At 62.6% G+C, this 57,110-nt stretch carries 51 protein-coding genes and 3 pseudogenes (1 of these 54 running past the window's edge); 34 read left to right on the top strand and 20 right to left on the bottom strand.

Annotated features, from left to right (window positions below; translation table 11 throughout):
• On the bottom strand, positions 1–1,633 hold the 5' portion of the coding sequence (locus tag NCT32_RS22050) for a hypothetical protein (RefSeq protein WP_250490527.1). The gene continues 269 nt to the left of window position 1, outside the view; only the first 1,633 of its 1,902 coding nucleotides appear in the window; it begins with the start codon at positions 1,631–1,633; its stop codon lies beyond the left edge, outside the window.
• A gap of 556 nt (positions 1,634–2,189) precedes the next feature.
• Here NCT32_RS22050 and NCT32_RS22045 point away from each other — a divergent pair.
• Together NCT32_RS22045 and NCT32_RS37285 are read left to right on the top strand one after the other, a co-directional pair.
• Entirely contained in the window at positions 2,190–2,573 is a 384-nt protein-coding gene (locus tag NCT32_RS22045) for a hypothetical protein (RefSeq protein ID WP_061118990.1), read from the top strand.
• Between the two features lie 598 nt (positions 2,574–3,171).
• Positions 3,172–3,336, top strand: coding sequence for a DUF1214 domain-containing protein (locus NCT32_RS37285; protein WP_250538949.1), 165 nt, complete (start codon positions 3,172–3,174; stop codon positions 3,334–3,336).
• A 420-nt stretch (positions 3,337–3,756) separates the two neighbouring features.
• Here NCT32_RS37285 and NCT32_RS22040 read toward each other — a convergent pair whose 3' ends face one another.
• Positions 3,757–5,196 carry an aldehyde dehydrogenase family protein gene (locus NCT32_RS22040; RefSeq protein WP_061118992.1) on the bottom strand — a complete coding sequence of 480 codons (1,440 nt, stop codon included), beginning with the start codon at positions 5,194–5,196 and terminating at the stop codon, positions 3,757–3,759.
• Positions 5,193–6,131 (bottom strand): LysR family transcriptional regulator, encoded by a 939-nt coding sequence (locus NCT32_RS22035; RefSeq protein WP_061118993.1) that lies wholly within the window; start codon positions 6,129–6,131, stop codon positions 5,193–5,195. Before NCT32_RS22035 ends, NCT32_RS22040 begins: the two co-directional genes overlap by 4 nt.
• 297 nt (positions 6,132–6,428) lie before the next feature.
• On the opposite strand from NCT32_RS22035, the gene NCT32_RS22030 reads away from it, so the two are divergent.
• The 10 genes from NCT32_RS22030 (at position 6,429) to NCT32_RS21985 (ending at position 19,293) form a co-directional block, all read left to right on the top strand.
• On the top strand, positions 6,429–7,931 hold the full coding sequence (locus NCT32_RS22030) for a UbiD family decarboxylase (protein WP_250490526.1): 1,503 nt from the start codon (positions 6,429–6,431) through the stop codon (positions 7,929–7,931).
• On the top strand, positions 7,924–8,544 hold the full coding sequence (locus tag NCT32_RS22025; RefSeq protein ID WP_061118994.1) for a UbiX family flavin prenyltransferase: 621 nt from the start codon (positions 7,924–7,926) through the stop codon (positions 8,542–8,544). Before NCT32_RS22030 ends, NCT32_RS22025 begins: the two co-directional genes overlap by 8 nt.
• Positions 8,541–11,564: a molybdopterin cofactor-binding domain-containing protein gene (locus NCT32_RS22020; protein WP_061118995.1), complete on the top strand. Its 3,024-nt coding sequence runs from the start codon at positions 8,541–8,543 to the stop codon at positions 11,562–11,564. The genes NCT32_RS22025 and NCT32_RS22020 overlap by 4 nt, the downstream gene beginning before the upstream one ends.
• Positions 11,561–12,382: a xanthine dehydrogenase family protein subunit M gene (locus tag NCT32_RS22015; protein ID WP_061118996.1), complete on the top strand. Its 822-nt coding sequence runs from the start codon at positions 11,561–11,563 to the stop codon at positions 12,380–12,382. The genes NCT32_RS22020 and NCT32_RS22015 overlap by 4 nt, the downstream gene beginning before the upstream one ends.
• Positions 12,379–12,924 (top strand): (2Fe-2S)-binding protein, encoded by a 546-nt coding sequence (locus NCT32_RS22010; RefSeq protein WP_061118997.1) that lies wholly within the window; start codon positions 12,379–12,381, stop codon positions 12,922–12,924. Before NCT32_RS22015 ends, NCT32_RS22010 begins: the two co-directional genes overlap by 4 nt.
• On the top strand, positions 12,917–14,488 hold the full coding sequence (locus tag NCT32_RS22005) for an AMP-binding protein (protein ID WP_061118998.1): 1,572 nt from the start codon (positions 12,917–12,919) through the stop codon (positions 14,486–14,488). Before NCT32_RS22010 ends, NCT32_RS22005 begins: the two co-directional genes overlap by 8 nt.
• A 6-nt stretch (positions 14,489–14,494) precedes the next feature.
• Positions 14,495–15,301 (top strand): enoyl-CoA hydratase/isomerase family protein, encoded by an 807-nt coding sequence (locus NCT32_RS22000; protein ID WP_061118999.1) that lies wholly within the window; start codon positions 14,495–14,497, stop codon positions 15,299–15,301.
• A 29-nt stretch (positions 15,302–15,330) separates the two neighbouring features.
• Positions 15,331–17,058: a GMC family oxidoreductase gene (locus NCT32_RS21995; RefSeq protein ID WP_061119000.1), complete on the top strand. Its 1,728-nt coding sequence runs from the start codon at positions 15,331–15,333 to the stop codon at positions 17,056–17,058.
• Between the two features lie 94 nt (positions 17,059–17,152).
• Positions 17,153–18,529, top strand: a complete 1,377-nt coding sequence (locus NCT32_RS21990; protein WP_061119086.1) for an MFS transporter — start codon at positions 17,153–17,155, stop codon at positions 18,527–18,529.
• A gap of 62 nt (positions 18,530–18,591) precedes the next feature.
• Positions 18,592–19,293 carry a sterol desaturase family protein gene (locus NCT32_RS21985; protein WP_061119001.1) on the top strand — a complete coding sequence of 234 codons (702 nt, stop codon included), beginning with the start codon at positions 18,592–18,594 and terminating at the stop codon, positions 19,291–19,293.
• Here NCT32_RS21985 and NCT32_RS21980 read toward each other — a convergent pair.
• Positions 19,290–20,210, bottom strand: a complete 921-nt coding sequence (locus tag NCT32_RS21980) for a LysR family transcriptional regulator (RefSeq protein WP_250490525.1) — start codon at positions 20,208–20,210, stop codon at positions 19,290–19,292. The two genes, NCT32_RS21985 and NCT32_RS21980, sit on opposite strands and share 4 nt — an antisense overlap.
• 831 nt (positions 20,211–21,041) lie before the next feature.
• Between NCT32_RS21980 and NCT32_RS21975 the strand changes: the two genes are divergently transcribed.
• The 4 genes from NCT32_RS21975 (at position 21,042) to NCT32_RS21960 (ending at position 23,556) form a co-directional block, all read left to right on the top strand.
• Entirely contained in the window at positions 21,042–21,176 is a 135-nt protein-coding gene (locus tag NCT32_RS21975) for a DUF1269 domain-containing protein (RefSeq protein ID WP_250477580.1), read from the top strand.
• Positions 21,177–21,357: 181 nt separating this feature from the next.
• Positions 21,358–21,633 carry a hypothetical protein gene (locus tag NCT32_RS21970; RefSeq protein ID WP_250477579.1) on the top strand — a complete coding sequence of 92 codons (276 nt, stop codon included), beginning with the start codon at positions 21,358–21,360 and terminating at the stop codon, positions 21,631–21,633.
• A 349-nt stretch (positions 21,634–21,982) separates the two neighbouring features.
• Complete coding sequence (locus NCT32_RS21965) at positions 21,983–23,218, top strand: NAD(P)/FAD-dependent oxidoreductase (protein ID WP_061119004.1); 1,236 nt, start codon at positions 21,983–21,985, stop codon at positions 23,216–23,218.
• Positions 23,219–23,283: 65 nt separating this feature from the next.
• Entirely contained in the window at positions 23,284–23,556 is a 273-nt protein-coding gene (locus NCT32_RS21960) for a UBP-type zinc finger domain-containing protein (protein ID WP_061119005.1), read from the top strand.
• Positions 23,557–23,610: 54 nt separating this feature from the next.
• Here NCT32_RS21960 and NCT32_RS21955 read toward each other — a convergent pair whose 3' ends face one another.
• The 4 genes from NCT32_RS21955 to NCT32_RS21940 all read right to left on the bottom strand — a co-directional run bounded on the left by NCT32_RS21955 (position 23,611) and on the right by NCT32_RS21940 (position 29,345).
• On the bottom strand, positions 23,611–26,442 hold the full coding sequence (locus NCT32_RS21955; RefSeq protein WP_061119006.1) for an ATP-dependent Clp protease ATP-binding subunit: 2,832 nt from the start codon (positions 26,440–26,442) through the stop codon (positions 23,611–23,613).
• A gap of 312 nt (positions 26,443–26,754) precedes the next feature.
• Positions 26,755–27,177: a PRC-barrel domain-containing protein gene (locus NCT32_RS21950; protein ID WP_086961194.1), complete on the bottom strand. Its 423-nt coding sequence runs from the start codon at positions 27,175–27,177 to the stop codon at positions 26,755–26,757.
• A 491-nt stretch (positions 27,178–27,668) separates the two neighbouring features.
• Positions 27,669–28,415: a helix-turn-helix domain-containing protein gene (locus NCT32_RS21945; RefSeq protein ID WP_250490524.1), complete on the bottom strand. Its 747-nt coding sequence runs from the start codon at positions 28,413–28,415 to the stop codon at positions 27,669–27,671.
• Positions 28,416–28,826: 411 nt separating this feature from the next.
• The gene (locus tag NCT32_RS21940; protein ID WP_061119008.1) at positions 28,827–29,345 is read right to left on the bottom strand and encodes a phosphate-starvation-inducible PsiE family protein; all 519 of its coding nucleotides are present in this window, start codon (positions 29,343–29,345) and stop codon (positions 28,827–28,829) included.
• Between the two features lie 249 nt (positions 29,346–29,594).
• On the opposite strand from NCT32_RS21940, the gene NCT32_RS37280 reads away from it, so the two are divergent.
• Positions 29,595–29,729 (top strand): hypothetical protein, encoded by a 135-nt coding sequence (locus NCT32_RS37280; RefSeq protein ID WP_284502459.1) that lies wholly within the window; start codon positions 29,595–29,597, stop codon positions 29,727–29,729.
• Between the two features lie 336 nt (positions 29,730–30,065).
• Positions 30,066–31,211 (top strand): glutathione-independent formaldehyde dehydrogenase, encoded by a 1,146-nt coding sequence (locus tag NCT32_RS21935; protein ID WP_061119088.1) that lies wholly within the window; start codon positions 30,066–30,068, stop codon positions 31,209–31,211.
• 294 nt (positions 31,212–31,505) lie between these two features.
• Here NCT32_RS21935 and groL read toward each other — a convergent pair whose 3' ends face one another.
• The gene (groL, locus tag NCT32_RS21930) at positions 31,506–33,146 is read right to left on the bottom strand and encodes a chaperonin GroEL (RefSeq protein ID WP_250477575.1); all 1,641 of its coding nucleotides are present in this window, start codon (positions 33,144–33,146) and stop codon (positions 31,506–31,508) included.
• Between the two features lie 32 nt (positions 33,147–33,178).
• A complete protein-coding gene (locus tag NCT32_RS21925; protein WP_061119011.1) occupies positions 33,179–33,469 on the bottom strand; it encodes a co-chaperone GroES in 291 nt (96 codons plus the stop codon).
• A gap of 351 nt (positions 33,470–33,820) precedes the next feature.
• Between NCT32_RS21925 and NCT32_RS21920 the strand changes: the two genes are divergently transcribed.
• The 4 genes from NCT32_RS21920 to NCT32_RS21905 all read left to right on the top strand — a co-directional run bounded on the left by NCT32_RS21920 (position 33,821) and on the right by NCT32_RS21905 (position 36,506).
• Complete coding sequence (locus NCT32_RS21920; protein WP_061119012.1) at positions 33,821–34,642, top strand: ABC transporter substrate-binding protein; 822 nt, start codon at positions 33,821–33,823, stop codon at positions 34,640–34,642.
• Positions 34,643–34,725: 83 nt separating this feature from the next.
• Positions 34,726–35,457, top strand: coding sequence for an amino acid ABC transporter permease (locus tag NCT32_RS21915; RefSeq protein ID WP_061119013.1), 732 nt, complete (start codon positions 34,726–34,728; stop codon positions 35,455–35,457).
• A complete protein-coding gene (locus tag NCT32_RS21910; RefSeq protein WP_061119014.1) occupies positions 35,454–36,140 on the top strand; it encodes an amino acid ABC transporter permease in 687 nt (228 codons plus the stop codon). Before NCT32_RS21915 ends, NCT32_RS21910 begins: the two co-directional genes overlap by 4 nt.
• 114 nt (positions 36,141–36,254) lie before the next feature.
• Positions 36,255–36,506 carry a hypothetical protein gene (locus tag NCT32_RS21905; RefSeq protein WP_061119015.1) on the top strand — a complete coding sequence of 84 codons (252 nt, stop codon included), beginning with the start codon at positions 36,255–36,257 and terminating at the stop codon, positions 36,504–36,506.
• A 218-nt stretch (positions 36,507–36,724) separates the two neighbouring features.
• Here the strand turns inward: NCT32_RS21905 and NCT32_RS21900 are convergent.
• The 3 genes and pseudogenes from NCT32_RS21900 to NCT32_RS37630 all read right to left on the bottom strand — a co-directional run.
• Positions 36,725–37,366 (bottom strand): annotated as a pseudogene (locus tag NCT32_RS21900) (ATP-binding cassette domain-containing protein); the annotation flags it as partial.
• Entirely contained in the window at positions 37,363–37,629 is a 267-nt protein-coding gene (locus NCT32_RS37635) for a hypothetical protein (protein ID WP_086961198.1), read from the bottom strand. The gene NCT32_RS37635 and the pseudogene NCT32_RS21900, both read right to left, overlap by 4 nt.
• Complete coding sequence (locus NCT32_RS37630; protein ID WP_409219316.1) at positions 37,592–38,206, bottom strand: LLM class flavin-dependent oxidoreductase; 615 nt, start codon at positions 38,204–38,206, stop codon at positions 37,592–37,594. Before NCT32_RS37630 ends, NCT32_RS37635 begins: the two co-directional genes overlap by 38 nt.
• Before the next feature lie 103 nt (positions 38,207–38,309).
• Here NCT32_RS37630 and NCT32_RS21890 point away from each other — a divergent pair, with 103 nt between their 5' ends.
• The 5 genes from NCT32_RS21890 (at position 38,310) to NCT32_RS21870 (ending at position 42,185) form a co-directional block, all read left to right on the top strand.
• On the top strand, positions 38,310–39,290 hold the full coding sequence (locus tag NCT32_RS21890; RefSeq protein ID WP_061119016.1) for a chromate resistance protein ChrB domain-containing protein: 981 nt from the start codon (positions 38,310–38,312) through the stop codon (positions 39,288–39,290).
• Entirely contained in the window at positions 39,287–40,462 is a 1,176-nt protein-coding gene (locus NCT32_RS21885) for a chromate transporter (RefSeq protein WP_061119017.1), read from the top strand. The genes NCT32_RS21890 and NCT32_RS21885 overlap by 4 nt, the downstream gene beginning before the upstream one ends.
• Before the next feature lie 91 nt (positions 40,463–40,553).
• On the top strand, positions 40,554–41,285 hold the full coding sequence (locus NCT32_RS21880) for a superoxide dismutase (protein WP_250477574.1): 732 nt from the start codon (positions 40,554–40,556) through the stop codon (positions 41,283–41,285).
• A 48-nt stretch (positions 41,286–41,333) separates the two neighbouring features.
• On the top strand, positions 41,334–41,756 hold the full coding sequence (locus NCT32_RS21875; RefSeq protein WP_250477573.1) for a YncE family protein: 423 nt from the start codon (positions 41,334–41,336) through the stop codon (positions 41,754–41,756).
• A gap of 69 nt (positions 41,757–41,825) precedes the next feature.
• Complete coding sequence (locus NCT32_RS21870; RefSeq protein WP_061119019.1) at positions 41,826–42,185, top strand: transcriptional regulator; 360 nt, start codon at positions 41,826–41,828, stop codon at positions 42,183–42,185.
• A 452-nt stretch (positions 42,186–42,637) separates the two neighbouring features.
• On the opposite strand, the gene NCT32_RS21865 is transcribed toward NCT32_RS21870, so the two are convergent.
• From NCT32_RS21865 to NCT32_RS21855, 3 genes are all read right to left on the bottom strand, one after another.
• The gene (locus NCT32_RS21865) at positions 42,638–43,606 is read right to left on the bottom strand and encodes an LLM class oxidoreductase (protein ID WP_061119020.1); all 969 of its coding nucleotides are present in this window, start codon (positions 43,604–43,606) and stop codon (positions 42,638–42,640) included.
• A gap of 73 nt (positions 43,607–43,679) precedes the next feature.
• Positions 43,680–44,354: an SDR family oxidoreductase gene (locus tag NCT32_RS21860; RefSeq protein WP_061119021.1), complete on the bottom strand. Its 675-nt coding sequence runs from the start codon at positions 44,352–44,354 to the stop codon at positions 43,680–43,682.
• Between the two features lie 724 nt (positions 44,355–45,078).
• Positions 45,079–45,381 (bottom strand): putative quinol monooxygenase, encoded by a 303-nt coding sequence (locus NCT32_RS21855; protein WP_061119089.1) that lies wholly within the window; start codon positions 45,379–45,381, stop codon positions 45,079–45,081.
• 136 nt (positions 45,382–45,517) lie between these two features.
• On the opposite strand from NCT32_RS21855, the gene NCT32_RS21850 reads away from it, so the two are divergent.
• The 4 genes and pseudogenes from NCT32_RS21850 (at position 45,518) to NCT32_RS21835 (ending at position 48,058) form a co-directional block, all read left to right on the top strand.
• Positions 45,518–45,811, top strand: coding sequence for a hypothetical protein (locus NCT32_RS21850; RefSeq protein ID WP_250477572.1), 294 nt, complete (start codon positions 45,518–45,520; stop codon positions 45,809–45,811).
• 224 nt (positions 45,812–46,035) lie between these two features.
• Positions 46,036–46,188: pseudogene (locus NCT32_RS21845) on the top strand (Lrp/AsnC family transcriptional regulator); the annotation flags it as partial.
• Between the two features lie 214 nt (positions 46,189–46,402).
• Entirely contained in the window at positions 46,403–47,617 is a 1,215-nt protein-coding gene (locus tag NCT32_RS21840; protein ID WP_086961202.1) for an alkene reductase, read from the top strand.
• 84 nt (positions 47,618–47,701) lie between these two features.
• Positions 47,702–48,058, top strand: a complete 357-nt coding sequence (locus tag NCT32_RS21835; protein ID WP_061119091.1) for a host attachment protein — start codon at positions 47,702–47,704, stop codon at positions 48,056–48,058.
• A 908-nt stretch (positions 48,059–48,966) separates the two neighbouring features.
• On the opposite strand, the gene NCT32_RS21830 is transcribed toward NCT32_RS21835, so the two are convergent.
• The 4 genes from NCT32_RS21830 to NCT32_RS21815 form a co-directional block, all read right to left on the bottom strand.
• A complete protein-coding gene (locus tag NCT32_RS21830; protein ID WP_061119024.1) occupies positions 48,967–49,566 on the bottom strand; it encodes an Hsp20/alpha crystallin family protein in 600 nt (199 codons plus the stop codon).
• A 78-nt stretch (positions 49,567–49,644) separates the two neighbouring features.
• Positions 49,645–50,067, bottom strand: a complete 423-nt coding sequence (locus NCT32_RS21825) for a PRC-barrel domain-containing protein (protein ID WP_250477570.1) — start codon at positions 50,065–50,067, stop codon at positions 49,645–49,647.
• Positions 50,068–50,119: 52 nt separating this feature from the next.
• Entirely contained in the window at positions 50,120–50,695 is a 576-nt protein-coding gene (locus tag NCT32_RS21820) for an HdeD family acid-resistance protein (RefSeq protein WP_061119025.1), read from the bottom strand.
• 142 nt (positions 50,696–50,837) lie between these two features.
• On the bottom strand, positions 50,838–51,014 hold the full coding sequence (locus tag NCT32_RS21815) for a hypothetical protein (protein WP_250477653.1): 177 nt from the start codon (positions 51,012–51,014) through the stop codon (positions 50,838–50,840).
• 1,005 nt (positions 51,015–52,019) lie between these two features.
• Here NCT32_RS21815 and NCT32_RS21810 point away from each other — a divergent pair.
• The 3 genes and pseudogenes from NCT32_RS21810 to NCT32_RS21800 form a co-directional block, all read left to right on the top strand.
• Positions 52,020–52,475, top strand: a complete 456-nt coding sequence (locus NCT32_RS21810) for a DUF2934 domain-containing protein (protein WP_061119027.1) — start codon at positions 52,020–52,022, stop codon at positions 52,473–52,475.
• Between the two features lie 651 nt (positions 52,476–53,126).
• Positions 53,127–56,198: a transglycosylase domain-containing protein gene (locus NCT32_RS21805; protein ID WP_250490523.1), complete on the top strand. Its 3,072-nt coding sequence runs from the start codon at positions 53,127–53,129 to the stop codon at positions 56,196–56,198.
• 514 nt (positions 56,199–56,712) lie between these two features.
• Positions 56,713–57,110, top strand: a pseudogene (locus tag NCT32_RS21800) (hypothetical protein); the annotation flags it as partial.

Raw genomic sequence — 57,110 nt, 5'->3', positions numbered from 1 at the left:
CGGTGATGACGCGGCCACCGTTCAACTGCTGGAAGCCGTACGCATACACACCGGCGGGCAAGTCATTTACGGGACCGAGCGTGATCGTACCGTCCAGGATGCGTGTCATTGCGGCAATCGCCATCGCAGCGGGTTTCGGCGCGATATTCGTCGCGTCCTGCGAGCCTTCTGCGTTGTCGAGGTCGAAGAACGTGCCGTAGCCGATCTCGCCCGGATAGTCCGCTCCGTAGAACACGTAAGTTTGATCCGCACCTTCACCGAGAAGGATGAGGTGAGTGCGTGCGACGACCGCGCCTTGTGCGAAAAGGATATTCGGCGTCGGATAGTCAGGGCCATAGCTCGTGCCGAGGTCGTATTCGATGCCCGTTTCCGTCACGAATAACTTCATGTTCGGCTTGTATTCCTGCTGCATTTCAGCGCGAAGGCCACGCATCTGGTTGAGCAGCGAGCTCGCGGCATTGCTGTCGTCGGTGTATAGCCGCTCTGGCGGATGCGACGGCGACGAGCCGTCGACATCGTAATATCCGTGCGTCGTAACGCCATCGAGGTATTGCGCGAAACCGAGCGACGCGAGCGATTCCAGACGCGCGGTCGTGTGCATCGGAAATGACTCGGTCGGGCCCATGACCACCGCGCGAGGATCCGTCGAATGCAGGCCGTCGTATACATGCCGATAAAGGGCGACGAGATTCTTGTCCGAATCCTTCCAAAAGACTTCCGGTTCCCACGTCACCTGGTAATAGTTGCCCGACATGGTCGGATAGTATTTCGCGCGGATCGATTCCGTTTCCTGTCCGACGCGCGTCATGAAGTTCCAGTAATAGCCGAGGTCGTTCGGGATATAGCTGTGGTCGGGGTTGAGGTCGTGCATGCTCGCGCCACCGGGCAGGCCGTCGAGGCGCACGAAGCGCAACACTTTGCCTGACTTGTAGAACGGGTCGAGATTGTCAGCCGACGGATTGAATTCGAAGCGCTCGCCGGGCTCCATCGCGCCCATCGAGCGATCATCGATCGTCCATGAGAGACCAAGCGCGGACAGCGCCGCGCCCCAGCCGTTGAAGCCCTCCATCCCAAAGCGATGCTGGTCCTGCTTCGTGTATTCGACGCCGGGAATCGCGCTCGCGAGATCCGGGATCACGCCGAAGCTCGCGAAGCCGCCCGGACGCGTGCCCGATTCCCGCACTTGACCGCCCGCGCTGTCGAGCGTCGCCGAGACCTGGAAATAGCCGGCGAGCGTCGACGTGCATGCGAGCGTGCTCGTCGTCGCGCCGGCGGGCACGGCGAAATCGCCGCTCGCGACCGTGTTGCCGAGCACATCGGCGATGGTCCATTCGAGCGTGTCATCGGCGCTCGCGCGCGTGGTGATCGCGACGTCGATCCGGGCATCGATCGGGTACATGCGCGTGCCGTCGGAGTTCGGCGTATCGACGGTGATCAGGCCGCCGCTGCTGGACGCCGGCGCGGTCGTGGGTGCTACGCAGGCAATCTGGCGTGTCGCGTCTGCGTGGGCGACGGCCCGCGCGACGGCATCTGCGCTGGCGGCCGCAGCATCAGGAGCTTTAACGTCGTTGCCGCCGCCGCAACCGGCAAGCGCGAGAACGAGCGTCGAGAAAGAGAGGAGGGACTTTTGCATTGGATCCTGCTCAACGACCAGACGGTCTTTGAAACGCTCGGCGACGCCGATTGCGTTATACGCTCCATTGGGGGACTGATGCGTGCGATCGATCGGCAGGCAAGCGCGCACGCGGGCGGTCAGCGTTTGCCGACGATGAAGAGACAAGTCACTGGGTTGGAAATCGACAGGCGCCGTGCTTGAATGAAACTCAAATATTCCGTAAGTGTCTGTAACTTGATGAAACAGGCAGTAACGTCTGATCGTTGGGGCTCGGGCCACTCGAGAACTTGGCCGTTTTGGCGACAGATTGGTCCGCGGTTGGGGCGACCGTTTTTTCGCCGCGATTGACCCGAATTTCCAAACGAAAGTTGCCGCGACAAGCTTGGCAAGAGCGTCTTGCGCTTTAACTTTCCGGTCAATCTTTCGATACACCTGGAAGGTCAGCCTGAAGGGTGACCACGTGCGCGCCTTCGACAATGTCCACGGTTGCCTCGCGGTCATATGCCGGTAATCTCACTTGAAATCTGCCTGTCGGACCATACAATCCTGCCACCTAGCTCGTAGGAGGTAAGTCGTGGAATTCGATACGGACTGGATCACCCTTGGAAGACATCGCATCAAACTGCGCTCAACGAAAGGCTTCCCTAGCGAGATCATGCACCGGTTAGCGGAGGTCACTCGCCTGGCGGTTGATCACAACATGAGCGCGCGGGCGCGCATCGTGGAGATCGTCTTCCGGCAAGAGAAGGAATACGACATCAGGATAGGCACCACGATGGCGGACGACCGCGTGTGCGCGCCGCAGCTTGAAGCGGCGATAGCCACCGTCATGGGCCTCATGCCGGATCAGATCAACATCTTTGTCGAGGCGGTCACGCAGGAGGAAGTCGACCTCCACTTTGGCGTCTATGAGCGGATGCTCGCGGAAAAGCTCGGCACAGTTCCGCCGATACAGTAACGTTGGGTGGGCGAACCTGGGCGCTTGAGGGTATGCAAGTTATCAGGCGACGGCGAAGACGACGCTGCCTTGTTTAACCCGGCATCCGATCAGTTGAACACCCGTTTTGCAATGTCGAGTCTGTATGTCATGGCATTCATCTGGGTCTCCGTTCCTCAAGTGGTTGTGTCGCCACCCCACTTTGGCACATTGATGCCGTTCTATTTGGACGCCTCAACGATGCTCAATTCCCGAAGGGAGGACTGTGTCCATTCCATCGCGACCCTCTTCGGCCTTACGCGGACCGAGCCGAGCGAAGTAACTCTGTTCGTTTCAACATCGGACCGCATGCAGCCAATTGCCGTCAGACGCGTAGACAACAAAGGGTCGATTGAGCGGTGGTTCAACCGGCGACAAGAGGCGTTGAGACGGCGAATGAGTTCCAGCGATGTCGATCGTCAGCCGACCGTTCCCGGCTAAAATGCAGTTGTCTACCTCAGCCTTTCAAGTTTTGTCGCAGTCGGCCAAACTGCACAGACCCGGTCGAAGAACACCTGTTTCGCAGTAGGGCGACGGAAACGGTTATCTGGGCGATGCCTGCTGTCAACTTCGACCTGATGTGGCAGGCTCTGATCAAGGCGGGCCGACAGGGAAAGAGTCGAACTGGATTCCAACCGTTGCCGGCAAGGAGTGGGAAATCATGATGCGCTTCTACGGACCCAAGCCGCCTTTGTTTGACAAGACCTGGGTCTTGCCAGACGTCGTGGAGGTAGCCGCACCGTGAGTATGAAGGATTTTCCGAAGACACGGTGCCAGTCACGGTTGACAAATTCGTTCGTGCGGAAACCGACCGCTACTTCGCTAATTCCGTGAAGAGCGGTTGATTCGGAGGATGGAATCATATACGCGACTTGCTGCCGATTGATAAACAACCGGTCATTCGAGGCAGCCGAGACACACTGTATTCGAGTCGTATATCGATCTGGATGCCGGATCAGTGACAGTGACGTTACCCGATTCCGGCAACCGGTTCATGTCGCTGCAAATCATCAGCGAGGATCAATACACCACGACTCAATACGGAGCCGGGCCTCACACGCTCGACAAGGCTAAGATCGGCGCTCGCTATGTGCTGGCAGGCGTTCGCACATTGATCAACCCGACTGATCCAGGAGCAGGCGGAATTGAGCGCCCGCCAGCGTACTCAACGTAGCGGTGTCACGCCATCAGCGACGCCTGCCGGCATGCAGATGTGCTTTATTTCCGTGAAGTCGGCGAGGGCGTCGTAGCCGTGCAGGCGGCCGAGACCGCTTTGCCGGTAACCGCCCGTTTCCGCTTCGGCAAAGAGCTTGTTGTGATCGTTGATCCACACCGTGCCATTGCGCAGCGCGCGTGCGATGCGAAAGGCGCGCGCGCCGTCGTTGGTCCAAACGCTCGCGGAGAGGCCAAATACGGTGTCGTTGGCTTTATCGATTGCCTGCGCTTCAGTGTCGAACGTCTCAAGCGTGACGAACGGTCCGAAGATTTCCTCCTGGCAGAAGAACGCTTTTGGGTCGCTGTGCTCGACAAGCGTCGGCGAGAGGTACGCGTGTCCTGAGCGCGTGCCGCGCAGCAATATGCGATCGGCTTCGTCGCATGCGCGCGCAATGGTTTGATCGACCGCGTCCCGCGTGGCCGCGTCGATGAGCGGACCGATGTCCATTGCCTCGTTGATGCCTTCGCCCACTTTCAGCGCTTCGAGCGCACTGGTGAGATGCTCGCGCATCTCGGCCGCTCGCCGGGCATGCACGAGTACCCGGCGCGCAGCAGTGCATTGCTGACCCGAGATGATCGTCGCGGCGCGCGCGATACGCGGCGCGATCGCGGCGACGTCGGCATCCTCGAAGACGACACAGCACGACTTGCCGCCGAGTTCCAGCGAAAGCTTCTTCATGCTTTCGGCGGCCGCCGCCATGATCTTCTTGCCCGTTGCGGTCGATCCGGTGAAACTCACCACGTCCACGTCATGCGACTCGACCAGCCGTTCGCCCGCCGCATAGCCGATCTCGTTGACGAGGTTCACTGCGCCCTTCGGCAGCGCGGTTTGCTCGAAGCAGCGCAGCATGGCTGCGATGATCAGGGGGGTCTGTGCGGCGGATTTGACGATTGCGGTGCAGCCAGCGGCGAGCGCCGGCGCGAGCGAGCGGACGAGCAACACTGCGGGCGCATTCCAGGGCACAAAGATGGCCGCGACGCCAGCGGCTTCGCGCAGCATCGTCGAGATCGTTCCCGGTTCGGATTCAAGCACGTGGCCGGCGATGTGCCGGGCGAGTCCCGCGTAGTATCGGACTTCGGAAATCGCGGCGGCGATCTCGCCGCGCGATTGCGCGATAGCCTTGCCGTTTTCGCGCGTGAGAAGGGTCGCAAGCGGCTCGCGTTGCGCATCGAGTGCGCCGGCCCATGCGAGCAGCACGTCCTGACGCAAACGCGCGTCCTGTGCCCACGTCGTGCGGTCGAACACGTTCCGTGCCGCGGCGATGGCCGCATCGGCTTCCGGCGCCCCGCCGTCGGCGAACTGGCCGATGCTTTCGCCCGTAGCGGGGTCGATGCTGTCCACCGACAGCACGCCGACCCATGCGCCGGCTATCCAGTGTGGTGCTTTCATGCAGTTTCCTTGGAGATAAGAGGGGCGTTTGTGCCGGATGCGTCCGACACGCGATGAAGTTCGTCGGCGATGATCTCGATCAGCGCCTCGGCCGCAGCGGACAACGGTCTGCGCGGATGGCTCACGCGCACGATATGCCGCACGATGCGCGGCGCGAGAATCGGATAGGCCCGCAATGTCCCGCGCTGCACGGCCCGCCCAACGGCGATGCGCGGCAGGATCGTCGCAAAGCGCGTGCTCTCTACGAGCTTCACGATCGTGCTGAGCACGTCGATTTCGAAACGCGGCGCAAGCAGCACGTCTTCGTGCTGCGCGGCGGTATCGAGCACGCCGCGCAGGCCGTGGCGCTTGGTCGGCAAGACGAGTTCGAGTTCGGGCAACTGCGCAAGCTCGATCGTGTGCGGCAGGTCTGGGCCGTGCTGCACGCTCGTCGCCAGCACCATTTCTTCATCGAGCAGCGTCTGAGAATCCAGCGACAGGCGCGCGCGGGGCTTGTTGATGAGGGCCGCATCGAGTTGCCCACCCGCGACCCAGTCAATGAAGGTCGCGCTGAAGCCGTCCGCCACCGTCACTTCCACATGCGGATAACGCGCATGAAAGCGCGAGAGCGAATCGGCAAGCACGCTCTCCGTCACCGATGCGATGAGCCCGATGTTCACATGCCCCGTCACTACTTCGTCGCGCTGCTGAAGCTGCTGCCGCGCGTGCGCAAGGTCGCGCATGATCGGTAGAAAGAGGCGATACATCAGCCGTCCGGCGGCGGTCGGCGCCATGCCATGCGCGCCGCGCTCGAACAATTGCTGGTGCAACTCTTCTTCCAGCTTCGCGATCTGCATGCTGAGTGCGGGCTGCACGATGTTCAGCCGTTTGGCCGCGCGCGTGACCGACCCGTCCTCGAAGAGTGCGATGAAGTACTGGATTTGCTTGAGGTCCATTTTTGGTTCGGATTCGTATCAGTAAGCCTAATGACGTGAGATCGCGTTATCACTCATCGGCGCGGCATTAGATTCCGGCCATTTCGCGCAATGCGCGGCCGTGCGTCGAGACATCACCGGTGTATTGATATCGGTCCGAAAGACCTGTGTCATTGGGGCTAACGCTGATATCAACATTAATGATTCAACGCATCAAAAAACAGTATTAGAAGTTATATCGCTATCTCGCTACGCTTCATTTCATCCCTTGCCGCGGCGCTCCGGCCGCAAAAACGCAGGGGACCGATGGAGACGCAGATGAATATTCGCGATGCCGCTACGCACGGCACCTCTTCCACCTTTGCTCTTCCGTGGGCTTCGAATCGTTCAGAGACGTCAGCGCTCACGCTGCGCGACTGGCTCGCGCATCTCGCGAAGACCGGCCGCCTCGCGACCATCGAGCGGCCAGTTGCGCTCGAACACGAACTCGCCGCGATCGCCAAACGGCTCGACGGTACGCAGGCCGCTTTCTTTACGCAGCCCGGCGGCAAGGGCGTGCCGGTCGTCTCCGGCTTCATGTCGAAGCGCGGCTGGATCGCGGAGGCGCTGGGCGTGCAGGAAGCGGGCCTGCTCGCGCGCTTTTCTGCGGCGGTCGCGCAGCCGATCGCATCGAGGGTGGTCGATCGCGCAAACGCGCCCTGTCAGGAGATCGTTCATACGAACGGCATCGACCTGCACGCATTGCTGCCGATTCCCACCCACAGCGAACACGACAACGGCCCGTACATCACGGCGGGTCTCGTCATTGCGCGCAATCCGCGCACCGGCGTGCAGAACGTGTCGATCAACCGCATTCAGGTGCACGGCCCGGACCGCATGGCGATCCTGCTCCTGCCGCGTCATCTGTACGCGTTCCAGAAAGCCGCGGAGGAAGCGGGCGATGCCCTCGACGTGGCCGTCGCGATCGGCGTGGATCCGCTGACGATGCTCGCTTCGCAGGCGATCACGCCGATCGATCACGACGAACTGGAGATCGCCGGAGCGCTGCATGGCGCGCCGCTGCCGGTTGTGACATGCGTGACGAGCGGCGTGCATGTGCCGGCGTTCGCCGAGATCGTCATCGAAGGACGCATTCTGCCGAACGTGCGCGAGCCGGAAGGCCCGTTCGGCGAATTCCCGAAGTATTACAGCGCGAAGGAAGCGCGCGAGGTGATCGAGGTGACGGCAGTCACGCATCGCCGCGATCCGGTCTTTCATACGATCGTGCCCGCCGAGATGGAACATCTGTTACTCGGCGGGATTCCCCGCGAAGCGACGCTCCTCGCGCATCTGCGACGCAGCCATCCGGGTGTCACGGATGTGCATCTGTCGGTTGGCGGCGTGTGTCGTTATCACCTCTGGGTGCAGTTCGAAAAGAAGCGGGAAGGCGAAGCGAAGAACGTGATCCTGTGCGCGTTCGGCGCGCATTACGACATCAAGCAGGTCGTCGTCGTCGATACCGATGTGGACGTGCACGATCCCGCCGAAATCGAATGGGCGATCGCGACGCGCTTTCAGGCCGATCGCGATCTCGTCGTGATCGAGGGGGCACAGGGTTCGCCGCTCGATCCCTCAACGACAGTGGGCCAACCGGCGGACGCGCCGCCGCATCTGCAAGGTGTGAGCGCAAAGATGGGTCTCGACGCGACGCGCCCCGTGGTCTATCCAGAACACGTGTTTACGCGCGTTCGCATTCCCGGGCAGGACACGGTCGAACTCGACGCGCTCGTCGCCGGCGACAACGCCGCTTTCGAAGCTTACCTGGGCCGCGACCATGACTGAGCGAAACAAGTCGCGCATCGTGGTCGGCATCTCGGGCGCGAGCGGCGCCGCGATCGGCGTGCGCCTGCTCGCCGCGCTGCGCCGGCTCGGCACGCACGAGACGCATCTGATCGTGTCGGCGTCGGGTGCGGTCACGGCGGCGCAGGAACTTGGCCTCGGACGCGGCGACCTCGATGCGCTCGCCGACGTCGTTCATAATGTGCGCGACATCGGCGCGGCGGTGGCGAGCGGCTCGTTCCTGACCGAGGGCATGGTGATCGCGCCGTGTTCGATGAAGACGCTCGCAGGCGTCGCCAACGGTTTCGCCGACAACCTGCTCACGCGCGCCGCCGACGTGATGCTCAAGGAGCGCCGCCGCCTCGTGTTAGTGGCGCGCGAAACGCCGCTGAACCTCGCGCATCTGCGCAACATGACGCTCGCCACCGAGATGGGCGCAATCGTTATGCCGCCGGTGCCCGCGTTCTACGCGCATCCGAAGACGATCGAAGACGTGGTCGATCACACGGTCGGCCGCATTCTGGATTTATTCGGCATCGAGCACGGCGAGATCGCGCGGCGCTGGAGCGGTCTCGCCGACGAGTTCGCAAGCTGCGAACAAGGAGCCGCGCGATGAACCAGCGCGAGACTTCTTTCGCACATATCGAGGCGCGCGCCAAGCAGGCGCCATTTGCGAAGCGCCACGTCGGCCGTTCGATGCAGCGCCTCGAAGATCCCGCGATCCTGACGGGCCGCGGCCGCTACGGCGACGACATCGCGATCAAGCCCGGCACATTGCACGCGGCCGTGCTGCGCTCGCCGCACGCGCATGCGGAGCTCGTATCGATCGATGCGCAGGCGGCGTCGAAGCTGCCGGGCGTTCGCGCGGTCCTTACGCGCGACGATCTGCGCGCATGGTCGCGGCCGTTTGTCGTCGGCGTGAAGTCCCCCATGGAGCAATGGTCGCTCGCGATGGATCGCGTGCGTTATGTCGGCGAGCCGGTGGCCGTGGTGATGGCCGAATCGCGGGCGCTTGCCGAAGATGCGCTCGATCTCATCAAGGTCGAATACGCGATGCTCGATCCGGTGACATCGATCGAAGAGTCGATCAAGGACGATGCGCCGGTGCTGCACGACCGCGTCGGCACGAACGTCATCAGCGACCGGCATTTTCGCTACGGCGATCCCGAAGCAGCGTTTGAAAAGGCGCCGCATCGCGTGAAGTCAGTCGCACACTACCCGCGCAACACGTGTGCGCCGATCGAATGCGGCGTGGTGATCGCTGAGTATCTGTCGGGCAACGAAGGCTACGACGTCACCTCGAACTTCATGGGGCCGTTTTCGCTGCACGCCGTGATGGCGATGGCGCTGAACGTGCCGGCGAATCGTCTGCGTCACAAGGCGCCGCGCGATTCGGGCGGCAGCTTCGGCGTGAAGCAGGCGGTGTTTCCCTATGTCGTGCTGATGTGCCTTGCATCGCGCAAGGCGGGCGCGCCGGTGAAGTGGGTCGAGGACCGGCTGGAGCATCTGAGCGCGGCAACTTCGGCGACCGCGCGCTTCTCCACGATCGAAGCCGCCGTCGAAAACGACGGACGCATTACTGCGCTTTCATACGATCAGCTCGAAGATGTCGGCGGCTACGTACGCGCGCCGGAACCCGCGACGTTCTACCGGATGCACGGCTGCCTGACGGGCGCGTATGCCATCGACCACCTCGTCGTGCGCAATCGCGTCGTGCTGACCAACAAGACGCCGACCGGGCTCGTGCGTGGCTTCGGCGGTCCGCAGGTCTACTTCGCGCTCGAACGGCTGATGCAGCGCATCGCGATCGAGCTGAAGCTCGACGTGCTCGACGTATACCGGCGCAACTTCGTTCCTGCCGATGCATTTCCATATCGCGCGGCGGCGGGCGCGCTGCTCGACTCGGGGAACTTTCAGGAAGTGTTGCGCCGCGCGCTCGCGGACGGCGGCTACGACGCACTCGTCGCGCGGCGCGAGGCGGCGCGCGGCGAAGGGCGGTTATACGGCATCGGCTTTGCGGCGATCGTCGAGCCTTCCATGTCCAACATGGGCTACATCACGACCGTGATGCCCGCCGAAGCGCGCAGGAAAGCCGGTCCGAAGAGCGGCGCGATCGCAAGCGCGACGGTGAGCGTCGATCTGCTCGGCGGCGTGGTCGTGACGGTGGCGTCGACGCCGGCGGGGCAGGGCCACATGACCGTGTGCGCGCAAGTCGTCGCGGATGTGCTCGGGCTCGATCCGAAAGACATCGTTGTGAACGTCGAGTTCGACACGCACAAGGACGCGTGGTCCGTCGCGTCGGGCAACTATTCGAGCCGCTTTGCGGGAGCGGTGGCGGGCACCGTGCATCTCGCCGCGGTACGGGTGCGCGACAAGCTTTCGCGCATCGTCGCGAAACAGTTCGGCTGCGCGCCCGAGGAAGTCTGCTTCGATGGCGCGCGCATCTACCCGAAGGGCGCCGAGGATCGCGCGCTGCCGTTTCCGCGCATCGCGAGCAACGCGCCGCATTGGGCGCCCGCGCTCCTGCCCGAAGGCGAGGAACCAGGCTTGCGCGAGACCGTCTTCTGGACGCCCCCGAACATGGAGGCGCCCGACGAGAACGATCGCATCAACACGTCGGCGGCCTATGGATTCGCGTTCGATATGTGCGGCGTCGAAGTGGATCGCGCGACGGGCCGCGTGCGAATCGACCGCTACGTGACCGCGCACGATGCCGGCACGCTGCTGAACCCCGCACTCGCCGACGGCCAGATTCGCGGCGCGTTCGCACAAGGTCTCGGCGCGGCGTTGATGGAAGAGTTCCGCTATGGCGCGGACGGCAGTTTCCAGTCCGGCACGCTCGCCGACTACCTGATGCCGACTACCTGCGAAGTGCCCGATCCGGTGATCGTGCATCTGGAAACGCCGTCGCCGTTCACGCCGCTCGGCGCGAAAGGTCTCGGCGAGGGCAACAACATGAGTACGCCGCCGTGCATCGCGAATGCCGTCGCCGATGCGCTCGGGGTCGACGATATTCGCCTGCCGCTCACGCCGTCGAAAGTGATGGCGCTGATCGGCATCGACGACCCCGAGCCGTCGCGGCCCGAACTGCGCGACGCGCCCGCGAAGAAGCCCGCGACGCCGGGCGGCAAGGCGCTGACGGCGCAAGGCACGGTCGATTTGCCCGCGACGCCCGAAGCGGTCTTCGCCGTCTTGCTGAACCCGCAAGCGCTCGCGAAGGTCATCCCCGGCTGCCATGCGCTCGACGAGACGGCGCCGAACCAGTATCGCGCGGATGTGACGGTCGGCGTCGGCATGATCAAGGCGCGCTTTGAAGCGCGCATCGGTTTGTCGGAGATCGACGCGCCGCATCGGCTGCGGCTTTCGGGCGCGGGCATCTCGCCGCTGGGCAGCGCGCGCGGCAACGGGCTCGTCGAGCTCACGCCCACTGACCACGGCACGCGGCTGTCCTACGACTACGAAGCGCAGGTGTCGGGCAAGGTCGCGGCGGTCGGCGGCCGCATGCTCGAAGGCGCGGCGAAAGTAGTGCTCAAGCAACTCTTCGAATCGCTCGGAAGACAGGCCGCCGGCCGGCCGGTGCAGGCGGGCGGTTCATGGATTTCACGCGTCATCGCGCGTTTCAGGAGCCGCACATGAAGCCCGCCCCGTTCGACTATCTGCGCGCCATGTCGACGCACGAAGCACTCGATGCGCTCGCTCGATTCGGCGAGGACGCGCGCGTGCTCGCGGGCGGCCAGTCGCTGATGGCGGTGCTCAACATGCGGCTCGCGCAACCGCGCGTGCTCGTCGACATCTCGCGTACGGAAGAACTGAACGAGGTTCATGCCGACGACAAGACGGGGCAATTGCGCGTGAGCGCGGCGGCGACGCAAGGGAGCGTCGAATGGCGCAAGAGCTTGGGCAACGAAGTGCCGATGCTCGCGATGGCGTTCCCGCATATCTCGCATTTTCAGATCCGCAATCGCGGGACCGTATGCGGTTCGATCGCGCATGCGGACCCGAGCGCCGAACTGCCGCTCGTGCTTGCCGTGCTCGGCGGCGACGTGACGTTGCGCTCGACGAAGAAAAAGCGCGTGCTTGCGGCGCAGGACTTCTTTCAAGGCATGTTGATGACGGCGCGCGAACCGGACGAACTCGTCGAGTCCGTGCGCTTTCCGCTGAAGAAGCCGGGCGAGCGTTACGCGTTCACCGAATTTTCCGCCCGTCACGGCGACTTCGCGATGGTCGCGTGCGCGGCGGTCGTGACGGACGACGCGATCCGCATCGCGGTGGGCGGCGTTGCGGACCGGCCGACGGTCGAACGCTGGCCGCGCCTCTCAGGCGACGACCTGCGCGGGGCATTGAACGATTTGAGCTGGAAGCTGGGCGCGCAGGACGACGCCCACATCAGCGCGAAGTATCGCCGGCATCTGGTCCGGCAACTCGGATGGCGCGTGATTGAGGAGGCGAAGTGAGCAAGACATCGACGAACATCCTGCGGCAAGGCGAAGCGCAGCGCGTGACGCTGACGCTCAACGGCCGCGAACGCAGCGGCCATTGCGAGCCGCGCGAACTGCTGTCGGACTTCATTCGGCACGAGCTCGGCGCGATCGGGACGCATGTCGGCTGCGAACACGGCGTGTGCGGCGCGTGCACGGTGCACATCGACGGCGTCGCGGCGCGTTCGTGCCTGATGCTCGCGGTGCAAGTGCAGGGAAGGCGTGTCGATACGGTCGAGGGTCTCGCACCCGATCAGACGCTCGGCGACTTGCAGCAGGCGTTCCAGCGGCATCACGCGCTGCAGTGCGGCTTCTGCACCGCGGGCATCCTGATGTCGTGTGCGGACTATCTGCAACGCGTGCCCGATCCGAGTGAAGAGCAGGTGCGCGAGATGCTCTCGGGCCATATCTGCCGATGTACCGGCTACACGCCGATTGTCCAGGCGGTGCTCGACGTTGCGGCACGTCGCAATGGTCGCATCCGCAGCGAACAAGGCGAGGAGGTCGAGCATGCTTGATCTCGGCCGCACGTTCCTGCAAAGCGTCGAGCGCAGCCCGCATGCGCTCGCGCTCGTCGATGGAGAATTGCAATTCACCTATGCGCAGTGGCACCGCGTCATCCTTGATGTCGCCGATGGCTTGCGCGAACTCGGTCTCTCACGCGGCGACCGGCTGCTCGTCGTGCTGCAAAACCGCTGGGAAATGGCGACGCTGCACTGGGCCTGCCAGTTCGCAGGCATCGTGATCGTGCCGCTCAACTGGCGCGCCAAACCCGACGAACTCGACTACTGTGTGACTGACGCGGACGTGAAGGCAATCGTCTTCGAACCGGTGTGCGCGGATGCCGTCATGCAAAGCAGCGCGGCGCAAAACGTGCCGCGCATCGGACTCGATGATGCAGAAGGCCGCACGACCTCCTTTGACGCGCTGCTCGTCGAACGCACGCATGCAGGCGAGACCACCGACGCGAATGCAGACGATTTCTCGCTGATCCTCTACACATCGGGCACGACCGGAAAGGCGAAGGGCGTGCCGCGCCGTCACCGGCACGAACGCGCGGGCGCGCTCGCGCATGTCGCGCAGAACCTGTACCGGCACGGCGAACGCACGCTCGGGGTCATGCCTCTCTATCACACGATGGGCGTGCGCTCGCTGCTCTCGATGGCGCTCGTCGATGGTCTCTTCGTCTGTGTGCGGCGCTGGAACGCGCGGCTCGCGCTCGACTCCATCGCAAAGCACAGCCTCACGTGCCTGTATCTCGTGCCGACGCTTTATCACGACCTGCTCGCCGATTCCGCCTTCGCGAACATCGATACCTCGTCGGTAAAGAAGCTCGGCTTCGCGGGAGCGCCGATGAACGATGGCCTGCTCAAGCGCCTCTCGGCCGCGTTCGCGCCGGAACTGTTCGTCAACCACTACGGCTCGTCCGAGGTCTACACGTTCAGCATCGACCAGGACGCGACGAAAAAGCCGGGCAGCGCGGGACGTGCGGGCATCAACACGCGACTTCGCGTCGTGAAGCTCGATGCGAAGTCGCCCGACGATCTCGCGCCGGTGAACGAGGAAGGCCAGATCATCGCGGACCTGCTCGGCGACGAAGCGTTCGAAGGCTACTGGAACCGCCCCGATGCCAACGCGAAGTCGCTTCGCGAAGGCTGGTACTTCACCGGCGACACCGGCTACTTCGACCAAGACGGCGACCTTTACGTTTCCGGACGAGTCGACGACATGATCATCAGCGGCGGCGAGAACATCTCGCCGGTCGATATCGAATCGGTGCTTTCGCTGCATCCGTCGGTCGATGAAGTGGCCGTCGCGGGCGTGAAGGACGAGCGCTGGGGCCAGCGCGTGGTCGCGTTCATCAAGCGCCGTGACTACGTCGATTCAGCCGCGCTCGACGCATGGTGCCGCGAGTCGGACCTGGTCAACTTCAAGCGTCCGCGCGATTACGTGTTCGTTGACGACATCCCGAAATCGCCGGTCGGCAAGATCCTGCGCCGCAAGCTATCCGCAGGCGAATATCAATGCGATGACGGTTCGTCCGCATCCGCTGCACACCACACCGAAATCACGAAGGAGTAGACCACCATGACCGATTTGATCCATCGCGGCCAGGCACTGCTAAAGGACCTCGACGGCTTCTCGATCGAGATCGACGCCGGGCGCGAGCGCGCCGACATCATCCTGCATCGCCCGCCGTTCAACGTGATCTCGATGCACGCGCGCGACCAGTTGCGCGCCGCGTTCGAAGCGCTCGACGAAGACGATCGCGTGCGCGTCATCGTCGTGCGCGCGAAGGGCGAGCACTTTTCGAGCGGCGGCGACATCAAGGGCTTTCTCGAAGCTTCGCCCGAGCATGTCTCGAAGCTCGCCTGGAATATCGCGGCGCCCGCGCGCTGCTCGAAGCCGGTGATCGCGGCCAATCGCGGTTTCTGCTTCGGCGTGGGCTTCGAGTTGTCACTTGCGTGCGACTTCCGCATAGCGACCGAGACCACATTCTATGCACTGCCCGAACAGAAGCTCGGGCAGATTCCGGGCTCGGGCGGATCGGCGCGCTTGCAGCAGATGGTCGGCATCGGCAGGACCAAGGACATCGTGATGCGCTCGCGCCGCATACCGGGCAAGCAGGCGTACGAGTGGGGCATCGCGGTCGAGTGCGTGCCGGATGCGGAACTGGAAACTGCCACCGATGCACTCGTGAACGAGTTGCGGACGTTCTCGCCGCTCGCGCAACGCACGGCGAAGAAGCTGCTCAACGATTCCGAAGATGCGCCGCTCTCGATCGCGATCGAACTCGAAGGGCATTGCTATAGCCGTCTGCGAACCTCGGACGATTTCCGTGAAGGCGTCGAAGCGTTCCACGGCAAGCGCAATCCCGCGTTCCGCGGTTCCTGAGAAGCCAGCAAGAGACGAGGAGACAGGCAATGGAACGTTTCGACTACGTGATCATCGGTGGCGGATCGGCGGGATGCGTGCTCGCGCATCGACTGTCGGCGGTGCCGTCGCTGCGCGTCGCGTTGGTCGAGGCGGGCGCGGATACGCCGCCGGGCGCGGTGCCCGCGCATATCCTCGACAGCTATCCAATGCCCGTCTTTTGCGGCGATACCTACATCTGGCCGGATCTGAAAGCGAAGGCGACAAAGACATCGGCGCCGCGCGTGTATGAGCAGGGCCGTGTGATGGGCGGCGGGTCGAGTATCAACGTGCAGTCGGCGAATCGCGGCCTGCCGCGCGACTACGACGAGTGGGCCGAAAATGGCGCGCCGGGCTGGGCATGGGACGACGTGCTGCCCTATTTTCGCAAGCTCGAGCGTGATGTGAATTTCCCCTCCGGGGCGTTGCATGGCAGCGATGGTCCAGTGCCGATCCGCCGCATCATGCCGGAAAACTGGCCCCCGTTCTGTCACGCGTTCGCCGATGGTCTGCGTGCGAACGGCTTCGCCGCCTTGCAGGACCAGAATGCCGAGTTCGGCGATGGCTTTTTCCCGGGGGCGTTCTCAAATATCGACGACAAACGCGTGTCTACCGCTGTCGCGTACCTCGACGAAGCGACACGCAAGCGGCCCAATCTCACTGTCTATTCGAACCTGCGTGTCGAGCGAATCGTGATGGAAGGGACCGCTGCTCAGGGCGTGGTCGCGGTGGCGCCGAACGGCGAGCGGGTGCGTCTCTTCGCCGATGAGGTCGTCATTTGTGCAGGCGCGCTCCAGTCGCCCGCGTTGCTGATGCGCGCGGGCATCGGTTCGGAGCACGAGCTCGGCGAGCTCGGCATTGGATGCCGCGTCGACCTGCCAGGCGTCGGGCGCAATCTGCAGGATCATCCGTCGCTCACCTTCTGCCATTTTCTCGAACCGCGCTTTCGTATGCCGCTTTCCCGGCGGCGCGCAAGCATGACGGCGGCTCGTTTCACGTCGGGCGTCGATGGCGGCGAATCGTCGGATCTGTATCTGTCGAGCGCGACGCGTGCCGCATGGCATTCGCTCGGCAACCGGCTTGGTCTCTTCTTTCTCTGGTGCAACCGGCCGTATTCGCGAGGCCGCGTGCAGCTCGTTTCATCCGATGCAGCGGTCGCACCGCGTGTCGAACTCAATTTGCTCGACGATGAACGCGACCTCGATCGGCTTGCGATCGGCGTGCGGGTGCTCGCGAAGATCGTCGCGGCATCGGGCCTCGGTCACGATCAGCGCGATTTCTTTCCTGCGGCATTTTCGCCGCGCGTGAAGGCGCTAAGCCGTGTTGGCGAGGGCAACGCGCTGCTGACTTCGGTGCTCGGCACGCTGCTCGATACACCCGCGCCGATTCGCCGCCTGCTGATCGAACGCTTTTTCACGCGGGGGCTCAGGATCTCCGAGCTGCTCGCCGATGAACGCGCGCTCGCGGATTTCATCCGCGCGAACGTCTTTGGCGTATGGCATGCAAGCGGAACGTGCCGCATGGGCGACGCGCGCGAGCGCAGCGCCGTGACCGACACCGAGGGCAGAGTGCACGGAACGCGAGGCTTGCGAGTGGTTGATGCATCGCTGATGCCGCGACTGCCTTCGGCGAATACCAATATCCCGACCATCATGATTGCCGAAAAGATCGCCGACGCAATGGTCAGGAGACGCGCAGGCAGCGCATGGACAACGACGCCGCTCGCCGCCGCGCACTGACAAGTTTCTTAACGGCAATAAGAGCACGCCATAACAACGTGCCTTCAACACCGGGTCGATCGAGAGATGGCCCGGTGAATTCAAGGAGATGGAAATGTCCGTAGCAGCGCAAAATGGCGCCGCCGCACCCGCTGTCGATCAGCGACAGGTGATGGGCGCAGTGGTAGCTTCGTGTCTCGGCTGGGCACTGGACTTGTTCGATCTGTTCGTGCTCTTATATGTCGCGCCAGTGGTGGGGCGTCTTTTCTTTCCCTCCGAAAACGCGATGCTTTCTCTCGCCGCCGTCTATGCATCGTTCGCCGTGACACTGCTGATGCGCCCGCTCGGCTCCGCGCTCTTCGGTTCTTACGCCGATCGCCGTGGCCGTAAAGGCGCGATGATCGTGGCGGTGGTCGGCGTCGGCCTGTCGACGGCCGCGTTCGGCCTGCTGCCGACCGTCGCTCAAGCCGGCGTGCTCGCGCCGATTCTCTTCCTCTTGCTGCGCCTCATCCAGGGCGTGTTCGTCGGCGGCGTGGTTGCGTCCACGCATACCATCGGAACGGAATCCGTCGCGCCGAAGTATCGCGGCGCGGTGTCGGGACTGATTGGCGGCGGCGGGGCAGGGCTCGGCGCGCTGCTCGCCTCGGTAACGTTCCTCGCGATGTCGGCGCTTTTCCCCGGCGATGCCTTTGACGTATGGGGCTGGCGCTGCATGTTCTTCACCGGCATCATCAGCTCGGTGCTCGGTCTCTTCGTGTTTAACAGCCTTGAAGAGTCGCCTCTCTGGAAGAAGCTCGCCGCCGAAAAGGCTGCGAGGGCGACCGCGCAGGTCAAGAGCGCGCCTGTAGAAGTTGTGCGCTCGCCGCTCAAGACGCTGTTCTCGCGCGACTATCGCAAGATCCTTTTCGTCAACCTGCTCCTGACGATTGGCGGCGGCAGCGGCTACTATCTGACATCGGGCTACCTGCCGACGTTCCTGAAGGTAGTCAGCCACGCACCCAACGGTGCGGCCGCGGCGATCCTGATGATCTGCAGCGTCGCGGTTGTGATCGCATCGATCGCGGCAGGGCACCTCAGCACGTTCATCGGCCGCAAGGGTGCGTTCGTGTGGATCGGGCTGATCCGGCTCGTCGCGTTGCCCGCGCTGTTTTTGCTGCTGCCTACCGCGGACAGCATCATGATGGTCGGCATCTATGCAGTCCTTCTCAGCGCGCTTGGCAGCGCGGGATATGCGCCGATCCTGATCTTCCTGAACGAACGCTTCCCGACCTCGATCCGCGCGACCGGCACGGGCCTTTCCTGGAATATCGGCTTCGCGATCGGCGGGATGATGCCGACGGCCGTGTCGCTGGTGGCGAAGGACGCGAGCCAGCTGCCGATGACGCTAGCCATCTTCATCGGCGCGATCAGCGTGATCTTCCTCGTGGGCGCATTCGTCGTGCCCGAGACGCTTGGCAAGCTCGAAGGCGGTTCCGCGCGCAGTCCCTCCTGAGTCATTGGACATAACGGCGGACGCCAACCGGCGCACGCCTTTCACAACAGCTGGAGACATCGATGAAATACGAAGAAGACGTTCGTGCGCGTTCCTACAAGTTCCGTGACGAGTATGTCAATGCCACGCCATGGTGGTATCGCGGCGAGATGCACCTCGGCTTCACATTGCTCTTCACCGGCGGCGTGATCGTGTATTGCCTGATGCAGCTTCATGCGCCGACGCTCGCCGAATGGCTGGCGGTCATTCCGCTCTTTCTGTTCGGCAACTGGGCGGAATGGGCGGCGCACCGCTACGTGCTGCATCGTCCGACGAAGTATTTCAGCATGATCTACAAGCGCCATTGCGCGGTCCATCACCGGTTCTTCACGCATGTGACGCTTGAATACAAGGGCCACCGTCACTGGCGCGCGCTGCTGTTTCCGCCTTTCGCGCCGGTTGCGTTCGTGCTGGCGGCCGTGCCGTTCGCGCTCGTGATCGGGTTCGTATTCTCTCGCAACGCAGGCTACATCGCGCTGTTCACGATGGCGGCGTACTTTCTGATGTACGAAGGCTTGCATACGCTCTCACACTTCACCGACAGCCCCTTCCTCGACCGCGTTCCGCTCGTCAACACAGTGCGGCGCCTGCACGCCACACACCACGATCCCGAAGTGATGGCGACACAGAACTTCAACCTCACGTTCCCGATCTGCGACACGCTGTTTGGCACGCGAAGCGACGTTCCGAGTCGTGCGCGCGAACCGTTGGAACGCAGCCGCTAAGGCACTTGCTTTGCCAAAACACCCGTCGTCACGCGCTTTATCTCGTCAGTGATAATCGTGATGAGCGCCTGTGCGGCGGGGCCGATCGGCCGCTTTGGATGTGTGACCTGGATGATGTGCCGCACTATCGGCGGCGATGTGATCGTGTGAGCGCGCAGCACGCCTTCATCCACCTTGCGCTGCACGACCACGCGCGGCAGGATCGTCGCGATATTTCCCTGCTCGACGAACTGCACGATCGAGCTCAGCAGATCGATTTCGAACTTCGGCTTGATGACGATATCGGCGGCCATCAGCGCGGCGTCGAGCGCGCCGCGCAGGCCGTTGCGGCGCGTTGGCAGTACGAGTTCTACCCCGGACATATTCGCGAGATCGATCTCGTGCGGTAGCTCGACGCCATGTATGGCGCTCGTCACGAACACCATTTCCTCGACCAGCAACGGCTCGACATCGAGCGCGAGGCGACCGCGCGGCTTGTTGATGATCGCGGCATCGAGCCGGCCTGCCTCGACCGCATCGATGAGCTGTGCGCTGAAGCCGTCGGCCACCGATACCTCGACTTGCGGAAAGAGCGCGTCAAACCTCGCGAGCGACTCCGGCAAGACGCTTTCCGCTTCCGACGCCACCATTCCGAGCGAAATGCGCCCCGTGATGATCATGTCGCGCCGGCTCAACTGCTCGCGCGCGTGCTCAATGTCGCGCATGATCGGCGTGTACAGGCGATACATGAGGCGCGCCGCTTCGGTCGGCGCCATGCCGTGCGGGCCGCGTTCGAAGAGCTTCTGTCGCAGTTCGGCTTCGAGCTTTGAAATCTGCATGCTGAGCGCGGGCTGCACGATATTGAGGCGCTTGGCCGCGCGCGTGGCAGAGCCATCCTCGAAGAGGGCGATGAAATACTGGATTTGCTTGAGGTCCATGATGCCCGATCGCGGTGGGGAAAGCCGGAAACTGCCAGTGTAGCCACAGGTCGAAGCATGCTATCAACGCAGCGGCGAGCCGCCGAAAACCCTCAGGAACGCGCCTGCGCGACATGGAAAGCGACGAGTGGATGCACGCATTATCGCCACTGAAGGATGGTTCAGGCGGTTTGTTCGCCACCGACGTCGAAGGTACGCTTTGGACGTCCCCTGTCAAAGCAGAACGGGGTGCTCGGTTAGTGCAACAGGACCGACTTCATTGTGCGTGTCATTGGTTGCGGCTCTGAGGGAAGCAAACAATGTTTACCGAGCGCGACGCGCTGGTGGCGCGCTTTGGCGCAAGCTTCGCGCCGCGATTGCGGCCTTCGACGAACTGGGCTTCATCCCACAGTCAGGTTGAAGCCCCTGATAGTCCTTCTCTCTCTCCCCGCACTTCTTGCACCCCAACGGGCCTCGATTACGTTCAGCGCGAATTTCGAGCAAACGCGTTTGCGCCTGAGCCGTCCCTGCGAAACGTGTGTCGCAACGCGGACACCGGTATCGAAGGGCTAGCCGAGAGTGCGCGGGGCAAGAAAGCGAAGCTGTGAATGTGCGCCGTCAACGGCGGCTCGCCGCGCTTCAACGGCAGGCGGAATCTTGAAGCATGACACGGGTGAAGTTGTCGCTGCATCGCTGATCGAAAACCGACATGTCTCGGCAGGAAGGCGGAAGAACCGCATACAGCGCAAGCCTAATCTTGATTGATGATTACATTCCGTCACTGGCCCCCGCAGCATGCGGAAGTAAGCGCCGGGCGGGTGCACCGCTGCAGCGTTGCCGAGTCGCCGACTTGTGAATTTCGACAAGGTCCTGCCGGAACTGAAACCGTTCGGTGGAAAGGTATTGAAGACGTCTCTGACGAACGTTGAGGAGGAACGTCTGAGAAAGGCACTGGAGGGCCTGAACACCGGCGGCGTGGCTACCTGAACACCGCCCGGGCGAGGATGGCATGAAAGTGAACGAAGCATCACTTTCGTCGCGCGCGGTGATCGTCGCGGCTAGTCATCGCACGTACTTTACCGCCAGCGCATACCTTTCTCCGAACAGGCACTAGACTTAAATCACCTGCGCGTGATCTCTGCGCGAGACTTTCGCGCGACGTGAGTCCGTGTCGACCTTCGCCACTCATGAGGGCAAGCCCATGTCCAAGTCGATTCAAACGGCCGAACAGATTCGCGACGAAGCACAACGGCGCGTCGAGCAGCTTGCAACTGACGTTCCCCACCATCTGCGAGTCCGCGTGCCGCTGCCGGAGCGGCATCCGCCCGATGCCTCCGGCCGGAACTGGGACATGCTCGCGCTCAATGAAAGCGGCGCCCACTATCTTCGAGAGGTCAGGCGTGTCATCGAGGACATGCGTACGGAGTTCATTCTGCCGGATTGAGACGACGTGCGCGGGCCAGTGCGTTCAACGAATCGAGGCGGCGTCCCGGCCTGACGCCGGATACCGTGTGCAGAGACAGACGTTCGCGTGGCGAGGGTACGCGTTCGCGGTGCAACCGGAGCAGAGCGATTCCGGCGCATGGCGCGCGCAGTCAGCGTATTCAAGGCTTCGGATGAGTTGACGAAGTTTCGTCCCGAGACCGCTCAGCCAGAATGACTAACCGAGGCCCAAGCCGTGTGTGACGGCCTCCAACGGGCCGCCGCGTCATCCGTCAAAAGATCGAAGCGTCGGCGAATGCCCTTTGACTGTTGACTACACATGTCGCAACACAGACATTGGCGAGGCACACATGGTCAAGATCTATGGACGCATGCGGTCGTCGGAAGGCTATGCGATCCGCGATTTCCTGCATCGTTGCGACATTCCCTTCGAGTGGGTCGAACTCAACAGCGATGAAGAGGCGGCGAAGCTGGCACACGTGCAGCATCTCGGCGACTCGCGCCTGCCGGTGTGCGAGTTTCACGACGGCACGCGACTGGAATGTCCCACCATCCGGCAGATCACCGAAAAGCTCGGCTGGTTCCGCAGCCCGTCACGCTCGGAATATGATCTCGCGATCTATGGCGCCGGGCCGGCCGGTCTGAGCGCTGCGGTCTACGGTGCGTCCGAGGGATTGCGTACGGTGCTGGTGGAGCGCTGGGCTGTCGGTGGGCAGGCCGGCACCACTTCGAAGATCGAGAACTACCTGGGGTTTCCGCACGGGGTCAGCGGTACCGAGCTCGCAGAGCGGGCTCGCGATCAGGCAGTCCGTTTCGGCGCGGAAATCCTGCTGGCCCGTGCCGGCGTGCGTGCGGAATTCTCGACGGGCAACGGTATCGTCGAGCTGGAAGACGGTACGCGGATCACGGCACGCACGTCGGTGTGCGCGACGGGCGTCGCGTACCGGCGGCTCGAATTGCCGGAGGAAGCGCGCTTCAGCGGCGCGGGTGTGTACTACGGCGCGGGTGCGAGCGAGGCGTCGCTGATTCGCGGCGAAGACGTGTACATCGTGGGCGGCGGCAATTCGGCGGGGCAGGCCGCGATGCATTTTTCCCAGTACTGCAATCACGTCACGATGGTGGTGCGCGACACGTCGCTGAAAAGCACACTGTCGCAGTACCTGATCGACCGTATTTCATCCGCGTCGAACATCGAGGTGCTGACCTGCACGACCGTTACCGCATTGCACGGCGACGACGTGCTACGCGAAATCACGCTGACCCATCGCAGCGGCGGCGAAGCGCGACGCGTGAAGACGAATTGGCTCTTCGTTTGCATTGGCGGCCTGCCGCAGACCGATTGGGCCAAAGAAGTGGGCGTGGCTCGCGATGAAGCCGGCTATCTCGTGACAGGCCCTGACCTCCACGACACGGACCGGAAGCTGCAGTGGCCGCTGGATCGCGAGCCGCTGTATCTGGAAACCAGCATGCCCGGCGTGTTCGCCGCCGGCGATGTCCGCCATGGCTCGATCAAACGCGTGGCAGCCGCCGTCGGCGAAGGAGCCACGGCGGTAGCGCTCGTGCACCGCTATCTGAGCGGCGCATGATGTGCCTCGCATGAGTGAGGCGCTATCCGCTCGCTTTGTCCCAATCTCATCACCAGGAGCTGACCATGACTCCCACCTGCACGCATCTGGACGGCATCCGCGTGTTACAAACCACGAAGCGCTATTGCGAGGACTGCGTGAAACTCGGCCACGCCTGGGTGCATCTGCGGCTGTGCATGTCGTGCGGTCATGTTGCTTGTTGCGACTCGTCGCCCGATCGCCATGCTAGCGCGCATTATCATGCGACCGGCCACCCACTGGTGCGTTCCATTGAACCGGGCGAATCGTGGATCTGGTGCTATCGCGACGAGATGATCGCAGGAGAGGTGACACTGTAAGCGGGTACAGCTGGCGGCGTTGACTCCGCCGGCCGCACCCGTCGTTTCCGCGCCTCAGGCCGAGGCTTCGGCGGTTTTCCTGGTTTCTTCAGCGGTCGTCGATTCCTCCGCCGCCAGCTTCTTCACACGTACGGCCTTTTCACCGGCATCCCAGCCGATTTCGACGGCATCGCCGCTGCGCACATCGCCTCTCAACAGCGAGTCGGCGAGTTCCGATTCGACTTCCAGACGGATCTTGCGCTTCAGCATCCGTGCGCCGAACTCGGGATCGTATCCGACCGTAGCCAGATGATCACGCAGTGCATCGTCGAACGACAGTTCGATATTCTGCGCGGCCGCCGTGCGCTGCACGCGCTGGAGCTGCAGATCGACGATCCGGCGGATCTGCTCCTTGCCCAGCGCATGGAACACCACCACTTCATCGACACGGTTGAGGAACTCCGGCTTGAAGTGATGCCGCAGGATTTCCATCAGCCGGTCGCGCAGCGCGGGATAGTCGAGCTGTTTCGAATCGGCCTTCATGTTGTCCTGAATCATCTGCGAACCGATGTTGCTGGTGGCGATGATCACGGTGTTGGTGAAATCCACGAGCCGTCCCTTGCCGTCCGTCAGACGTCCTTCGTCGAATAATTGCAGCAGGATGTTGTGCACTTCGGAATGCGCCTTTTCGATCTCGTCGAGCAGCACGACACTGTATGGGTGGCGCCGCACGCGCTCGGTCAGCTGGCCGCCTTCTTCGTAACCGACATAGCCCGGAGGCGCGCCGACGAGACGGGCCACCGTGTGGCGTTCCGAGTATTCGCTCATATCGATGCGCACGAGCGCGTTTTCATCGCCGAACACCGCGGCTGCGAGCGCCTTCGCGAGTTCGGTCTTGCCAACGCCCGTCGGTCCGAGAAAGAGGAAGCTGGCGATCGGCTTGCCCGCTTCGGTCAACCCCGCGCGCGAAAGTCGCACGGCCTTCGATACGGCTGTTACGGCTTCGTCCTGGCCGACAACGCGTTCCTTCAAACGGTCTTCCAGACGCAGCAGCTTTTCGCGATCCTCGGCCGTTAGCTCGGAGACCGGCACGCCGGTCAGCGAGGACACGATCTGCGCGATATCTTCCGCCGTGACTTCCTGCGAACTGGTGCCGCGTTCTTTCTTCCAGGCTTCGGTCGACTCGTTCAGACGAGCTTGCTCGGCCGTGATTTTCTCCTGCAGTTGCTTCGCCTTGTCGAACTGTTTGGCCGCGCTCGCCGAGTCCTGCTCCTGTCGCAGACGGCGGATAGAGCCCTCGATACCGTGCAGCGCTTGCGGTCGCGAGTTCGACGAAATCCGCACGCGTGCCGCGGCCTGGTCGAGCAGGTCGATGGCCTTGTCTGGCAGGAAGCGGGCGGCGATATAGCGATCCGACAGCTTCGCCGCGGCCGTGATCGCCTCTTCGGTAATTTTCACCTTGTGATGCGCCTCGAGCCGGTCGCGCAGGCCGCGCAGGATATCGATCGTGTCCTCGACACTCGGCTCGGGCACCATCACTGGCTGGAAACGCCGTTCGAGCGCCGAATCTTTTTCGATGTACTTCTGATATTCATTGAGCGTGGTTGCGCCGATCAGATGCAGCTCGCCGCGCGCGAGCGCCGGCTTGAACACGTTGCCGATATCGAGCCCGCCTTCGCCGCCGCCCTGGCCCGCGCCGACGATGGTATGAAGCTCGTCGATGAAAATGATGAGCCGGTCCTGATTCGCAACGATTTCGTCAAGCACCTGCTTGACGCGCTCTTCGAATTCGCCCCGATACTTCGCGCCTGCCACCACGCTGTTGATGTTCAACTCGAGCACGCGCTTGCCGCGCAGCACTTCAGGGATCTCGTCCTGCGCGATGCGTTGCGCCAGACCTTCGACGATCGCCGTCTTGCCGACGCCTGGCTCGCCGATCAGCACTGGGTTGTTCTTGCGGCGCCGTGCGAGGACTTCGATGGTCGTTTCGATTTCCTTGTCGCGGCCGATCACCGGATCGAGCTTGCCGCGCTTTGCCAGTTGGCTCAGATCGCGTGCGTATTTATCGAGCGTCGGAGTGGAGGAGCGGCCTTCGACGCTACCGTCTTCCGCGCCCTGGCCCACCACCTTCACCGCTTTCTGACGCAGCGATTGTGACGTCAGCCCGAGTTTGCGCAGCAGTTCGCCGGCGAAGCCGTCTTCTTCCTCGACGAGACCGATCAGGATGTGCTCCGGGCCGACATAGCTATGGTCGAGCTCGCGCGACGCCACGAGTGCATTTTCAAGCGCGCTCTTTGCGCGCGGCGAAACGCCGATTCGGGCCTCCTCGCCATCGGATTTGGCCGAACCGCGCGGCGCGTCCCGTTCGATTGTCCTTTTGATATCGTCGGCATCGAGCTTGAACTCTCGCAGGATTTCGTTGACCACGTTGTTATCGGCGAGCGCGAGCAGCAGATGTTCCGTGTCGACCTCGTTCTTGCCGAACTCGACGGCTTTCTGCGCGGCCGCCTGCAACCGGTCGAGTCCGCTTTCGCTCAGAAAGCTTTGCAGGTCGACGGCCTCGCGTGCACGCCTGCGTCGGCGAGGGCGGGCACCGCTGCTGTCGGGACCGCCCGCTGCTTCAGACGGACCGGATGACCCGGCCGAAGCCGACCCGCGGCCAGGCGCGGAACGTCCGGCCCGCTCCCAGTCCGTGCCGCCGTTTTCGAATGGCGACCATCCTTCCTCGAACAGGCGCTCGAACAACCCGCCGTGGAAAAGCGACTCGAGTGGCGACAGGCTGCGCTGATGGCGTGCCATGAACTCCATGTGATGTTCGTCGCACAGCATCAACTGGCGGCGCTGGCCGTTCTCGGTGATCGTGATCTGTGTAGTCGCCGGTTTGCCGCAAACACTGCATTTGGCCATGATGTTCCTCTTGAGGTTCTGCCCACGCGCTGTGCGTTGAAATGTGGGCGACTGGGGTTGTCCACATCCTGGATATCTCTGCCTCGCCGGCCGCCTGCTTTACGATCCCTCGCGGCGAGACCTCGCGGGATTCGCGGCTTACCTAATCTCGATTTGCTTTGCGGTCTGCCTTGTTTCTACCGCTTGGGCACGCGCATGACGCGTATCGGCACGATCGAGGTCGACGGCAATGGAATCGCTCGCTGAAATCGCCCGAACGCGCGTGGTGGCCCAAAACGTCAGTGACTCGTGCCGCTGCGTTCGCGGCCGATGTCAGCCCTTGGCGTATTCGAACTCCGGCAGCTTTTTCAGCGCCTCCTTGCTTGCGCCGGTCAGGATTGCCTTCGGCGCTATCTGCTTGAACTGTTGAATGGGGATGGCGACGCGGTGCGCCGCCATCCCGAGAAAGCCGCCCACGTCGATAATCGCGGCCGAGAGCGAGCCATTGGGAGCGACAATCAGGTCGTCGACGCGGCCGATCTTTTCGTTCTTTTCGTTGTAGACATCAGTGTGGATCATCTTGGATGCGCGCCAGCCTGTTGCGACCAATTGCGCTTCGGTGACGGTCACGCCGAGCGTAGCCTTGCCGGCGATGGGCGCATCCTGCGCGATCGCGCCGCTGGCCACGAAGCCACCGGCGGTTAGCGCAAGCACGATGATCGAAAGCCTTGCGGCCGATGCGAAGATAGTCGTCATGGCGTTCTCCAGATAAGCAACGGTATGTTGCGCCGGGCGCAGGACGCGCTCAAGAACGCAGCGGCGCTTTCAACTTGTCGCGAAGCTTGGCGCTGCGCCACTTCCATGCGCCGCGGACGAGGACAGCACCGACAGCACGCCGATGAAGGTCAGCAGCTACTCCGTGCGGCCGCGCATTTTGCCGACCCCCGGCGATCAGATTCAGCACGCCGGTGATGATGGCAGCGTGAGACCACGAAACAGAGCGCGAGGAGGCCGGCCAGGATGCCGGCGGCACCACGGCGCGCGAGCACCACATGCCAGTCCGAATACTTCGTCGATGATTGAGTTTTTCGGTCGAATCGCCAGCAGCCGACCCATACTGCGCGCGCAACTTTATGCGGCACGTATGGTCCAGCGTATGTCCGCGAGGCGCGCGCTTCTTCCGAGTTCCTGCCCAGAGGTGTCGGATTTCTGCGATTGTTGGTCGCTCAGGGATCGAACCGCGCGCATCATCGGAACGTCGGGCGGGAATGCGCAAGGCGGAACGCGCGGGGCGTGCAGCCTGCATATCGATGGAACACTTCGGTGAAATGCTGCTGGTTCTGGAAGCCCGCGCGTGCTGCGACATCAATGAGCGGGAGGCTGCCTTCCGAGAGCATCGACTGCGCTAGTCTCAACCTTTCGGTCGTCAGGTAAAAGTGGGGAGGATGCCCTGTCGCGTTCTTGAAAGCCCGCGCGAAATGCGACGAGCTCATGTGCACGAGCGCAGCGAGGTGCTCGATCTGGATGTGCTCCGCGATGTGCTCGTGTATGAAGCGTTCCACGACGCTCAGCTTTGCGTGGGTGAGCGTTGTGCCCGTGTCGCGCGGATCGGCGGGGCGGCCATATCGACACGCGAGATGCAGTGCAATCACGTCGCCGAACGCGGCGAGACATATGGGGTCCGGGCTTCTGCCGGAGTACAACGCAGAAAGGGTGTAGGCCGCTTCGCGTAGGAAAGGGTCCCACGCCTTGAACCAGTATGGGATATCGCACCCCATGATGCCGAGCGACGTTCGAGCGGTTTCCATTAATTTAGCCGAACTGAGCGCGACGACGAGTCCGCGCGGATCGTCCTCATTGTCGAGCACGGTGCGGGCCCACGCCGGCACGATCGCGATGAATGGCGCACTGACGCTTATGTACTCACATGAACGTGCGCTGCCGCCGGCGACGCTCGCGTGTGCGGTGGTCTGGTCCGCCGGGATGACACACAAGATCCATTGCGCCGACTCAGTGGCGCAGTCCGTGCAGGACGTACCGATCGAGTGGCAGTGAAACCATTGCAAGTGCGAAGAACCTGTATTTTGCCCCATGATGCGTATCGCCTAGGATGCGGGAATCGGAGTCACGTGCCTCAGATTGTAGTGTTCGATTTTCGTCGATGCTCAATTTACTTTTTTATATGCATGGGGACGCGCGGCATTATGGTCGGCAGGGATCGCTGCAGTCAGGTGCACGCGGGGGACGGAGGGCAGGAGAAATCGGACCGTTCCATGACGGGACCGTTTACGGATGTGTCACTGGTCGCCGGTGCTGCGGGATGGCGCGCGCCGAGACCTGCAGCTTTGCGCGAGATCGAGCAAAACCTGCAAGTTTTCGATGACCTCGGCGGGAACGTAGGTGAATCAGGTGCGCTCTTCGCGCTCTCGCTCGGCGCGCTCGGCGATCGCGGCATCGACGGGATCGTCGCGCTGCCGCATCAGCCAGTAGACGCTGCCAAGTGCAACCAGCGCGGCCGCGAGGGCGGCGATGCGAGCCGGGTCCGAGGCTGGATCGAGAATAATGAACTTGCGTGCTATCGCGAGCATCGCCACGAGGATCACAGTCTTGACCTGCACGATGTGATCGCGTCTCAACATGACGCGTGTAATCGAGTGCTTGAATTCCATCGCGATCAACAGTGTCATTATCATCCCGAAGACCGCCTGGAAGATCGCATGGTCCAGAGGATCGAGCGCCCCCGACAGTAACAGCGCGATGACCGCCCGAACCAACTGCCACAGCGATACGACGATGATCACCGAGATCACGACGCTCAGCATATGGGCGATCACCTGTTCGAAGCGCTCATAGAAGGTCAGCACGCGCCATTGCAGCCGAAACTCGTCGAGAGTCGCGCGAATTGGTCGGATGGGTTTGCTCATGGAGCGGTTCGCAGGAAGGCTCGGACACGCAGCGACGCCATATGGGCGTGGACACACCGTCACGGCGGAAACGATCGCCGCTGGCAGGCTCCTGTGATGTTGAGCCATGCGCGCAGCCATTTCTTTCGCCTTCTCGCTGATCCTTGTCCCTTATCTGCTGTGCTTGCGGCACCTTACTCGCACGGCGACCCCGCAATTGCTACTCGAGAACGCCGGATCGTGAATTCCTTCGGCAAGCGGAAGCCCGTAATGGCCGAGAAGGGTCGCATCGCACGCTCCGCGATGTACAAGACTTTCCTCGACAAAGAGAATGGCTGCATCAAGGTCGCGCTGATGCCTCAGGCGCGGCCCATGTTTCGCGGAACCACGGTGACCGATTCGTAACTCCATCGGCGCAGACATGCGCCTCGCGTCTCGCTCGCATCGCTTTCATCTGGAATATGCCTTGCTGCACAAGGGAGGTCCGTGCGAATCGGCCAGCTGATCCGATGGAGAGAACCCTCCGCGGCTGGATGGGTAGCATTGGGACGAAGGCGAAGACGCTGAGAAAGAAGGCCTGGCACTCGGTCGGACGCCTGGTAACGCACAGGTGTTCGGAACCGGTACGACGCCTGGGGCATCAGCGGAGGGTCATGTGGTAACGCTGTCCGGTCCGACTCACGACTTCCGGCAATCGAGCGGGTGGGGTGAGGCGGGCTTGCGTGCAACCGGAGAAACATGATGAAAGCTGTTGTCTATAGAGGGCCGCGCGAAGTCAGCGTGGAAAACGTGCCCGATCCCAAAATCGAGCGGCCGACCGATGTGATCGTGAAGATTAGAAGCACTAATATCTGCGGTTCGGATCTGCATATGTTTGAAGGCAGGACCGACTTTGAAAAGGGCAGGGTTTTCGGGCATGAAAATCTCGGCCAGGTCACGGAAGTGGGGCAGGCAGTTGAGCGTTTAAAAGTCGGGGACTGGGTGTGCATGCCCTTCAATATCAGTTGTGGCCATTGCCGGAATTGCGAAAAGGGATTGACCGCATTCTGCCTGACCGCCAATCCTCAGCCGGGCATGGCAGGCGCTGCCTTCGGCTTCGCCGACATGGGGCCCTATCAGGGCGGACAGGCGGAATACCTGCGCGTTCCTTGGGCCGATTTCAATTGCCTGAAGCTCCCGCCCGATGCCGAGGAAAAGCAGAACGACTATGTGATGGTGGCCGATATCTTCCCGACCGGATGGCATGCCACTGAGCTCGCCGGGATGCGGCCGGGCGATGCAATCGTCATCTACGGCTCGGGTCCAGTCGGGCTGATGGCCGCGCATGCAGCGATGATCAAGGGCGCCTGCAATGTGATGGTGGTGGATCGCCATCCCGACCGGCTCCAGCTGGCGGAATCAATAGGTGCGGTCGCCATCGACGATTCGAAGTGCAATCCGGTCGATCGCGTCATGGAACTCACCCATGGGCGGGGTGCCGATGTCGGCTGCGAGTGCGTCGGCTATCAATGCCATGATCCCGCCGGACAGGAGATACCCAACCTGACCATGAACAATCTCGTCCAGTCGGTGAAGTTCACCGGCGGCATCGGTGTGGTCGGGGTATTCACGCCACAGGATCCCGGCGCATCCGATGACCTGGCCAAGAAGGGGGAGATCGCGTTCGACTGGGGAACGTGCTGGTTCAAGGGCCAGCATATCGCCACCGGGCAGTGCAATGTCAAAGCCTACAACCGCCAGCTGCGCGATCTGATTTATGCCGGTAGGGCGAAACCCTCTTTTATCGTGTCACACGAGATCGAACTGAGCAAGGCGCGGGAGGCTTACGAGCACTTCGACTCGCGCGACCACGGCTGGACGAAAGTAGTTCTGAAGTCAGGCGGATGAGGCGTTTCTGATCAGTGACCTTACGGCGGAGGCCGCCTGCAAGCCGGGTTTGAAGAAGGTCCAACCGGCCCGGTTTGCCAAGTTACATTTTTCGGTGGTCCTGAGTAGGATGGCGGCAATGCGCGCATCCTGGCACGCCGTAATCTGTGGACCGCTGTAATACCCTCGATCAGCGATAGCCTTCAATCTGGTTCTGCCCATGGCATCACGAGCAGCTCGGGCCATCCAGCGAATGGGATGATCTCTGTCGGCCCGGATATGAACCGGGCCGTCGCGAGGCCTTGATCGCGCCGATCAGAAGTCGAAGCCCGGGCCGCCCGCGCCCGGTCCGCCCGGCGCGGCGGGCAGCGGCGCGTCCTTGGGCGCTTCGTGCACGGTGGCATCGGTCGTGAGCAGGAGTCCTGCAACCGATGCCGCGTTTTGAAGCGCGGTGCGCGTGACCTTGGTCGGATCGAGCACGCCGGATTCGACCAGATCGCCATATTGACCCGTCGCCGCGTTATAGCCGAAGTTGCCGCTGCCCCCCGAGACCTTCGCGACGACCACGCTTGCTTCTTCGCCCGCGTTCGACACGATCTGACGCAGCGGCTCTTCGAGCGCACGCAATACGATCTTGACACCCGCGTCCTGATCGGGCGTCGCGCCCTTGAGCGCGGAGATCGCCTGCTTCACGCGGATGAGCGCGACGCCGCCGCCCGGCACGATGCCTTCCTCGACCGCCGCGCGGGTCGCATGCAGCGCATCGTCGACGCGGTCCTTCTTTTCCTTGACTTCGATTTCCGTCGCGCCGCCGACCTTGATCACGGCCACGCCGCCCGCCAGCTTCGCCACGCGCTCCTGCAGCTTTTCGCGGTCGTAGTCGGAGGTGGCTTCCTCGATCTGCGCGCGGATCTGCTTCACGCGTGCTTCGATGTTCGCGCTGTCGCCCGCGCCGTCGATGACGGTCGTGTTCTCCTTGCCGACTTCTATGCGCTTCGCCTGCCCCAGCTCCTGCAGTGTCGCTTTCTCGAGCGAAAGACCGGTTTCTTCGGAAATGACCTGACCGCCGGTGAGAATCGCGATGTCTTCCAGCAGCGCCTTGCGGCGGTCGCCGAAGCCCGGCGCCTTCACCGCGACGGTCTTGAGAATGCCGCGAATGTTGTTGACGACGAGTGTCGCGAGCGCTTCGCCTTCGACGTCTTCCGCGATGATCAGCAGCGGACGGCCGGCCTTCGCGACCTGTTCGAGCACCGGCAGCAGATCGCGAATGTTCGATACCTTCTTGTCGTGCAGCAGGATATACGGCTCGTCGAGCGCGGCGACCTGACGGTCCTGATTGTTGACGAAGTAGGGCGACAGATAACCGCGATCGAACTGCAGTCCTTCGACGACATCGAGTTCATCGTCGAGCGACTTGCCGTCTTCCACCGTGATGACGCCTTCCTTGCCCACGCGATCGATCGCTTCCGCGATGCGCTGCCCGATCGACTCCTCGCCGTTGGCCGAGATGGTCGCGACCTGGGCGATCTCCTTGCTCGTCGTGGTCGGCTTGCTGATCTTCTTCAGCTCCTCGACGGCGGCGATGACGGCCTTGTCGATGCCGCGCTTCAGATCCAGCGGGTTCAGGCCGGCGGCCACGTACTTGTTGCCCTCGCGCACAATCGCCTGGGCGAGCACGGTCGCGGTCGTCGTGCCGTCGCCGGCGAGATCGCTGGTCTTGGATGCCACTTCCTTGACGAGCTGCGCGCCGATGTTTTGCAGCTTGTCCGCGAGCTCGACTTCCTTCGCCACGGAGACGCCGTCCTTGGTGACGATCGGCGCGCCGAAGCTGCGCTCCAGCACGACGTTGCGGCCCTTCGGACCGAGCGTGACCTTCACTGCATTGGCGAGAATGTTGACGCCCTCGATGAGCTTCGAGCGCGCGTTATCCGAGAAAACGATGTCTTTTGCTGCCATGTCGTTCGACTCCTTGTATCTGATTCTTCCCTTCAGCGATTCACGACCGCGACGATGTCTTCTTCACGCAGGACGAGCAATTCATCGCCATCCACCTTGACGGCTTGTCCCGCGTATTTGCCGAACAGCACGCGCTCGCCGACCTTGACGTCGGGCTCGACGCGCTTGCCGTCGGCGTCGCGCCGGCCAGGACCGACGGCGAGGATCTCGCCCTGATCCGGCTTCTCGGCGGCGCTCTCGGGAATCACGATGCCCGACGCGGTGCGCGTTTCCTGATCCAGACGCTTAACGATCACGCGATCGTGCAGGGGGCGCAGACTCATTCGCTCTTTCCTCCAACCTGGTCTCTGAATTGGCACTCCTCCAAGCGGAGTGCGACGGAGTTGCGAGTATAAGAAGCGGCTCCGCGCGGCCCAAATAAGCGTTTCGCAGATCGATAGCGCGAGGGCGCGTATGTGCTATCGAGGTCGCCGAGGCGCGCGTCCGGCATCATCGCGGGGCCGAGCCGACGCAGCCGCGTTCGCGCGACGCAGTCCGCCAAATCTCGCGACCTGCTTTTGACCTGAGAAAAACTTCGTTCCCTTGCGCACTCCGCGCCGATAGAGTGCGTGCCTCGCCATCGCACCGACGCACGACAACGGTGCACCGGCCCAACGAACGAAGGAATCTCATCCATGAAAACCAGGACCTGGGGTGCGGTGCTCGCCGCACTGCTGGTGCTCGCATCCAATGCCGCGCACGCGGATCGTCTGGACGACATCAGGAAGGCCGGCGTGCTGCGCGTCGCGGCGTTCGACAGCAACCCGCCGTTCGGCTTCGTCGATCCGAAGGACAATCAGATCGTCGGGCTCGATGTCGATTACGCGCGCGCCGTGGCGAGGAGCCTGGGTGTGAAGCTCGAAGTGCAGCCGACCAATCCGGCCAATCGCATTGCGTTCCTGAAGTCGGGCAAGGTCGATCTCGTCTTCGCCAACTTCACGATCACCGACGAGCGCAAGAAGGAAGTCGATTTCAGCACGCCGTATTTTGCATCGGGCACGCAGTTCATCGCGAAGAAGGGTGTGCTCAAGTCGCCTGATCAGATCAACAGCCTGCGCATCGGCGCGGACAAGGGCACGACCAACGAACAGCAGGTGCGTGCGAAGTTCCCGAACGCGACCATCGTCGCCTACGATGACACGCCCTTTGCCTTCGCCGCGCTGCGCACGGGCAACGTGCAGGCGATCACGCAGGACGGACCCAAGCTCGTCGCGCTGCTCGCGCGCGTGCCGGACAAGGCGAGCTACGAGATTCCCCCCTTCACGATCTCCAACGACTACGAAGGCGTCGGCGTGCCGAAGGGCGAAACGCGTCTGCTCGATGCCGTGAACGGCACGCTCACCAGACTCGAGGCGGACGGCGAGGCGGGGCGCATCTACGACAGGTGGTTCGGACCGAAGAGCGCCGCGCCGCTGCCCCGCCTGTTCAAGATCGGCGATCCGCAGAAGAGCAGCTGATCCCCGTTGCCGCGGTCGATGCCCGGGTCGCGTCTCAACATCGCACCGCCCGGGCTTCACGATTTCCGTTCTATGGGTCGATCATGCAAGGCTGGCTTGAACCGAAGTATCTCGCGTGGCTGGAGCAGGGCACGGCCGTCACGCTGATGCTCTCCGCGTGCGCGGGCATTTGCGCGACACTGCTCGGCTTCGGGCTGGCGGTCGCGCGCACGTCACGAAGCGCTGCGGTCGCGCGGGTCGCCGCGCTCTATGTCTTCGTGTTTCGCAATTCGCCGCTGCTCGTGCAGCTATTGTTCTGGTATTTCGGCGCGGCCGCGTTGCTGCCGTCGGACTGGATGACCTGGCTCAACGCGCCGCATGCGGCGAAGCTCGGTATTCTCACGCTACGCTGGCCGAGCTTCGAGCTGTTCGCCGGCTGGATCGGCCTGACGTGCTACACGACGACGTTCATCGGCGAGGAGTTCCGCGCCGGGATGCGCGGGGTGGGCCATGCGCAGGAACAGGCCGCCGCGGCGCTCGGCATGAGCCGCTATACGGCGCTGCGCTACGTGATCCTGCCGCAGGCGCTGCGCATCGCGACGCCGCCGCTCGCGGGGCAATACATGAACGTGGTGAAAAACTCGTCGCTCACCATGGCGATCGGCGTCGCCGAACTCTCGTACATGTCGCGTCAGGTCGATACGGAGACCTTCAAGACCTTCCAGGCGTTCGGCACGGCCACGGTGTTCTACGTGCTGACCATCGCAGTCATCGAGGTGGCGCTGGTTCTCTGGCAGCGCACGGGTGCGCGCGCGCTGCAACGGGGTCATGCATGAGCGGGTTCGAGTGGTTTCCCTCGCTGCGCTATCTGCTGCTGGGCGCATTCCCTGCCGGACCGTTGGGCGGCATTGCGCTGACCGTGGCGCTCTCGGTCGCTTCCGCGCTGCTCGCCGCGATGGTGGGTCTCGCGGGCGGCATCGCGCTCGCCATGACGCGCGGCGCCGCGCATCTGATGCTCACGGCGGTGGTCGCGTTCTTCCGCGCCATTCCCGTGCTGATGCTGATCTTCTGGACCTTCTTTCTGATGCCGGTGGTGCTGCACGTGAACCTGCCCGGTCTCGCGACGGTGATATGCGCGCTGGCGCTGATCGGCGGCGCGTACCTGTCGCACTCGGTGCATGCGGGCATCGTCTCGATCGGCGAAGGCCAGCGGCAGGCGGCGCTCTCGCTCGGGCTCACGCGCTGGCAGGCGCTGCGCGAAGTGATCCTGCCGCAGGCCGTGCGCGTGATGACGCCTTCGTTCGTCAATCAGTGGGTATCGCTCGTCAAGGACACGTCGCTCGCGTATATCGTCGGCGTGCCGGAATTCACGTTCCTCGCCAATCAGCTCAACAACCGCCTGATGGTTTATCCGGCGCAGATCTTCCTCTTCGTCGGCTTCGTCTATCTGATGCTGTGCGGCGCGCTGCAGGGACTCGCCGGTGTGTTGCTCGGGCGTCGCAAGGCGGGGCCGGCGTAGCGGCATGTGACACAGACACGGCGCTTCGCGTGCAATACATCGCAGAAAAGCTCGTTTGTGGAACGCTTCGCAGCGGGCTAGATTGAAGCCATCGTGTATCGAAGGAAGCCGCTCATGCCGCTCATGTCGCACTACCTGCTGCACTACTGGCACATCCTCTCCGTCCGACTCGACGCATCGCGCGAGCGCCGCATGCTGCGTGAGGCAAGACGCGCGATGCAGGCATGCGCATGCGGGACGCCCACGCACCGCGATGATGAGGCAAGCCGCGCGGAACGGCTTGAATGCATCGCGCTGTTCGCCCAGGCCGGGTACTTCAACATGGGCAACGCGGTCGATCTGTTTCAGCCGCCGCCGCCTTTCTGAGCCTGAACCACCCACAACGAAGAGGAGCACCATGAGCGCCGATGCAAGACTGAACCGTCTGATCGAACCTGGCCGCACGTCCAGCAACCCGAAGGCGAATTACCGGAACGCCACGCGCTGGGGCGATCTCGTCTTCGTATCGGGCAAATCGGCGAACGGCGCAGTCGACGGCAAGGCGCCGCAGGGCAGACTCGGCGATAACCTGACGCTCGCGGACGGCCGAGATCGTGCGTGATGAGCAGCACGGCCATCGACAGTTCGCGCCGCAGCCGGTCGAGTAGTTCGAGAATCTGCGCCTGGATGGTGACGTCGAGTGCGGTGGTCGGCTCGTCGGCGATCAGAAGGCCGGGACGGCACGCGACGGCGATCGCGATCATCACGCGTTGCCGCTGGCCGCCCGAGAGCTGATGCGGGTAGTGCCCGAAGCGGCGTTGCGGCTCGGGCAGGCGCACGAGTTCGAGCAGTTCGCGCGCTTCCTTGTGCGCGGCCTGCGCCGACATCGGCCGATGCAGCGTCAACGCTTCGGCCACTTGCCTGCCGATGGGCTGAAGCGGGTTCAGCGAGGTCATCGGCTCCTGAAAGATCATGCCGATGCGGTTGCCGCGCAGCGCGCTCCATTCGCGCTCGCTCTGCGTGAAGAGCGGCTTTTCCTCGAAGCGGATCGCGCCTTGCACCTGCGCCCGGCCGGGAAGCAGGCCCATGGTCGCGAGCGCGACGGTGGATTTCCCGCTGCCGGACTCACCGACCAGCGCGAGGATCTCGCCGCGCGCGATCGTCAGGTCGAGAGGACGCACCGCGGCATGTCCGCCGAAGGACACGCTCAACTGGTCGATCTGGAGCAGGGGCGCCGAAAGACTCATGGCGCTTGCGTGGCCGGTGCGTCGGCCAGATCGCGAAAGCCCGCGCCCGTGTGACGCGGACCGAGTCGCGCGCCTTCGCCGAACAGCTTCTCGCGCAGGGTGCCCTGCGCATACGCCGTCTTGTAGATGCCGCGCGACTGGAGTTCCGGAATCACGAGATCGATGAAATCCTCGTAGCTCTCCGGTGTTACCGTGCGCGTGAGATTGAAGCCATCGATGTCGGCTTCATCGACCCAGGACTGTAGCGCGTCGGCCACCTGCATGGGATTGCCGACGATCGTCGTATAGCGTCCGCCCAGTTGCATCTGTTCGAGCAGATGCCGCACGGTCACGCCGCGCTTGCCGTCGGTCACGCGCTGCACCGACGATTCGATGCCCCGCCCCTTGTGACCGCCCGGAAGGGGCGAGCTCGTCATCCGGCGCGTAGGTGGAATAGTCGATGCCGCTGCCCGCCGCGAAGTGCGCGAGGCCCGCCTCGGGGCTCGCATGGCGCGCGTACTCGGCGAATTTTTCCTGCGCGTCGCGCTGCGTGCGTCCCACCACGACGGTGATGCCCATGATGATCTTCAGATCGCCCGGGGCGCGTCCGGCCGCGACCGCCTGCGCGCGCAGCGCGTCGACCAGCTTGCGCGTGCCTTCCTTGCTCTGGCTCGACACGAACACGCATTCGGCATGTCGCACAGCGAACGCCTGGCCGCGTCCCGACGATCCCGCCTGGAACAGCACCGGCGTGCGCTGCGGTGAAGGCTCGCAGAGGTGATAGCCCTCGACGTCGTAATAGCGGCCGCGATGCCCGTCGAACGCGCTGTGATGTATCCGCTGGTGCTGCCGAATCTGCACGCCGCGCTGGCGTACCGGGCGCTCGCTCCGGAGTCGTTTAACTGTGAGCGTGTTCCTTAAAGTTAACTTGTAGCGATGAATACGAGATTGTAGACTTCGCTACATGGAAACTCTCTCGACCTGGTTGCTGCTCGTCCTCACGCTGCCGACCGAAAACGCGACCGCGCGCATGCGCTTCTGGCGCGCCCTGAAAGCCAAGGGCTGTGGCGTGCTGCGTGACGGTATCTACCTGCTGCCGCATTCTGCAGAGCGGGAAGCAACGCTGCGCGACTTATCAGTTGCGATCGGAGAGGCTGGCGGCACTGCATATGTGCTCCGCGCGCCGAGCCTTGATGTCGAACAGGACGTCGAATTCCGTGGGTTGTTCGATCGTTCCGAGGACTACGCGACATTCATCCAGTCGCTCTCGGAATCCCGCAAGACCGTTGCAGGCCAGTCGGAGAGCGAACTCAGGCGCTTGCTGCGTCGACTACGCAGGGACTATGAGACGATCGTCGCGATCGACTACTTCCCGGACGCCGGCGCGACACGCGCCGAGGCGGCCTGGCAGGACTTCGTGGCGCACGTCGATACGGTGCTCTCACCCGGTGAGCCACACTCGGCCGAGCGGGCAATTCGGCTACTGGCGATCAAGGACTATCAGGGGCGGACGTGGGCGACGCGCCAGCATCTTTGGGTGGATCGTGTCGCCAGCGCCTGGCTCATTCGCCGCTTCATCGACCCGGACGGCCGATTCCTCTGGCTCGGCTCTCCCGAGGCGTGTCCAAAGAACGCGTTGGGCTTCGATTTCGACGGTGCCGCGTTCACGCATGTGGGTGAGCGGGTGACCTTCGAGGTGCTGATGGCGAGCTTCGACCTCGAGCGCGACCCGGCACTGTTGCGGCTTGGCGCGATGATTCACGTTATGGACGTGGGTGGCGCGCCCGTCCCCGAGGCGATCGGGTTCGAAGCCATCATGGCGGGGGCGCGCGAGCGCGCGGCCGATGATGACGCACTGCTCGACGAAATGTCGCGCGTGCTCGATTCGATGTACGCCCATTTCGCCGCGAGCGCGAAAAGCACCGACGCAGGGAGCCGCTCATGAGCACGACCGCGACGGTCGCGCCTTCGTATTCCCTCGGCGAGTTGATGCGCTACATGCTCAAACTCGGTACGTTCGGGTTTGGTGGGCCAGTCGCACTCGTCGGCTACATGCACCGCGATCTCGTTGAACGGCGTGGTTGGATCACGGACGACGACTATCGCGAGGGACTCGCGCTGGCGCAAATGATGCCAGGGCCGCTGGCCGCACAGCTTGGGATCTATCTCGGCTACGTTCATTACCGCGTGCTGGGTGCGACGGTCGCCGGGATCGCATTCGTGCTGCCTTCGTTCTTGATGGTGGTGGCGCTCGGTTGGGCGTACGTGCACTTCGGTGGATTGCCATGGATGCAGGCGGTGTTCTATGGCGTTGCCGCAGGGGTTGTCGGCATCATCGCGATGAGCGCCTATAAGCTCGTCAACAAGACCCTCAAAACTGACAAGCTGCTCTGGGCCATCTTCCTCGTGGTGGCGGCTGTGACGGTCGTGACCGAATCGGAAGTCGCGTGGCTGTTCATCGCCGGCGGCTTGGTGAACATGTTTCGCCGCGCTCCGCCCCGGTGGCTCGGCAAAGGTGGCATGAACGCGCTCGCCGCCGTGCACGGGCCGGCGCTCGGTGGACTCATGAGCGGGCATGACGTTTCTTTGATGACCCAGATCGGACTGTTCTTTACGAAGGCGGGCGCCTTCGTGTTTGGTTCGGGGCTCGCGATCGTGCCATTCCTATACGGCGGAGTCGTCACGGAAAATCACTGGCTGAACGACAAGCAGTTCGTCGACGCGGTCGCAGTCGCGATGATCACGCCGGGTCCGGTCGTCATCACTGTGGGATTCATCGGTTATCTGGTTGCGGGTTTGCCCGGCGCCTGCGTCGCGGCACTCGGTACGTTTCTGCCTTGTTACCTGTTCACGGTCTTGCCTGCACCGTACTTCAAGAAGTACGGGCGGCTCCCCGCCATCAAAGCGTTTGTGGACGGCATCACGGCGGCAGCGGTCGGCGCGATCACCGGCTCGGTGATCGTGATCGCACGTCGCTCCATCGTCGACTGGCCAACGGCGCTGCTCGCACTGATCACCGTCGTTGTGCTCTGGCGTTTCAAGAAGCTGCAGGAGCCGGTGGTCGTTGCGGCAGCCGCACTGGTTGGTCTCGTCGTCTATCCGCTCACTCACCTGTAAGCCGCTTCGAGCTGGAAAACGGCGGGGGAAATTCCTGGGCGAAAACGAGCGAAGCGAAGACGAGCACCTCGGCACACTACGAGGAGACATCATGGCAACCCGTCGTAAATTCCTGCATCAGACCGCTGCCGTGGGGGCAGGCTTGATGATCGCGAAAGCCGATGCTGCGCACGCTGCAGACCAATACGGCTATGTCGACAACCTTACTGACGCCGACGGCAAATATGCGGCTGGCCCACTACCGTTCGCGTTCGACGCGCTGGAACCCGTCATCGACGCGCGTACTGTCGAATTGCACTACACCTTCCATCACAAACCCGCTGTGGCGGCAGCGAACAAGGCCGAAGAAGCGCTCAGCAAAGCGCGCGAGTCGAATGACTTCGCGCTCGTGAAGTATCACGAAAAAGAACTCGCGTTCCAGCTTTCGAGCCATATTCTGCACACGGTTTACTGGACGAGCCTATCGGGCAAGGGTGGCGAACCAAAGAACGAACTGGCCCAAATTATCGACAAGAACTTCGGCTCCTACGCCAAGTTCAAGGCGCAACTCGTAGCGGCGACGATCGCCACGGAAGCATCGGGCTGGGGTGTGGTGGGATATTTGCCTTCCACCGGAAAGCTGATGATCCTCCAGTGCGAGAACCACCAAAAGCTCACGGCATGGGGCATCCAACCGATACTGGTACTGGACGTCTTCGAGCACGCGTACTACCTGAAATATCAGAACCGACGCATGGAGTACGTCAATCAGCTCTTCAACATCCTGAATTGGGATAACGCAGCCATGCGGCTACAGGCAGCGATGCGGGTTCCGAGCGCATGACCGAGCGCGCGTCCGGACGCGCACCGGAAAGCGTGCCGAACGATGCCGATGATGAATCGTCTCTCACACTGGTTCGCACTCGAACAACGCGTCGCCACCATCGCGCTTGGTGGCAAGGTTGACAACACCCAGTACGATCCCGTTTCGCATCACGTCTTCGTGAACGTCCGGACGCGCCAGCAACTGATTGAGATTGACCCCATCGAAGGCAATGACCGCATGCTCGTGCTGGATTTGCGGACGAAGCGCGTTTCTCAATCCTTCGACATCAGTGCTGATCCCCACGTTCTCGCATTCGATTCATCGAGTCACACGGTGTACGTAGCGGGCGAGCAAGGCGTGACTTCAATGTTCGAGGCAGAAGCCAAAGGCGTCCGACATCCGGCTGACGGGCACGTAGGACCTAACGCTCACGTGGTCTACATCGACGCCAAAACGCATTACTTGTACTTCCCGCTGAAGAGTGTCTAAGGACGCCCGCTGCTTCGGATCTTGGCGCCGCATTAACGGTGGCTCAATCCGACCAACCGGAGAATCGAAATGAAAGCACTAGTCGGATTGGTTACCCTGCTTGCCGCAGTATCGGCCAGCGCGGCATCACCGCGAGTGAACAACGGCCGACTCGTCGATGAGAACGGCATGACGCTGTATTCGTTTAGTGGGCAAGGTGCGCCCGACGCAAGATCTTGCGAAGGCGACTGCGCAAGAAACTTCCCGCCCGCCCTGGCAAGCCCTGGCGACACTCCAAGGGACAAACTCGGGCTTGTCGATACTGCCAACGGCCAACGCCAGTGGACGTATGAGGGCAAACCGCTCTATCGTGGGCTGATGGACAAGAAGCCCGGTGATCGGGCCGGCGACGGTCTCAACACCGTATGGCACAGCGTCCAGCCGTACTGAATCGGCTTGTACGATTCACATTGACGTCGAAAAGTTTGACGAAGCGAACAGCGAACAAATTTTTTTTTGCTCAGACGTCGGCGGAGGCAGGCGAATGACTGCACCGCTCGGAAAAGAGCGCCTCGGTACTTTATCGAACGACCGACGGGTTTGGGTCGTGGGTGTGAGTTCGGACGAACTCGGGGGCGCGGTCTCCGTCTCAAGACGGCCCATGTCTGCAGCCCGCCATATCGCTGACGTAGAAGCGAAACACGTCGAACGTTGGCAATGGCCGAAGCGCCGGTGTCCGCCGTCGGCCAGGGTTCGGCGCGTCAGTCACTCGGGAGCATCAACCCTTTGCGACCGATGGCGACCATGCTTTCTGGTCGGTCTCAGCCGCGAATATAAACCCCGGCGAAGCTCAGGCGACCCGATAGCGAGCGCGGCTCGTCGCCATCCAGCACCATGCCGGCTCATGTTGACATGACGAAGTCAGGTAGAACGAACTGACCAAGCTCCTCAATGACGTCACCTGCGGCGCGTTGGCCGTATTTCAAATTGATGATCACATGGTTGACGCCGACCTCCTGCAAGGTGTGCAGCAGCGCGATCAAGTGAGATCGTCCCAGTTGATAGCCCAGATGGATCGACCGTGGTGGTGTCTGCGGGTTATCTGTCAGGTCGATGTATAGCGACTGGGTAAAGGGTTTGAACAGTTCACCGCATTCGGCACGAACCGCCGTGCGCCAGCGCTCGACAATCAGCTGCTGGGTCTTCGGTGCACGCGGATAGCTGATCCAGCCATGACTGCAGCGGGCAATCCACTCCAGCGTCTGGCGGCTATGGCCGGTGACGAAGAAAGGAATTTCAGCCGTAGTCGGCTTGGGAATCAGATCTGCCCCCTCGAGCTTGCCGCCGGACCAGGTCAAAGGCACGAAGCTCTTGAGCTGAACCTCGCGAAATACCTCGAGGTATTCGCGGAACAGGCTGCCGCGCTGCTCCGGGTCGACACCGAATGCTGGAAACTCTACTGGACGGTCACCGGAAGCCACGCCGAGTAACAGGCGGCCACCACTGAGCTGATCGACGCTAGTTGCAGCCTTGGCGGTGTGTAGGGGATTGCGGATTGGCAGGATGACCGACGCGGTACCCAACGCGATCGAGCGAGTGTGTGCCGCCATGAAACCCAGGTAGACCCAGGGATCGAAGACCTGGCCCGAATCACCGAAGGTGGGATCGCGTAACGGCACGTCGCGAAACCAGAGGGCCGAGAAACCCAGCTTCTCGGCACGTTGGGCCAGGCTTACTTGGTCGAGCATAGTCGGTGCATCGCCGGTAAAGGCCTCTAGGGGAAAGAAAAGACCTAGGCTCAGGCGGCCTTGGCGGTAGGTGCGCTGAAAGGCAGGTTGTTGCTGATAGGGAATGGAACTCGGAGTAAACATGCTTCTCCTACCTATTTCCGGATATAGATTTCCGAGGGGCTGAACAAACGCCTGCGATCCTGCTCTGGTGGCGTTAGCTCGCCGATTCTCTCCGTCGCGGCGCGCAACGCGAACGGAGCGCGGCCACCGCGTCGCCAATCGGTTCGCTGCCACCGGCAAATCCGACGATCGTGTTGACAAGGCCCACTCTGAGCGTTTCGAGCACGACGTCGGCAACATCTTCGCGCGAAACGGAGGCGCGAGCGGACTGCGCGTCGGTGGTGATCTCAATCGTCCCGGTGCCCGGCTCCATGGTCAGTGTGCCGGGACGCAGCACAAGATAATCGAGTCCACTGCGGATTAGATAGTCGTCCGATGCACGCTTCATCTGGGCGTAATGCTTAAGTGCATCCGGGGCGCGTTCGGGGGCGTAGGCCAGCAAGGTGCTGACGACGATGAAGCGGTCCGCACCATACTGTTTTGCACAAGTCACCGCCTTGATGATCGCGTCCCGGTCGATCTGACGCTCCTGCTCGGCGCCCTCAGTTTCAGCGGATCCAGCGGCAAAGATAACCGTATGTACCCCCGCGAGCGCCGCGCAAAAGTCCTGCGTCAGGTCGACGATCACGGGACTCGCGCCGAGGCCTTCGAAATGGGCCCGCTGCGCCTCGTCGCGTAGCAAGGCACGAAACGGCGTGCCCGCACGGTGCAATTTTTCTGCCACTAAGCGGCCGGTGCGGCCGGTGGCGCCAATTAATGCAATGCTCATCGTGTCACTCTAAGAACACATCTCGGCGGGATGCACGAGCTGTCGGTGTGCTGACCCGTTCCCGACGGCCATCAGCTACCGGAATCGCGGTCAAGGACGGCAGGGTTACGTTGTCTGGTTTCGTGCGCAGTTGGACGCAAAGGCGCAAGGCCGAGAGGAAGCGATATGTCCGGAACCCACTTCAGTTCCTACTCCGGGTACCGCTCGAGGTTTGCGTCGGTTCTGATCGTTGCTCCTTATCGGTTCGTTGATAGACTGAGCCGCGCAAGGGGACTGCGCCAGCGCCACACGAATCGATCCATCGTAACGCGTGCCCACGTGCATTTCTTCCCTTCGCCTGCGCAGTTATTGCGCAATGCTGCTTTCAGTTCATCCACCTTCCTTGCGAATAAACATGACGACTCCGCGACCGTGGAACGGCAGTGTCAACGCAAGGAACTGGGATGACGCCCGTCCCGCAGGACGCTTCGTAAGGCGCGACGACTCGAAATAGCGCCGCTGCGCCTCCGCGTCGAGCGTGCCGATGCGAGCGACGACTTCCCGCGCCTGACACGCCGGTAAATCAGACGAGCGCGTCGCGCGGGATATCGACATTCACGTTCTTGAGGTTGTGTTCTCGCGCGCATCGTACGCGCACGAAGCTGCGCAGGCGTTATGCAGTTTTCGACGGGCAGGGTGTTCATGCGTGCGACGGCAGCAAGTCCGGCACTCGAGCCCGGCGCGGCTACGACGGCAGCTTCGCCGCGAGTACATCGATGTTCATGATTTCCGGCGGTTTGGCGAAGAGATCGGGCGCCTTCGCCATCAGCGCCTCGGCTACCTTGCCGGAGAGGTGCGCCTGGCGTCCGGCATCGTCGGGGAACGCATCGAAGATGCCGTACACCGACGGCGCGATTTTCAGCCCGAACCACGCGATCGTCGCGGGTTCCTGCTCGACGAGCGGCAGTCCGCCCATCAGGAAGCTTTCGACTTCCTGCTCCTTGCCCGGCTTCGCTTCGAGCCGGACGAACAACGCGGTCTTGACCATGCCTGCCTCCTTGTTGATGCCGTTTGCGGGTATCGACGGGAATTCCAAACCGTCGCCGATGGTGTATTGATCGGAAGCGCCGTCGCACCAGCATATAGCGAAGAGTCTCCTGATACACAGTCTGATTTGAACATCCTTGGCGGGCTTCACCGTATTGATCGGCATTATCAACCCGCTCGGGGTCGCGTTCGTGTTTCTCGACGAATGGAAGGGCTTGCGGGCAACGGGCTGCCTTTGCTGCAGCCACATCGCGCCTGGCGCTGTGGGGACGTCATACTCTGCCGGCCACTGCGTCGTGGTCGCGGCCCAAGACCGACGTATCGCAGCGGTCGTGTCGATGACCCCCGCAATGGACGGCTTCGCCACGCTGCTGCACCTCATGCGCCAAGGCGAGATCGGTCTGCTGCTCTCTCGCGTGTTCGCGGTTTGATGCTGTCCGCAATCGTGGACACCGACACGGAAGTCCTCAGATCGCTGGGGGTACGACAAAGAGGCTGAGTCGAACAGGGCAGTTTCCGTGACAGAGTGCAGTCGGCCAAGAAGCGTCATTCGCTTGAGCCGTCGATCAGACGTTCAGACGTCGGTTTCACTCAGGACGCAGCCATTCGCGATGTCGCGCTCGAAATCAGCGTCGAGCTGTTTTCCATTGAAGGCCTGGCTGAAATAGCGGCCAGCAATGAATTTCCGGGACGGCTTTTTGCGAGTTCGTCGAACATCCGTAATGTGCGGACGTTCTTTTCGACGCACCGGCCGAAGTTCGAGGCGAACGCCCCGATTGTGAATCTTCGAAAGCGGCAGACTAGCTGAGGGCATGGCAGCGCCGCATCCGCCCCCCAATGGAGCGATGAACCGGGGTGAGCGCAGGATCGTGACACATCCGAGCAGAAACCGGAAAGAAGCGCGCGCGGGCGATGGCTAGACTGGCCGAGAGCGGGATCCCTACCGATGTGATCTGACGCCGACGCTTCGATGCATCTATGGCAGCACTCTTCGGGGCAAGTCAAAAGCAAGGAGCAAATATATGCCTGATACGGAAATCGCGCCGGGAAAAGCCGGGCAGCACGACGAGCAAATCGCACTACGCAAGCTGTTCGAACCCATAAAGGTGGGACCGCACAACCTGCGTCATTGTGTCGTAATGGCGCCGCTGACGCGATCGCGCGCGAGCCGCCCAGGCAACATACCGTCGCAGCTCAACGCCTGCTATTACGCGCAGCGCGCATCGTCCGCGCTCATCATCAGCGAGGCGACGCAGGTGTCGATGCAAGGGCAGGGCTATGCATGGACGCCTGGGATTCATACTCGCGAGCAGGTCGAAGGCTGGCGGCTGGTGGCGGACGCCGTGCATGAGGCGGGCGGGTTGATGTTCATGCAGCTCTGGCACGTCGGGCGCATATCGCACCCCTCGTTGCAGCCCGATGAAATGCTTCCCGTTGCGCCGTCTGCGGTCACGCCAAGAGCGGAGGCGTTCATCGAGAACGAGCGCGGCGAAGGTGTCGTCGCGCCCTGCGTCACGCCTCGCGCGCTGCAGGTCGAAGAGATGCCGTATCTCGTGCGCCAGTACTTCAGGGGTGCGCGCAACGCAAAGGCTGCCGGTATGGACGGCGTCGAAGTGCACGGAGCGAACGGGTATCTGCTCGACCAGTTTCTGCTGTCCGGCTCGAACCGCCGCACGGACGAATACGGCGGGTCGAGCGAGCGCCGGGCGAAGCTGCTCTTCGAGGTGATCGAAACGGTTTGCGAAGTGTGGGGCCCGGAAAAGGTCGGCGTACGGCTCTCGCCTCTCGGCACCTTCAACGACATGCATGACGACGATCCCGAGGCGACCTTCTCTTACGTCATCGAGAAGCTCAACCGATACGGGCTGGCTTATCTGCACATCGTCAATCCCGCGCTGGCGGCAACCGGCGAGGATGTCGCCTTCACGGAGCGCGCGAAACGCATGAACGAGCTGATACGCCGCACTTATCGTGGTGTGCTGATGGTCGCGGGCGGGTTCGACGGCAGCAGTGCGGAAAGGTGGCTCGAGGACGGCAACGCGGACCTGATTGCGTTTGGACGCCTGTTCATCGCTAATCCCGACCTGCCGGAACGCTTCCGGTCGCGCGCTCCGCTCAATTCGCCGGATCCGTCCACGTTCTACGGAGGCGGCGAGCGTGGGTATACCGACTATCCGTCGCTCGCGCAGGAGCGTGGGGAGGCCCCACGGTCCGTGATCGACGGACGTTGGAGATAGGCAATCGTTGGCCGGCGGGCTCTCATGCGTCACCCAAGGATTGCGATGTGCGCCGAGCCGGCCACCGATCACTTAGAGGCTCATATGGCTGACACTACCTGGGTTGTCGTTGCCGACGGCAGCCGTGCACGATTCTTTGAGACACCGGGACTCAAACTGGATTTGCGGGAAATCGAAGACCTGGTCAATATCGTCCCGAGTGGACTGGCGCTCAGCGAGAAGGATCGCGAAAAATTCGCGAAGACCGTCGCCAACTATGTCGAACAGGGACGGCTTCAACACCGATATCAACGATTGCGATTTGCCGTGGAGCCGAAGTTTCTCGGGATGCTGCGCGAGCGTCTGAGCGAGGAGACGCGTCAAATGATTTTTGAACAAATCGACGAAGATCTCTCGGCCCTCGATGCGCGCGAGATTCAAGCGCACCTGCAAAGGCATTGACGGCGACCTGCCAGATGCCATTTCGGGACCGCTACAAACGCTTCTTGCGAGGCTTGTCCAAGTACGCACCTCCTGAGCGCGATGACCCACCCCTTGGAATCGTTGTCGGCGTTCCTGGCCAACTGCGCGCCCTCCGGAATGACTGCGACAAATGGCGCACTTATGAGCATGGAGTGATTCACACCGAGGTCGTCACAGCCCGCGGCCTGCACAACTGACGTGCCCGCCGGTATAACGAGCCGAAGTCCCTGCACGGTATTCGGCCCGCCGTTGGTGAAGCGACGTTCATCGGTTGGCAGCGTAGCCCGGGTCCCGGCGAGACGGCGGAAAGCCGGCGCGCCTCGCTGCGAAGACAGTTGAAAAGGTGGCAGCGCATGTCATCGCCGTCGATGAAAGCGGTTGTACACCGAACGGCAAATGCGAGCGCGCCGTCCTTGTTCGCGAACAGGCCGAGCTTGCCGAGCGACGTTGCATGCCCGTTCTCGTCGAGGATTGAGGCTGTAGCCATGACGGTGCGTCCTGCCGACGCAACACGCTTGATCGATCCGTGACGTACGTCGCCAGCTGCGAAGTCGGCGAGGGCGCAAGGGCTGTGGCGCTGGTGCATCGCTATCTGAATAGCGTGTGAGCGTAAGCGCAACCTTGATCCGCACGTGCGCGCACCTGTCCGAGGAGTACGATCATGACCCCTGGTTGCACGCATCCAGGCGAGCCCGCATTCTCCACACGCCCATCGACTATTGCGTGGACTGCGTCAAGCTTCGCCAGCCGTGGGTACATTTGCGGCTTTGTCTTTTCGTGCGGACACTACCGCGGCCGCTTTCCATCTTTGACGGCTTCATGCGGGATATCGTCGAGGGCCATGGAAGCTGACGAGCTGTTTCCGATGTCGCCGTGTGCGCACCGCGCTACTTGATCTCGAGGCGCCGCTTCGCGGCGGGTTCATTCGCCGCTTTGGGCACCCGCACGGTGAGCACGCCGTTCTCGAAATTCGCTTCGGCGCGTTCTAGATCGACGCCGGAGGGTAGCGGAATCACGCGCTGGAACTGTCCGAACGCCCGCTCCACCCGGTAGCAGCCCTTCTCGTCGCCCTTCGATTCGATGCGCTTCTCGCCGGTCAGCACCAGCATGTCCTCAACGACTTCGAGCTCCACGTCCTCGCGCGACAGTCCTGGCAACTCGGCCACGATGCGAAGCGCGTCGCCGTCGTCGACCACATCGAGGCGCGGCTGAAAGCGGCTGGGGCTGAAGTCGCCGAACCAGTTGCCGATCGGTCCCATCCCGCCGAACGGATCGCGTATCAGGTCGGTGAGAAGATGCAGGGGATCGGGCAGCGGCCAACGCGCCGCATCGAACGATGCTGGCCATGTGGACGCGCCCGCATCCGAGGTCGACGGCGCGGGGGCTTGCTGCGAGGGCGGGGTGTTCAGCTTCGCGCCCGCGGCCTTTTCCTCCGGGCTCTTGCGCAGGAAGCGGAAGGGGTTCCACTTATCGAGGTCCAATAGCATCGCTATGCTCCTTGTCCGATGAGCCGTCAGAGCGGCCCGAATCTTCAGTGACTCCTGCCTTGGCGCTCGCGGCCGACGTCAGCCCTTTGCATATTCGAATTCCGGCAGCTTTTTCAGCGCATCCTTGTTAGCGCCGACCAGGATTGCCTTCGGCGCTATCTGCTTGAACTGCTGAATGGGGATGGCGACTCGGTGCGCCGCCATCCCGAGAAAGCCGCCGACGTCGATAATCGCGGCCGAGAGCGAGCCATCGGGCGCGACAATCAGGTCGTCGACGCGGCCGATCTTTTCGTTCTTTTCGTTGTAGACATCAGTGTGGATCATCTTCGATGCGCGCCAGCCTGTTGCGACCAATTGCGCTTCGGTGACGGTCACTCCGAGCGTCGCCTTGCCGGCGATGGGCGCATCCTGCGCGGTCGCGCCGCTGGCCACAAAGCCACCAGCGGATAGCGCCAGGATAAATGTCGACAGCCTTGCGGCCGATGCGAGGTTAGTCATCATGGCGTTCTCCAAAACGCGCAACGGATACGTGTACGCCGGGCGCAGGATGCGCTCATGAGTGCTGCGGCGTGTTTTGCTTGTCGCGAAGGACAGCGCTGCGCCAATTCCGTGCGCCGAGGCCCAGGACGAACAGAAGCGCGCCGGTCACGATGGCGTACGTGCCGATCATCCAGACGAGGGCAACGGCTCCAGCACCCGGGAAGGCCACCACGAAGATGCCGAACAGGACCGACAGGCTACCGACGCACAACAGCAGCCACTGCGTGCGGCCGTGCCTTTTCAGCCGAACCCAGGCGATGAGGTCGAGCACTCCGGTGACAATGGCGTTCGCGCCCATCACGGTGATCAAGACGAGCGCCGTGACGCCCGGCGCCGCGACGGCGATCAGGCCCGAAGCGATCGCGCACAGGCCGAGCAGCAAGGGAATCCACCAGTCGGTGCGGATCGAACGATGTCCTATCGCCGCGCTGACCGCCGCGACGCCTCCGATGAGTGCATACGCCGCGAACATCGCGACGAGAAGCAGCAGCGTGAGACCAGGCCAGAAGAGCGCAAGGAGGCCAAAAAGGATTCCCGCGGCGCCCCGCAGCGCGAGCATCCACCATGCGCGTCCGAGCAGTTCGTCCATCGGTTGGGTTCCTCAGCCGGATCGCCGGTATCCGGCTAATACAGCGCGTGCAGTTTTTGTTTAGTCAAGCCTACGTTCGCCAGGCGCGCTCTTCTTTCGAGTTCCTGCCCAAAGGTGTCGGACTTCTGCGTTTGTCGGTCGCTCACCGATCCAGTCGAAAGCGCATCGACAGATCGTAGGCGGTGATGCGCAAGGCGAATCGATATGGGTCCGGCATTGCCCAGTGACGTTGCGGGCAGCCGGTGAACGAGGGCTTGCTCCAGCTACTGATCTGGTCGCGAAAGGGTTCGAGTGTCGGAGTGAGCTTCTTGCGGCCCATGAGCCCGGCGCGCGCTATGTCGCGGTCGGAATCGCCTTGCCGCATACGGACAAGGACTTGGCGGTACTCAAACAATTCGAACCTCCGGTTGGCCCTGGGCGCTTCTCAGAAAAGAGCGAAGCGTGCCCAGTTGGGAGAGTTCGAACCGCGTTCTGCCACATGGCACAGGTGGCGCCTATACGCCGACCCTCCGCTGGCGCCTATGCGCCGATCACCAATTGGCTCCTATACGGCGATCCGTGACATATGGTTCGCGTCGAGGCCGGCAGTGCCCGTTTCGGGCCGCTCGACCCCTTGAAACCGCGCATCCAATAGGGGGACCTAATAAACCGCTTTTATGCGGTGGATAGGGTGTACAGTGAGCAACGGCCCTCACTTTGTCGGTCGGTCGTCAGAGGTAGTGATGCGATTGGCTTCCGAGATACCATCCTTTTCGGAAATGAGACTGTCTACCAACTGGCTCGTCAGGCGCGGCTCGGCAATCTCATTGTTGGGTCAGGCAGATCGACGGCGCAAAAGTAGCGATTTCCTGCAAACAGTATGACCATCTGATCGTGGCTCTCGATTTTCTCGAATGCGGGCCGCAGTTGCGATGCCGTCAGGCATCGCACATGTTTCCGGGCACATGTCGATGCCTAGGAAATTATCTTTCAGTCGACGGCGAAACGCACACGCAGGCCTGACTGGAAGTTCGAAAAATCGATATTCGGCCGCCGCTGACATGTTTTCGTGACTTTTCAAAGGCGGCACTAATCTCGGAAGTAGTCGACGCGCAAGGAGCCAGAAACCGCTGCGCTATGGCGGGGTCACTGAATCTTGGGCAAATCGCCGGCAAGTCCCGATGGACGGGCTGCTTGGCCCTGCTGGCTCAGCCGTCTTTTCTTCGACCGGGCACGTGTGCTCAAAGGCACGATAACCGCAACACCGATACGGTCGGGATCGAAAACGACCCGGCGAACCAGTCCGAACCTTTACATCAAACGGACAAACACCAGGAAGGCAGTCATGAATGATCGATTGGTTGACGTAGTAGACCGCAGCGGCACGGTGCTGCACACGTACCCGATTACCCTAAGTGATTCGGGCAACGCCGCGCACGACTCGGAATACCAAGCCAAGGCGCTCGAAGCAGCCGCCCACGGCCGGCTTGTCCCCGATGCTGAACTCGGCACCCTGACGGCCAGGATGCATATTAGTCGGGGCGGGCAGATGGCTCCCTACGGCGATGACCTGGAGAAAAACTCAGAGACGAAGCTCGGTTTAGAACAGGCGGTTCGGGAACGCGCGTATTTGCTCTGGGAGAAGGACGGGCGCCCTGAAGGGTATGCGCAAGAGTATTGGCATCGCGCTCTTGACCAGCATCTTCGGGAGCGGGCCTACGTTTTGTGGCAGCAAGAAGGAAGTCCCGAGGGGCGGCAAGATGAATATTGGCGTCGGCTTGTGGATTTCCAGGCTCAGTGAGTGCCGCGCGCCCGGTTGTCCGGGCCGTACGGCGAAATAACCGCCTAGCAGTGTGATCTTCAGGTCGGTCAGTGCAGCCCAGCTGAGGGTCGAACAAAACGGACGTAGCTGGGAGTTACTCGTGCGGCCGGCAGCCCGCCAACTGAAGAATGCCAGCGCCGACGCCTCTTTAGCGTGCTGCGTCGCAGTGCATGCGCACGGGTCGATGGATCCCATCAAATCTCGATCTCTGCGCGCCAGGCATTGCTCGCCTTCGAGCCACTCGACGACATCAACGTATTTCGACTGCAATCTGGAATCCTGCACTGGCCTGTGGCGCGACAATTTGGAGGAGAGAATTGCTTTTCATTTCATCAAAACTTCTCGAGCGTCAGATACATGCTTTTTACTTGGGCAGATAACGGAAGAAAATATTGAAGTGGGCAGCGTCCTACGTACCTGCCATGTGAAAGCACGAGCCTTTTTCAAAGGAGGACCGATAACGGCGTGTTCAGTGGAGCGTCAGTGCTTTGGAGCGCCAAACACTGCCTCGCGTGGCGCCCGACATTGAGCCCAGAGCTTCCGTGCAGATTCCTGTCTGAGCGGTCTGCATTTCCTGCACTACACTCGTTGATGTAGAACAAAGACGTCGTGCGCACGGGAGAAGGCGTCATGAGCCGGCCGCTGGATGATGAACTCTTGCGCGCGTCGCGCGTCAGGCCTGCCAGGCGCTGGATCGCATGGTTTTTCGCCATCGCGAGCGTGATCATTTGCGCGGTGGCGGTGCGCATGACGCAGATCGAAATGCAGACCTCGCTTCGGCAGGCCCGTTACTTGTCGGAGTTGGGGCGCGAGATCGGCTTTTCTGTCGGCGAGGGACCCAGCGCCAGCGTTCCGCGGGCGTCCGCCGGACCCTATGATGTGCGGCTCGGCTATGCGTTGCTGCCGTCGTTCGAGGAGCGGCTCCTTGCGCGCGGGTTTGCCGTCACCGCGCAGGCGCGCGGCTCGGCAGCCATGCTGTCAATGGCCGATCGGGGCCTTTTCGTTCCCTATGAAGAGAAGGACCGCGCCGGGCTTGCACTGCTCGATTCGCGCGGCAACCCGCTTTACAGCGCTTCGAGTCCCGGTCTCGCCTACGAGAGCTTCGAGTCCATTCCGCCGGTCATCGTCAATGCACTGCTGTTCATCGAGGATCGCAGCCTGCTCGACAACAGCCTGCCCAACCGCAATCCGGCAATCGACTGGGGACGCTTGGGCCGCGCACTCTTCGACCAGGGCCTGCGAGTCGTCGACAAGCATGCCCCGCAACCGGGCGGCAGCACGCTGGCGACCCAGATCGAGAAGTTCCGCCACTCGTCGGGCGGACGCACGGCGTCGCCGCCGGAGAAGCTCCGCCAGATCGCATCGGCTTCCGTGCGTGCGTATCTCGAGGGCCCGCAGACGATGCCCGCGCGCCGCCAGCTCGTCGTGCGCTATCTGAACTCAGTGCCGCTTGCGGCGCGGCCGGGCATCGGCGAGATCAACGGGCTTCCAGACGGCATGGCCGCGTGGTACGGACGCGACTTCGACGAATACAACCGCATCCTTAACGCACCAGTTTCGGCCGACATGCTCGATGCGCAGGCGCTCGCGTTCAAACAGGCGCTATCGCTGATGATTGCGCAGCGCGCGCCATCGCGCTTTCTGCGCCCGGGCAGCCCGGAGCTCGAGCGCCGCACCGACAGCTACCTGCGCCTGCTCGGGGCGAACGGCATTATCGCCCCGGCGCTGCGCGACACGGCGCTTGCCGTGCCGCTCGAACTGAATCCGGCGCCGCATCGTCGCGCGGCGGTGTCGTTCGTCGCGCGTAAGGGCGTGACCGCGCTGCGCTCGAACCTGCTTACGATGCTGGGCGTTTCCAGCCTCTACGATCTCGACCGTCTCGACCTCAGCGTCACCGCCACGCTCGACGACGCGGTGCAGCGGGCCGTGTGCGAGCGGCTCGCGAGCGCGGCCACCCGCGATGGCGCGGCGGATGCCGGGCTATTCGGCTATCACATGCTGCGGCCCCGCGATAATCCTTCGAACATCTCGTACAGCTTCACGCTGATGGAGCGCAAAGGCGGCTCGAACCTCGTGCGCGTGCAGACCGACAGCGTCAACGAACCTTTCGACATCAGCCGCAGCGGGCGACTCAACCTGGGCTCGACAGCCAAGATGCGCACGGTTATCACCTACCTGCAGATCGTCGCGGCGCTGCACGCGCGCTATGGGGCGATGAGCGCAGCGCAGTTGCGAGTCGTGACGCCCGACCGCCAGGATGTCCTGACGCGCTGGGCGCTCGACTATCTCGCGAAGACCCCGGACCGCTCGCTCCCCGCGATGCTCGATGCTGCCGTCGCGCGCAAGTATTCCGCGGGCGCCGGCGAGACTTTCTACACCGGTGGCGGCGCACAGGCCTTCTCCAACTTCGAGGCGACCGACAACTCGCGCGTGCTCACCGTGGAGAGCGCGTTCCAGCATTCAGTGAATCTCGTGTTCGTGCGCCTGATGCGCGATATCGTCCATTACGAAATGGTCGAGGCGGCGGGGCCGTCGTCGGACTGGCTCAACGATCCGGTGGTGCGTCACGCCTACCTGACCCGTTTCGCCGACGCGGAGAGCCGCGTGTACATGAACCGCTTCTACACCAGATACCGGCTCCGGACTGCAGACGAGGCTCTTGCGCTGCTGTTGCGCGACGTGCGCAAGTCGCCGCCGAAGCTCGCAACGGTGTTGAGAAGCGTCGCACCCGACGAGCCGCAGGCGTGGTTCGATGTCCGCATGCGCGCGGCGCTGCGCGGCACGCCGTCCGCGTCGATCACGGACGAGGACCTGGCGAAGCTCTACGTCAAATACGGCGTCGACAAGTTCAATCTCAACGATCGCGGGTATATCGCGAGCGTGCATCCGCTTGAACTGTGGACGCTGAACTATCTGCGATCGCATCCGCTTGCGACGCTGACTGACTTGCAGGAGGCGAGCCGCGATGCGCGCGCCACCGCCTATTCATGGCTCTTCAAGACACGCTATCACGCGACGCAGGACAGACGCATCAAGCGCATGGTCGAGTTGCAGGCGTATGCGCAGATCACGAAAGCGTGGCGCGCGCTCGGCTACCCGTTCTCATCGGTTACGCCTTCCTTTGCTACCGCGATCGGGGCTTCGGGCGACCGTCCGGAGGCGCTCGCGCAACTGGTCGGTATCGTGGAGAACGGTGGCCAGGGTCTCGCCACGCAGCGCATCTCGACGCTCGAATTCGCGAAAGATACACCGTTTGAGACCCGGTTCACCCAGGTGAGCGCGCCGGCGAAGCCGTTGCTCGCGCCCGAGATCGCAACGGTGGTTCAACGGCTCCTGCGCGACGTGGTCGAGGGCGGCACGGCGAAGCGTCTCGCCGATGGCCTGACATTGCCCGATGGCCGCGCACTCGACGTCTCCGGCAAGACGGGCACCGGCGACCAGCGCTTCAACGTGTATGCCCGCGGCCGGCGTCTCATCGAATCGCGCAAGGTGAACAGGACGGCCACGTTCGTCTTCGTGATCGGCGAGCGCTTCTTCGGCACGATCACGGCCTACGTCCGCGAGCCTTACGCCGCGCATTACGACTTCACAAGCGCGCTCGCCGTGCAGTTGCTGAAGTCGCTCGGGCCGGCGCTGCAGCCTCTACTGGCCGACGGACAGGCGGCTGGAGCCGCCGGCGAAGCGAAACCGGAATCCCGGTAGAAGCGCGCGTCAGGATGCCAGGCGCAGATGCCGCTTGCCGGAAGTGGTGTTTTCCGAGGGTCCGGTATGGCGTGAATTGCGCCCTGGCCCAATGCGAACGGGCGATCATCCGACGATGTCGATCCTGCGTGCTCGCGTGATACACGCGCGGCATCCCCTGAACCTGCAATCCGGCGCCTGCGGGATCCAGCGATGCCGGATTGCGCGGACCGTCCCGATCGTTCATTTCAAATCGACAGGCACGAAGCTGCGCACACGCTCGCGCTGAATCAGCAAGGCAAGCAGCGCCGTGTTCGAGCTAACAGATTCATGCACCAGACGCCTCATCCTCGACAGGATGACTTTCAGACGCGCGATACCTTGTCGTGAACTTGCATTCCTAAGGACTTCGAGTTTCGCGCCGTAAACCAAATAAGCGGCCAGACATTTCCTCGTCGCCTGTCGCCTTACCTTCTGAAGCGCAAATCAATTGAACCCTAGCGAGTCGCGCATTCGCCATGCGGGGGAATTTTTCATGGCCTCGACACGTTACGATATTCCCAGCTCGATGCGTCGCAGATTCCTTTCGACGCTCGTCCTGGGCGCCGGCTCGCTCGCGCTAACTGCATGTGGTGGTGGCGGGTCGAATTCGTCGACTGCGGCGAGCTCGTCAAACAACACAAGCCCGAGCACGACCGCCGGCTCGCAGGGCACGAGCAACGTCAGTCCGAGCCCGGCCGCTAGTCCTCAGAGCGCGAACGAGACCGGTCCGGGCACGGGCTCCGGCACCAGCTCGCAGAGCGCGAGCAACGCCAGTTTGAACGGCGTCTTGCTTGACGCGTCCTTCGGCGTGAAAGGCGACGGGATCACGAACGACCGCGTTGCGCTGCAAGCCGCGATCGACGGGTCAGTCGGACAGATTCTGCTGATCAC

The organism is Caballeronia sp. INML2 (assembly GCF_023631365.1).
Classification (GTDB): Bacteria; Pseudomonadota; Gammaproteobacteria; order Burkholderiales; family Burkholderiaceae; genus Caballeronia; species Caballeronia turbans.
The sequence above is the reverse complement of the archived record's forward strand: the minus strand, read 5'-3'. Positions and strand labels throughout refer to the sequence as shown.

Bases quoted from the DNA above. Each gene is read 5' to 3' on its own strand.
- NCT32_RS21935 (WP_061119088.1), top strand. From the start codon at position 30,066: ATGAAAGCTGTTGTCTATAGAGGGCCGCGCGAAGTCAGCGTGGAAAAC.
- NCT32_RS21815 (WP_250477653.1), bottom strand. From the start codon at position 51,014: ATGGGCCGCAAGAAGCTCACTCCGACACTCGAACCCTTTCGCGACCAG.
- NCT32_RS22035 (WP_061118993.1), bottom strand. From the start codon at position 6,131: ATGGACCTCAAGCAAATCCAGTACTTCATCGCACTCTTCGAGGACGGG.
- NCT32_RS21865 (WP_061119020.1), bottom strand. From the start codon at position 43,606: ATGTTTACTCCGAGTTCCATTCCCTATCAGCAACAACCTGCCTTTCAG.
- NCT32_RS22040 (WP_061118992.1), bottom strand. From the start codon at position 5,196: ATGAAAGCACCACACTGGATAGCCGGCGCATGGGTCGGCGTGCTGTCG.
- groL (WP_250477575.1), bottom strand. From the start codon at position 33,146: ATGGCAGCAAAAGACATCGTTTTCTCGGATAACGCGCGCTCGAAGCTC.
- NCT32_RS21820 (WP_061119025.1), bottom strand. From the start codon at position 50,695: ATGGACGAACTGCTCGGACGCGCATGGTGGATGCTCGCGCTGCGGGGC.
- NCT32_RS22005 (WP_061118998.1), top strand. From the start codon at position 12,917: ATGCTTGATCTCGGCCGCACGTTCCTGCAAAGCGTCGAGCGCAGCCCG.
- NCT32_RS21855 (WP_061119089.1), bottom strand. From the start codon at position 45,381: ATGGTCAAGACCGCGTTGTTCGTCCGGCTCGAAGCGAAGCCGGGCAAG.
- NCT32_RS21830 (WP_061119024.1), bottom strand. From the start codon at position 49,566: ATGCTATTGGACCTCGATAAGTGGAACCCCTTCCGCTTCCTGCGCAAG.
- NCT32_RS21905 (WP_061119015.1), top strand. From the start codon at position 36,255: ATGCCGCTCATGTCGCACTACCTGCTGCACTACTGGCACATCCTCTCC.
- NCT32_RS21990 (WP_061119086.1), top strand. From the start codon at position 17,153: ATGTCCGTAGCAGCGCAAAATGGCGCCGCCGCACCCGCTGTCGATCAG.
- NCT32_RS21825 (WP_250477570.1), bottom strand. From the start codon at position 50,067: ATGATGACTAACCTCGCATCGGCCGCAAGGCTGTCGACATTTATCCTG.
- NCT32_RS21885 (WP_061119017.1), top strand. From the start codon at position 39,287: ATGAGCACGACCGCGACGGTCGCGCCTTCGTATTCCCTCGGCGAGTTG.
- NCT32_RS22000 (WP_061118999.1), top strand. From the start codon at position 14,495: ATGACCGATTTGATCCATCGCGGCCAGGCACTGCTAAAGGACCTCGAC.
- NCT32_RS22030 (WP_250490526.1), top strand. From the start codon at position 6,429: ATGAATATTCGCGATGCCGCTACGCACGGCACCTCTTCCACCTTTGCT.
- NCT32_RS21955 (WP_061119006.1), bottom strand. From the start codon at position 26,442: ATGGCCAAATGCAGTGTTTGCGGCAAACCGGCGACTACACAGATCACG.
- NCT32_RS22020 (WP_061118995.1), top strand. From the start codon at position 8,541: ATGAACCAGCGCGAGACTTCTTTCGCACATATCGAGGCGCGCGCCAAG.
- NCT32_RS21890 (WP_061119016.1), top strand. From the start codon at position 38,310: ATGGAAACTCTCTCGACCTGGTTGCTGCTCGTCCTCACGCTGCCGACC.
- NCT32_RS37635 (WP_086961198.1), bottom strand. From the start codon at position 37,629: ATGCAGGTGGCCGACGCGCTACAGTCCTGGGTCGATGAAGCCGACATC.
- NCT32_RS37280 (WP_284502459.1), top strand. From the start codon at position 29,595: ATGGCCGAGAAGGGTCGCATCGCACGCTCCGCGATGTACAAGACTTTC.
- NCT32_RS21940 (WP_061119008.1), bottom strand. From the start codon at position 29,345: ATGAGCAAACCCATCCGACCAATTCGCGCGACTCTCGACGAGTTTCGG.
- NCT32_RS21925 (WP_061119011.1), bottom strand. From the start codon at position 33,469: ATGAGTCTGCGCCCCCTGCACGATCGCGTGATCGTTAAGCGTCTGGAT.
- NCT32_RS21860 (WP_061119021.1), bottom strand. From the start codon at position 44,354: ATGAGCATTGCATTAATTGGCGCCACCGGCCGCACCGGCCGCTTAGTG.
- NCT32_RS21840 (WP_086961202.1), top strand. From the start codon at position 46,403: ATGCCTGATACGGAAATCGCGCCGGGAAAAGCCGGGCAGCACGACGAG.
- NCT32_RS21995 (WP_061119000.1), top strand. From the start codon at position 15,331: ATGGAACGTTTCGACTACGTGATCATCGGTGGCGGATCGGCGGGATGC.
- NCT32_RS21965 (WP_061119004.1), top strand. From the start codon at position 21,983: ATGGTCAAGATCTATGGACGCATGCGGTCGTCGGAAGGCTATGCGATC.
- NCT32_RS21880 (WP_250477574.1), top strand. From the start codon at position 40,554: ATGGCAACCCGTCGTAAATTCCTGCATCAGACCGCTGCCGTGGGGGCA.
- NCT32_RS21985 (WP_061119001.1), top strand. From the start codon at position 18,592: ATGAAATACGAAGAAGACGTTCGTGCGCGTTCCTACAAGTTCCGTGAC.
- NCT32_RS21875 (WP_250477573.1), top strand. From the start codon at position 41,334: ATGATGAATCGTCTCTCACACTGGTTCGCACTCGAACAACGCGTCGCC.
- NCT32_RS21835 (WP_061119091.1), top strand. From the start codon at position 47,702: ATGGCTGACACTACCTGGGTTGTCGTTGCCGACGGCAGCCGTGCACGA.
- NCT32_RS21910 (WP_061119014.1), top strand. From the start codon at position 35,454: ATGAGCGGGTTCGAGTGGTTTCCCTCGCTGCGCTATCTGCTGCTGGGC.
- NCT32_RS21810 (WP_061119027.1), top strand. From the start codon at position 52,020: ATGAATGATCGATTGGTTGACGTAGTAGACCGCAGCGGCACGGTGCTG.
- NCT32_RS22015 (WP_061118996.1), top strand. From the start codon at position 11,561: ATGAAGCCCGCCCCGTTCGACTATCTGCGCGCCATGTCGACGCACGAA.
- NCT32_RS21915 (WP_061119013.1), top strand. From the start codon at position 34,726: ATGCAAGGCTGGCTTGAACCGAAGTATCTCGCGTGGCTGGAGCAGGGC.
- NCT32_RS22025 (WP_061118994.1), top strand. From the start codon at position 7,924: ATGACTGAGCGAAACAAGTCGCGCATCGTGGTCGGCATCTCGGGCGCG.
- NCT32_RS21960 (WP_061119005.1), top strand. From the start codon at position 23,284: ATGACTCCCACCTGCACGCATCTGGACGGCATCCGCGTGTTACAAACC.
- NCT32_RS21980 (WP_250490525.1), bottom strand. From the start codon at position 20,210: ATGGACCTCAAGCAAATCCAGTATTTCATCGCCCTCTTCGAGGATGGC.
- NCT32_RS21920 (WP_061119012.1), top strand. From the start codon at position 33,821: ATGAAAACCAGGACCTGGGGTGCGGTGCTCGCCGCACTGCTGGTGCTC.
- NCT32_RS21805 (WP_250490523.1), top strand. From the start codon at position 53,127: ATGAGCCGGCCGCTGGATGATGAACTCTTGCGCGCGTCGCGCGTCAGG.
- NCT32_RS21950 (WP_086961194.1), bottom strand. From the start codon at position 27,177: ATGACGACTATCTTCGCATCGGCCGCAAGGCTTTCGATCATCGTGCTT.
- NCT32_RS21870 (WP_061119019.1), top strand. From the start codon at position 41,826: ATGAAAGCACTAGTCGGATTGGTTACCCTGCTTGCCGCAGTATCGGCC.